General features: G+C 57.4%; 51 protein-coding genes, 3 tRNA genes and 1 pseudogene. 38 read left to right on the top strand and 17 right to left on the bottom strand.

The features are described 5' to 3' along the window. From AD930_RS01975 to AD930_RS01965, 3 genes are all read left to right on the top strand, one after another. Positions 1–831: GNAT family N-acetyltransferase (locus AD930_RS01975; RefSeq protein WP_061504907.1), on the top strand; the 831-nt coding region annotated here is incomplete at its 5' end. Between the two features lie 184 nt (positions 832–1,015). Next, positions 1,016–1,924, top strand: coding sequence for a bifunctional methylenetetrahydrofolate dehydrogenase/methenyltetrahydrofolate cyclohydrolase (locus AD930_RS01970; RefSeq protein ID WP_156102551.1), 909 nt, complete (start codon positions 1,016–1,018; stop codon positions 1,922–1,924). Further along, complete coding sequence (locus tag AD930_RS01965) at positions 1,921–2,673, top strand: methylenetetrahydrofolate reductase (RefSeq protein WP_061504906.1); 753 nt, start codon at positions 1,921–1,923, stop codon at positions 2,671–2,673. The genes AD930_RS01970 and AD930_RS01965 overlap by 4 nt, the downstream gene beginning before the upstream one ends. A gap of 144 nt (positions 2,674–2,817) precedes the next feature. Here the strand turns inward: AD930_RS01965 and AD930_RS01960 are convergent, their stop codons facing one another. Both AD930_RS01960 and AD930_RS01955 read right to left on the bottom strand, forming a co-directional pair. Then, complete coding sequence (locus tag AD930_RS01960; RefSeq protein ID WP_061504905.1) at positions 2,818–3,312, bottom strand: kinase inhibitor; 495 nt, start codon at positions 3,310–3,312, stop codon at positions 2,818–2,820. Positions 3,313–3,325: 13 nt separating this feature from the next. Next, positions 3,326–3,544, bottom strand: a complete 219-nt coding sequence (locus tag AD930_RS01955) for a hypothetical protein (protein ID WP_043551339.1) — start codon at positions 3,542–3,544, stop codon at positions 3,326–3,328. 241 nt (positions 3,545–3,785) lie between these two features. Between AD930_RS01955 and queA the strand changes: the two genes are divergently transcribed. The 7 genes from queA (at position 3,786) to AD930_RS01920 (ending at position 10,198) form a co-directional block, all read left to right on the top strand. Then, positions 3,786–4,865: a tRNA preQ1(34) S-adenosylmethionine ribosyltransferase-isomerase QueA gene (gene queA / locus AD930_RS01950; protein ID WP_061504904.1), complete on the top strand. Its 1,080-nt coding sequence runs from the start codon at positions 3,786–3,788 to the stop codon at positions 4,863–4,865. Beyond that, on the top strand, positions 4,862–6,022 hold the full coding sequence (tgt, locus tag AD930_RS01945; RefSeq protein WP_061504903.1) for a tRNA guanosine(34) transglycosylase Tgt: 1,161 nt from the start codon (positions 4,862–4,864) through the stop codon (positions 6,020–6,022). Before queA ends, tgt begins: the two co-directional genes overlap by 4 nt. Positions 6,023–6,033: 11 nt before the next feature. Continuing rightward, positions 6,034–7,209 (top strand): tRNA epoxyqueuosine(34) reductase QueG, encoded by a 1,176-nt coding sequence (queG, locus tag AD930_RS01940; RefSeq protein ID WP_061504902.1) that lies wholly within the window; start codon positions 6,034–6,036, stop codon positions 7,207–7,209. Beyond that, positions 7,206–7,454 carry a ribbon-helix-helix domain-containing protein gene (locus AD930_RS01935; protein WP_061504901.1) on the top strand — a complete coding sequence of 83 codons (249 nt, stop codon included), beginning with the start codon at positions 7,206–7,208 and terminating at the stop codon, positions 7,452–7,454. The genes queG and AD930_RS01935 overlap by 4 nt, the downstream gene beginning before the upstream one ends. 201 nt (positions 7,455–7,655) lie before the next feature. Continuing rightward, on the top strand, positions 7,656–8,483 hold the full coding sequence (locus tag AD930_RS01930; protein ID WP_061504900.1) for a TerB family tellurite resistance protein: 828 nt from the start codon (positions 7,656–7,658) through the stop codon (positions 8,481–8,483). A gap of 217 nt (positions 8,484–8,700) precedes the next feature. Further along, positions 8,701–9,549 carry an MlaA family lipoprotein gene (locus AD930_RS01925; RefSeq protein ID WP_043551345.1) on the top strand — a complete coding sequence of 283 codons (849 nt, stop codon included), beginning with the start codon at positions 8,701–8,703 and terminating at the stop codon, positions 9,547–9,549. Between the two features lie 22 nt (positions 9,550–9,571). Further along, positions 9,572–10,198 carry an MlaC/ttg2D family ABC transporter substrate-binding protein gene (locus AD930_RS01920; protein ID WP_061491899.1) on the top strand — a complete coding sequence of 209 codons (627 nt, stop codon included), beginning with the start codon at positions 9,572–9,574 and terminating at the stop codon, positions 10,196–10,198. A gap of 69 nt (positions 10,199–10,267) precedes the next feature. On the opposite strand, the gene AD930_RS01915 is transcribed toward AD930_RS01920, so the two are convergent. The 3 genes from AD930_RS01915 to AD930_RS01905 form a co-directional block, all read right to left on the bottom strand. Further along, a complete protein-coding gene (locus AD930_RS01915) occupies positions 10,268–10,765 on the bottom strand; it encodes a GNAT family N-acetyltransferase (protein ID WP_043551421.1) in 498 nt (165 codons plus the stop codon). A gap of 124 nt (positions 10,766–10,889) precedes the next feature. Continuing rightward, positions 10,890–12,569: an energy-dependent translational throttle protein EttA gene (gene ettA / locus AD930_RS01910; RefSeq protein ID WP_061491898.1), complete on the bottom strand. Its 1,680-nt coding sequence runs from the start codon at positions 12,567–12,569 to the stop codon at positions 10,890–10,892. Positions 12,570–12,636: 67 nt separating this feature from the next. Beyond that, positions 12,637–12,710, bottom strand: a tRNA-Ile gene (locus AD930_RS01905). Positions 12,711–12,865: 155 nt separating this feature from the next. On the opposite strand from AD930_RS01905, the gene ppa reads away from it, so the two are divergent. The 4 genes and pseudogenes from ppa to AD930_RS01885 all read left to right on the top strand — a co-directional run bounded on the left by ppa (position 12,866) and on the right by AD930_RS01885 (position 15,474). Then, positions 12,866–13,390, top strand: a complete 525-nt coding sequence (ppa, locus tag AD930_RS01900; RefSeq protein WP_061504899.1) for an inorganic diphosphatase — start codon at positions 12,866–12,868, stop codon at positions 13,388–13,390. A 225-nt stretch (positions 13,391–13,615) separates the two neighbouring features. After that, positions 13,616–14,445: pseudogene (locus AD930_RS01895) on the top strand (DODA-type extradiol aromatic ring-opening family dioxygenase). An 87-nt stretch (positions 14,446–14,532) separates the two neighbouring features. Then, positions 14,533–15,141 (top strand): YceI family protein, encoded by a 609-nt coding sequence (locus AD930_RS01890; protein WP_043551350.1) that lies wholly within the window; start codon positions 14,533–14,535, stop codon positions 15,139–15,141. 256 nt (positions 15,142–15,397) lie between these two features. After that, positions 15,398–15,474, top strand: a tRNA-Asp gene (locus tag AD930_RS01885). A 159-nt stretch (positions 15,475–15,633) separates the two neighbouring features. Here AD930_RS01885 and AD930_RS01880 read toward each other — a convergent pair. Together AD930_RS01880 and AD930_RS01875 are read right to left on the bottom strand one after the other, a co-directional pair. Continuing rightward, the gene (locus AD930_RS01880) at positions 15,634–16,161 is read right to left on the bottom strand and encodes a carboxymuconolactone decarboxylase family protein (protein ID WP_061504898.1); all 528 of its coding nucleotides are present in this window, start codon (positions 16,159–16,161) and stop codon (positions 15,634–15,636) included. Positions 16,162–16,275: 114 nt separating this feature from the next. Continuing rightward, complete coding sequence (locus AD930_RS01875) at positions 16,276–16,818, bottom strand: peroxiredoxin (RefSeq protein WP_061491896.1); 543 nt, start codon at positions 16,816–16,818, stop codon at positions 16,276–16,278. Between the two features lie 209 nt (positions 16,819–17,027). Here AD930_RS01875 and AD930_RS01870 point away from each other — a divergent pair, with 209 nt between their 5' ends. The 3 genes from AD930_RS01870 to AD930_RS01860 all read left to right on the top strand — a co-directional run bounded on the left by AD930_RS01870 (position 17,028) and on the right by AD930_RS01860 (position 19,148). After that, positions 17,028–17,981 carry a hydrogen peroxide-inducible genes activator gene (locus tag AD930_RS01870; RefSeq protein ID WP_061504897.1) on the top strand — a complete coding sequence of 318 codons (954 nt, stop codon included), beginning with the start codon at positions 17,028–17,030 and terminating at the stop codon, positions 17,979–17,981. A gap of 147 nt (positions 17,982–18,128) precedes the next feature. Further along, the gene (gene ykgO / locus AD930_RS01865) at positions 18,129–18,254 is read left to right on the top strand and encodes a type B 50S ribosomal protein L36 (RefSeq protein ID WP_003625637.1); all 126 of its coding nucleotides are present in this window, start codon (positions 18,129–18,131) and stop codon (positions 18,252–18,254) included. A 45-nt stretch (positions 18,255–18,299) separates the two neighbouring features. Further along, the gene (locus tag AD930_RS01860) at positions 18,300–19,148 is read left to right on the top strand and encodes a tetratricopeptide repeat protein (RefSeq protein WP_244150459.1); all 849 of its coding nucleotides are present in this window, start codon (positions 18,300–18,302) and stop codon (positions 19,146–19,148) included. A gap of 10 nt (positions 19,149–19,158) precedes the next feature. Here AD930_RS01860 and AD930_RS01855 read toward each other — a convergent pair whose 3' ends face one another. Both AD930_RS01855 and AD930_RS01850 read right to left on the bottom strand, forming a co-directional pair. Beyond that, complete coding sequence (locus AD930_RS01855) at positions 19,159–20,067, bottom strand: prephenate/arogenate dehydrogenase family protein (RefSeq protein ID WP_061504910.1); 909 nt, start codon at positions 20,065–20,067, stop codon at positions 19,159–19,161. Between the two features lie 41 nt (positions 20,068–20,108). After that, positions 20,109–21,164, bottom strand: coding sequence for a lysylphosphatidylglycerol synthase domain-containing protein (locus AD930_RS01850; protein ID WP_061504895.1), 1,056 nt, complete (start codon positions 21,162–21,164; stop codon positions 20,109–20,111). A 213-nt stretch (positions 21,165–21,377) separates the two neighbouring features. Between AD930_RS01850 and hpnA the strand changes: the two genes are divergently transcribed. The 13 genes from hpnA to AD930_RS01790 all read left to right on the top strand — a co-directional run bounded on the left by hpnA (position 21,378) and on the right by AD930_RS01790 (position 37,017). Further along, on the top strand, positions 21,378–22,373 hold the full coding sequence (hpnA, locus tag AD930_RS01845; RefSeq protein ID WP_061501495.1) for a hopanoid-associated sugar epimerase: 996 nt from the start codon (positions 21,378–21,380) through the stop codon (positions 22,371–22,373). An 11-nt stretch (positions 22,374–22,384) separates the two neighbouring features. Beyond that, positions 22,385–23,623 (top strand): glycosyltransferase, encoded by a 1,239-nt coding sequence (locus AD930_RS01840; protein WP_061504909.1) that lies wholly within the window; start codon positions 22,385–22,387, stop codon positions 23,621–23,623. Positions 23,624–23,746: 123 nt separating this feature from the next. Further along, positions 23,747–24,607 (top strand): squalene synthase HpnC, encoded by an 861-nt coding sequence (hpnC, locus tag AD930_RS01835; RefSeq protein ID WP_061504894.1) that lies wholly within the window; start codon positions 23,747–23,749, stop codon positions 24,605–24,607. Between the two features lie 73 nt (positions 24,608–24,680). After that, positions 24,681–25,574: a presqualene diphosphate synthase HpnD gene (gene hpnD / locus AD930_RS01830; protein ID WP_061504893.1), complete on the top strand. Its 894-nt coding sequence runs from the start codon at positions 24,681–24,683 to the stop codon at positions 25,572–25,574. 20 nt (positions 25,575–25,594) lie between these two features. Next, entirely contained in the window at positions 25,595–26,893 is a 1,299-nt protein-coding gene (gene hpnE / locus AD930_RS01825) for a hydroxysqualene dehydroxylase HpnE (protein WP_061504892.1), read from the top strand. A 30-nt stretch (positions 26,894–26,923) separates the two neighbouring features. Then, positions 26,924–28,894, top strand: coding sequence for a squalene--hopene cyclase (shc, locus tag AD930_RS01820; protein ID WP_061504891.1), 1,971 nt, complete (start codon positions 26,924–26,926; stop codon positions 28,892–28,894). Positions 28,895–28,897: 3 nt separating this feature from the next. Continuing rightward, positions 28,898–29,602 carry a phosphorylase family protein gene (locus tag AD930_RS01815; RefSeq protein ID WP_061504890.1) on the top strand — a complete coding sequence of 235 codons (705 nt, stop codon included), beginning with the start codon at positions 28,898–28,900 and terminating at the stop codon, positions 29,600–29,602. A 126-nt stretch (positions 29,603–29,728) separates the two neighbouring features. Continuing rightward, entirely contained in the window at positions 29,729–30,640 is a 912-nt protein-coding gene (locus AD930_RS17600; RefSeq protein ID WP_156476801.1) for an STM4504/CBY_0614 family protein, read from the top strand. A gap of 280 nt (positions 30,641–30,920) precedes the next feature. Beyond that, positions 30,921–33,299 (top strand): phosphoketolase family protein, encoded by a 2,379-nt coding sequence (locus tag AD930_RS01810; protein WP_061504889.1) that lies wholly within the window; start codon positions 30,921–30,923, stop codon positions 33,297–33,299. 174 nt (positions 33,300–33,473) lie between these two features. Continuing rightward, on the top strand, positions 33,474–35,075 hold the full coding sequence (locus AD930_RS01805) for a flavin monoamine oxidase family protein (RefSeq protein ID WP_061504888.1): 1,602 nt from the start codon (positions 33,474–33,476) through the stop codon (positions 35,073–35,075). Beyond that, positions 35,075–35,509, top strand: coding sequence for a c-type cytochrome (locus AD930_RS01800; protein ID WP_061504887.1), 435 nt, complete (start codon positions 35,075–35,077; stop codon positions 35,507–35,509). The genes AD930_RS01805 and AD930_RS01800 overlap by 1 nt, the downstream gene beginning before the upstream one ends. A gap of 1 nt (position 35,510) precedes the next feature. Continuing rightward, positions 35,511–36,020 (top strand): RidA family protein, encoded by a 510-nt coding sequence (locus AD930_RS01795; RefSeq protein ID WP_082781608.1) that lies wholly within the window; start codon positions 35,511–35,513, stop codon positions 36,018–36,020. A gap of 187 nt (positions 36,021–36,207) precedes the next feature. Beyond that, positions 36,208–37,017 carry an alpha/beta fold hydrolase gene (locus AD930_RS01790; RefSeq protein WP_061504886.1) on the top strand — a complete coding sequence of 270 codons (810 nt, stop codon included), beginning with the start codon at positions 36,208–36,210 and terminating at the stop codon, positions 37,015–37,017. A gap of 60 nt (positions 37,018–37,077) precedes the next feature. On the opposite strand, the gene AD930_RS01785 is transcribed toward AD930_RS01790, so the two are convergent. From AD930_RS01785 to AD930_RS01755, 7 genes are all read right to left on the bottom strand, one after another. Then, complete coding sequence (locus AD930_RS01785; RefSeq protein ID WP_061504885.1) at positions 37,078–37,362, bottom strand: hypothetical protein; 285 nt, start codon at positions 37,360–37,362, stop codon at positions 37,078–37,080. A gap of 16 nt (positions 37,363–37,378) precedes the next feature. Beyond that, positions 37,379–38,893 (bottom strand): efflux transporter outer membrane subunit, encoded by a 1,515-nt coding sequence (locus tag AD930_RS01780; RefSeq protein ID WP_043551427.1) that lies wholly within the window; start codon positions 38,891–38,893, stop codon positions 37,379–37,381. Positions 38,894–38,912: 19 nt separating this feature from the next. Then, entirely contained in the window at positions 38,913–39,824 is a 912-nt protein-coding gene (locus AD930_RS01775; protein WP_025826370.1) for an HlyD family efflux transporter periplasmic adaptor subunit, read from the bottom strand. 29 nt (positions 39,825–39,853) lie between these two features. Continuing rightward, positions 39,854–40,048: a DUF1656 domain-containing protein gene (locus tag AD930_RS01770; protein WP_025826372.1), complete on the bottom strand. Its 195-nt coding sequence runs from the start codon at positions 40,046–40,048 to the stop codon at positions 39,854–39,856. A 22-nt stretch (positions 40,049–40,070) separates the two neighbouring features. Then, positions 40,071–40,565, bottom strand: coding sequence for a MarR family winged helix-turn-helix transcriptional regulator (locus AD930_RS01765; protein ID WP_061490940.1), 495 nt, complete (start codon positions 40,563–40,565; stop codon positions 40,071–40,073). A gap of 135 nt (positions 40,566–40,700) precedes the next feature. Next, positions 40,701–41,126 (bottom strand): hypothetical protein, encoded by a 426-nt coding sequence (locus AD930_RS01760; RefSeq protein ID WP_043551375.1) that lies wholly within the window; start codon positions 41,124–41,126, stop codon positions 40,701–40,703. Positions 41,127–41,164: 38 nt separating this feature from the next. Next, positions 41,165–41,467, bottom strand: coding sequence for a hypothetical protein (locus tag AD930_RS01755; protein ID WP_043551376.1), 303 nt, complete (start codon positions 41,465–41,467; stop codon positions 41,165–41,167). 67 nt (positions 41,468–41,534) lie between these two features. Here AD930_RS01755 and AD930_RS01750 point away from each other — a divergent pair, with 67 nt between their 5' ends. From AD930_RS01750 to AD930_RS17595, 8 genes are all read left to right on the top strand, one after another. Continuing rightward, complete coding sequence (locus AD930_RS01750; RefSeq protein ID WP_061504884.1) at positions 41,535–42,656, top strand: ABC transporter ATP-binding protein; 1,122 nt, start codon at positions 41,535–41,537, stop codon at positions 42,654–42,656. Positions 42,657–42,816: 160 nt separating this feature from the next. Next, complete coding sequence (locus tag AD930_RS01745; RefSeq protein WP_061504883.1) at positions 42,817–43,797, top strand: extracellular solute-binding protein; 981 nt, start codon at positions 42,817–42,819, stop codon at positions 43,795–43,797. Further along, a complete protein-coding gene (locus AD930_RS01740; protein ID WP_061504882.1) occupies positions 43,794–44,252 on the top strand; it encodes a hypothetical protein in 459 nt (152 codons plus the stop codon). Before AD930_RS01745 ends, AD930_RS01740 begins: the two co-directional genes overlap by 4 nt. A 28-nt stretch (positions 44,253–44,280) precedes the next feature. Next, positions 44,281–44,805, top strand: coding sequence for a YcgN family cysteine cluster protein (locus tag AD930_RS01735; RefSeq protein WP_061504881.1), 525 nt, complete (start codon positions 44,281–44,283; stop codon positions 44,803–44,805). A gap of 55 nt (positions 44,806–44,860) precedes the next feature. Beyond that, on the top strand, positions 44,861–45,568 hold the full coding sequence (locus tag AD930_RS01730; protein ID WP_061504880.1) for a M48 family metallopeptidase: 708 nt from the start codon (positions 44,861–44,863) through the stop codon (positions 45,566–45,568). A 107-nt stretch (positions 45,569–45,675) separates the two neighbouring features. After that, positions 45,676–45,761 (top strand) — tRNA-Leu (locus AD930_RS01725). A gap of 93 nt (positions 45,762–45,854) precedes the next feature. After that, positions 45,855–47,456 carry a DUF6538 domain-containing protein gene (locus AD930_RS01720; protein ID WP_082781606.1) on the top strand — a complete coding sequence of 534 codons (1,602 nt, stop codon included), beginning with the start codon at positions 45,855–45,857 and terminating at the stop codon, positions 47,454–47,456. A gap of 160 nt (positions 47,457–47,616) precedes the next feature. Further along, on the top strand, positions 47,617–49,065 hold the full coding sequence (locus tag AD930_RS17595; RefSeq protein ID WP_156476800.1) for a rolling circle replication-associated protein: 1,449 nt from the start codon (positions 47,617–47,619) through the stop codon (positions 49,063–49,065). Between the two features lie 73 nt (positions 49,066–49,138). Here the strand turns inward: AD930_RS17595 and AD930_RS01715 are convergent, their stop codons facing one another. After that, positions 49,139–49,786 carry a hypothetical protein gene (locus AD930_RS01715; RefSeq protein WP_061504878.1) on the bottom strand — a complete coding sequence of 216 codons (648 nt, stop codon included), beginning with the start codon at positions 49,784–49,786 and terminating at the stop codon, positions 49,139–49,141. Positions 49,787–49,827 lie beyond the last annotated feature (41 nt).

Genomic DNA, 49,827 nt, shown 5'->3' with positions numbered 1-49,827 from the left:
CCCGCCCCCGGCCCGCGCCTGCTGTGCGCCCCCTCCGCCCCGCCAGAAACAGCCGCCGTTTTAGCGGATGCCCTGCGCCAGATTTGCGGAGAAACCAGTCTTTCCTCCGCCCACGTTACCTTTTGTCAGGAACAGGAAAGCGACCTGCTCAGCCAGCGCGGCTGGTTGCCCCGCCTTGGGTTGCAGTATCACTGGCATAATCACGGCTACAGCAGCTTTGACGATTTTCTGGCCACTCTCGCCTCCCGCAAACGCAAGGTGCTCAAGCGCGAACGGCGGGACGCCAACGCCGCCGGGCTGACTTTCCATACCCTCCGTGGCGATGAGATTACCCCGGCAGACTGGCAGGCCTTCTATACGTTCTATCGCAACACGGTGGACCGCAAATGGGGCAGCGCCTACCTCACGCCAGCCTTCTTCCCCCTGCTCTCCGAACATCTGGGCGACAAGGTTGTGCTGATGATGGCCCGGCATGGCGACGTACCCGTCGCAGCCGCCCTCAACCTGCTGGGGGGCGATACGCTTTATGGACGCAACTGGGGCTGCACCGGAGACTGGCCGTTCCTGCATTTTGAGTTGTGCTATTACCGCGCGATTGATTTTGCCATTGCTCACGGGCTGAAGCGCGTAGAGGCCGGAGCGCAGGGTGAGCATAAAATTCAGCGGGGCTATGTGCCCAGCCTGACGCATTCCGCCCACTGGCTGGAAAACAGTTCACTCCGTTCAGCCGTTTCCGCTTTTCTGGCCGAGGAACGTCCGGCTATACGGGCCGAAGCAGAAGCCCTGAGCGCTTTCTCGCCTTACAAGAAGGATGAGCCGGGTCAGCCCTGACGCACAGCCTTATACGCCCATTCTCTCCCGGCCTTTCCGTAATCCAGATTCACCATATTCGGCAGCTTTCCGCCTCTTCCGCACGCCCTCCATGCAGGCTCTGCCATTGTCGGCGCTCGTTTTTTTGCGTATGGCAGGCAGGTCTTCCAACCGCCTTTTTTCCGGATTGACCGCAGCAGTGACGATGAGCACATCCCCCTCCCTTCCGTCTGACCATCAGGCTTCCCTCATCGACGGCAAAGGCTTTGCCGCCACCCTCCGGCAGCAGATCCGTGAAGATGTGCGCACGTTCCATGACGAGCATGGCGTCACCCCCGGTCTGGCCGTCATTCTGGTGGGCAATGACCCGGCGAGTGAAGTCTATGTGCGCAACAAAGCCATTCAGACACACCACGCCGGCATGCGCTCCTTCATGCACATGCTGCCGGAAACAACCTCGGAAGAGGAACTGCTCGCGCTGATCGAGCGCCTCAACCATGACCCGGAAATTCACGGTATTCTGGTGCAGCTCCCGCTGCCAAACGGCCTGGACGCGCGCCGGGTGACCAATGCCATTCAGCCGGAAAAGGATGTGGATGGTCTGGGGGAAATCAATGCCGGACGTCTGGCCATTGGCCTGCCGAGCCTGATCCCCTGCACACCGCTGGGCTGCCTGCTGCTGCTGCGGGACCAGCTTGGCGATATGCGCGGCAAGCACGCGGTGGTAATTGGCTGTTCCAATCTGGTGGGTAAGCCGCTGGCTCTGCTGCTGCTGGCAGAAGGCTGCACGGTCTCTATCGCGCATATCCACACGCGGGATACGGCGGCTCTGGCGCGGCAGGGTGATATTCTGGTGGTCGCTACCGGCTGCCGGGAACTGGTGCATGGGGACTGGATCAAACCCGGTGCTACCGTGATTGATGTTGGTATTACCCGTGTCACCACCGAAACCGGCAAGACCCGTCTGGTCGGCGATGTGGTGTTTGATGAAGCCGTGAAAGTCGCTGGTCGCATCACCCCCGTGCCCGGCGGTGTTGGCCCCATGACCATTGCCTGCCTGCTGAAAAACACCCTGATGGCCGCCCGCCTGCTGGTAACGGGGAAATCCGAATGAGTCTGTCCCGCCTTTCGGTTGAGCTGATCCCCCGTAGCGAGGACGCGCTTGCGCAGGACGTCACCAGTGTCAAAACACTGTTCCCGGCAGCAGACACGCTGAATATCCCGGATCTGATGCGTTTCCCGCTGCGGAGCTGGGACGCTGCGGCTCTGACCATGCCGCAGTTTGGCACCGTTGTTCCGCACGTCCGCGCCATTGATATCGCCCCCGGTGCCCCCCTGCCCGGCAGCACCCTGCCGGGGCTGAAGGAAGTGCTGGTGGTGCATGGTGACCCTCCGGCTGACCTTGCCCACCGCACCTATCCCAACAGCACGGAAAGCATTATCCGCCGCTATCGGAAGGAAGCGCCGCATCTGCGCATTTACGCGGCCTTCGACCCGTATCGCCGCGCACCCTGGCGGGAACTGGAAGATATTGCCCGCAAGAAAGATGCAGGAGCCGAAGGGTTTTTCACCCAGCCTGTGTTTGACCTGAAGCTGTTCGACCTGTGCCGCGAATGGTTGCAGGATGAGCAGGTTTTCTGGGGGCTTTCCCCGGTTATCGGCCCGCGCTCCCGCTCATACTGGGAGACCACTAACCATGTGGTTTTCCCCAAGGATTTTGAGCCAACGCTGGACGCCAACATCCAGTTTGCTCAGTCCGTGCTGCGTCAGCTCTCGCAGGATCAGGGCTGTGCCTACCTGATGCCGTTACGGGTCAAACTGGACCAGTATCTGCCGCCCCTCATGAGCGCTTTAACCGCCTGACAGCCTTTTAAGACTCCGGCGTTTTATCTGGCTGCCGGCCAGCAGTTTCCATCACACAAAAAAACCGGCTGTGCCTCTGCAAGAAGCAGGCACAGCCGGTTTTTTATGCCGTAACAGAACGCTAACCCTTATCGCTCGCAGGCGTCAGGGTTTCTGGCCGCTGTAAAGAGCGGTCAGACTGGCAGAGGCCAGTTTGTGATGGTGCACCATAAAGCCCACCATTGCCGGGCTGGCATCTGGGGCAATATCCAGTTTGGGCACATCCAGCGCATAAACGCTGAAAATATAGCGATGCGCCGGACCCGGAGGAGGGGCAGCCCCGCCATAACCGGGAGCACCAAAATCGGTGCGCACCTGCACAGCACCCTCCGGCAAGCCGCCTTTCCCTGAGCCAGCACCTTCGGGCAGCGCCGTTACACTAGCGGGAATATTGGCCACAACCCAGTGCCACCAGCCGGAACCGGTGGGGGCATCGGGGTCATACGTCGTCACCACAAAGCTTTTTGTGCCCTCAGGAGCATTTGTCCACTCCAGAGCCGGAGACAAATTCTGCCCCGTCTGCCCCATGCCGTTATAAACCTGAGCCTGCGGCAGAGTGGCCCCGTCCGTAAAAGCGGGGCTTGTCAGAACAAAAGCCATGGGTGCGCCTTTCTTACCAGTTGCGGCTGATCAGCCAGAATTCTTCAGATGTCAGCGTGACAGCCTTGCCTGCGTCAGAATCCGCAGCAGCAGCGGCCAGCGCTTCAATCCGTTCAATCATGATCACTTTACGCTGGTGGGCTTCCGTGGTTTCCGGATTTGTCTTCAGAACATCCAGAGAAACTTTGGCCGCTTTGGCAACACGGGCAGCATCCAGCAGGGCATAAGACATAATGGGTCTCCATATGGGTTTGTTTGCAAAGCGAAATCTGGCCCCGCAGAGCGCCTTCTTCAACCCCGTGAGAGAACGCAGCACCCATGTCTGGCAGTTTCGGCGGAGAGTAAGTGTTACGCCAGACACCGCCCCAACGCCCCCTTACCCTGAAAAAACGTGTGTTATCCGGCCTTCTGCCCCGCCGAGACGCCACTCCCCTCTGGCGTCGCCGCACCCTATTGCGTAAACCCGTTTCAACATGAGCGACCGCACCGAAGATTTTGATTTCCACCTGCCCGAAACCCTGATTGCGCAGGAACCAGCCCGACCGCGTGAAGCCGCGCGTCTGCTGGATGTCCCCCCACACGGCCCCTTTATGGACCGCCATGTGAGCGATCTGCCCAGCCTGCTGAAAGCAGGGGATCTGCTGGTGGCGAACGATACCGCCGTCATCCGCGCCCAGCTGCACGGCCTGCGCGGTGAAGCGCATATCGGGATTACGCTGGACCGGATTCTACCCGATACCTCATGGCATGTGCTGGTGCGTAATGCCCGCCGCCTGAAGGTGGGGGATACCCTGACCTTTACCGGCAGCACCCACACCGCCACGGTTCTGGCGCGGGAAGAAGGCGGCGGCGCAGTGCTGCGTTTTTCTGCCGAAGGCTCAGCGTTTGATACGTTCCTGCAGGATGTCGGCGCGCTGGCGCTCCCCCCGTATATCCATCGCCCACACGGTCCCACCGCGCAGGACGCGCAGGATTACGCGACCATTTTTGCGGAACATAAAGGCGCTGTCGCGGCCCCCACGGCTGGCCTGCACTTCACCCCGGCCCTGCTGGAGGCCGTAGACGCCACCGGCGCGGAACGCTGCACGCTGACGCTGCATGTCGGAGCCGGCACCTTCCTGCCCGTGCGTGAAAACGATATTTCCAAACACCACATGCACGCCGAACGCGGCATCATCACGCCGGAAACAGCGGCCCGCATCAATGCCGTGCGCAAGGCCGGGGGCCGCATTATTGCCGTCGGCACCACCAGCCTGCGCCTGCTGGAAAGTGCTGCAGATGAAAATGGCATTGTGCATCCGTTTGATGATGTCACTTCCATTTTCATCCGGCCCGGCTACCGCTTCCGCGCCGTCGATATGCTGATGACCAACTTCCATCTGCCGCGCTCGACCCTGTTCATGCTGGTCTGCGCCTTTGCGGGGGAAGAGCGGATGCGTGCGGCGTATGCCCATACCGTCCAGACAGGTTACCGTTTTTATTCCTACGGGGACGCCTGCCTGCTGCGCTGCGCCAACCCTATTGAGGCCCACCGCACCGGAGAGTCCGCATGAGCCGTTTCCACTGGATCTGTGAAAGCACGGACGGCGCAGCCCGCGCAGGGATGCTGCACACCGCCCACGGTCCCGTTGCCACCCCTACCTTCATGCCGGTGGGCACCGTCGGCACCGTCAAAGCCATGACAATGGATGCCGTGCGCTCCACGGGTGCTGGCATTGTGCTGGGTAACACCTATCACCTCATGCTGCGGCCCGGTGCTGAACGGATCCGCGCACAGGGGGGCCTGCATCGCTTCATGGACTGGTCCGGCCCGATCCTGACCGATTCCGGCGGGTTTCAGGTCATGTCCCTCGGCGCGCTGCGCAAGCTGGATCAGGATGGCGTCACCTTCCGCTCCCACATTGATGGCTCCTACCATCGGCTAACGCCGGAAAGCTCGACCGACATTCAGCACGCGCTGGATGCCACCATCACCATGTGTTTTGACGAATGCCCGGCCCTGCCCGCACCGCCGGAAACCATTGCCGCCTCCATGCGGATGTCCATGCGCTGGGCTGCCCGCTCCCGCGAGGCCTTTGTGCAGCGCACCGGCTACGGCCAGTTTGGCATTGTGCAGGGTGGCACGGAGCAGGACCTGCGGACGGAAAGCGTTAAAGCCCTGACGGATATCGGGTTTGAAGGCTACGCCATTGGTGGTCTGGCGGTGGGCGAAGGGCAGGAACTGATGTTCGCCACGCTGGACACCACGGTGCCCATCATGCCGCAAAACGCCCCGCGTTACCTGATGGGCGTTGGCACGCCAGATGATCTGCTGGGCAGCGTGCAGCGCGGCGTGGATATGTTTGACTGCGTGATGCCCACGCGCGCCGGCCGCACCGCCCGCGCCTATACAGAACGCGGCACACTCAACCTGCGCAATGCCCGCCATGCGACGGATGCCCGCCCCATTTCCCCCGACTGTGACTGTCTGGCCTGCTCCCGCCACAGCCGCGCCTATCTGCACCATCTGTTCCGGGCCAATGAAATTCTCGGCCCGATGCTGCTGACATGGCATAACATTGCCTACTACCAGCGCCTGATGCGCCAGATTCGGGAAGCCATTATAGAAGGCCGTCTGGACGAACTCGCCACCACTCTGCGCGCCAACTGGGCGGCGGAAGACTGGACGGAAGATGAAATGCCACAGCCCGCCATTCCTCCCGTCCCCTGAAAGCAGCCCCCATGCCCTCCCAGCCCGGAGCAGAAAAACTGGCGGCCCGGATCAGGGAAAAAGCTCTGGCACTGGGGTTTGACGCCATCGGCTTCTGCCCGGCCCATCTTGGGCCGGAGGTTCGGGACCGTCTGACGGACTTTCTGGCCAACGGCTATCACGGCGAAATGGGCTGGCTGGCCGACAGAGCCGACCAGCGCGTACAACCCACGACTCTTTGGCCGGAAGCCCGCACCGTAATTGCACTCGGCGTATCCTACGCGCCGGAGGGCGACCCCCTCGCCACCCTCAGCCAGCCTGACCGGGGCAATATTTCGGTTTACGCCCGCCACCGCGACTATCATGACCTCATCAAAGGCATGCTGAAGCATCTGGCGCAGTTTGTGGTCCGGGAGGGCACTCGGGAGGCCGAGCGGGCGTTTACCGCTGCACAACGGCAGACGGGCCAGACCAGCCAAACGGGCAAACCCGGCCTGCATGCTGGCGAACCGGGCCGTTCTGTTGCTGAAGCCCCGCCTCCCGGTGTTAAAGTCTTTGTGGATACTGCCCCGGTGGCCGAAAAACCGCTGGCCGCACAGGCCGGGCTCGGCTGGCAGGGCAAGCACACCAATCTGGTCTCCCGCAGTCATGGAAGCTGGCTGTTTTTAGGGGAAATCTACACCACGCTGGCTCTGCCCACCTCGCCCCCTTCGGGCGGAGGGTGCGGCAGTTGCACGCGTTGCCTGACGGCCTGCCCTACGCAGGCTTTCCCGGCCCCTTACAGCATGGATGCCCGGCGCTGCATTTCCTATCTGACCATTGAATATGCCGGCCCCATTCCTCTGGAGCTGCGCCCGGCCATCGGCACCCATATTTATGGATGTGATGATTGTCTGGCAGTCTGCCCGTGGAATCGCTTTGCGCAGGCGTCCCGCCAGATCAAGCTGCAACCCCGGCCTGACCTGATCGCCCCGGATCTGGCCAGCCTAAGCCAGCTGGATGATACCGCCTTCCGTCAGAAATTTTCCGGTTCTCCCATTAAACGCATTGGGCGCAATCGCTTTGTGCGGAATGTGCTGATCGCTATAGGCAACTCTGGACTCGCAGAATTACGCCCGCATGCGCATCGTCTCACACAGGACCCGGACAACGTGGTGGCCGAGGCCGCCCGATGGGCCGTTGCCCGTTTGGATGGCCTCCGCGTATGAGCGCCCATTTGCGCAAACGCAGCCTGATCCTCTCCGGGCATGATACCAGTGTAGCGCTGGAGCCTGAGTTCTGGCAGGTGCTGGAAGACATGGCCCGCGCCCACAACCAGCCTTTACCCGTTCTTGTTGCCCAACTGGATACGGAACGCCGCCCCATTCAGTCTCTGGCCTCTTTCCTGCGGGTGCAGGCCCTTCTCTGGTTGCAAAAACAGAGCACGCCACAAACACCAGCCTCATCTGTCTGAGATTTTTACAGGTCGATCTGGTGCCCGAATGTGCGCCAGCCTGCCTCGCTGTTCCCCGCTCCAGCCCCCCCTTCAAAGGCTTCACAGCTGGATTGCCCAGCCTTCATCTTCTCGCATCCCTTCCCGCCCTGCTATGCTGAACACATGGCGCAAACGCGGGTCGGATTTGGGCTGCCGGCCAGACAATGCTAAGCAGGCAACATGGCGATATGGGGTAAGATTTTTGGTGGTGTCGCAGGTTTTGCCATGGGCGGACCTGTTGGCGCAGCTTTGGGCACAGCACTGGGGCATGCCGCAGATAAAGGCACCCTGCTTCAGCCCCCCTCAGGGGGATGGAGTGACCGCTGGGCAGCCCGTGCAAATCCCGATCCAAACGGCGCGGCGACCTTCATGGCCGCCAAACTTGCGGCGGCTCTTGGCAAGAAAGAACAGCTCTACGGCCTGACGAGCATCATTCTCTGCGCCAAACTGGCCAAGTGCGATGCGCCGGTAAACCGTCGGGAAATCGACGCCTTCAAAATGCGCTTCCGGGTGCCTGATGAAAACGTGCGGGAAGTTGGCCGCCTGTTTGACCTCGCCCGCCAGAGAACGGACGATTACGAGTCTTTCGCCCGAGAACTCGGCACCGCCTACGCGCAGGACAAGCAGCCGCTGGAAGACCTGATGGGCGTGCTCTTCGGCATTGCCCGCGCGGATCTGGCTGCTGATGAACCGCTAACCAAAGAAGAAACCAAGTTCCTGCAGCGCGTGCATGCACTGTTCGGCCTGAGCCGGGGTGCGTGGGAACGGGCAGAGCAAGGTCGGTCCCGCCCTGCCATGGCGGAAGAAGACGCTTATGTGGTGATGGGCGTGGATGCCTCCCTCTCCAACGAGGAACTGCGCGCCCGCTGGAAGGTGCTGGTGCGGCAATATCACCCGGATGTGATGGCCTCCCGCAAGGCATCCCCTGCTGAAATTGCCGAAGCATCGGCCAAAATTTCCCGCATCAACGCCGCGTGGGATATGATCAAACGCGATCGAGGCCTGTAAGGGCCATCGGTGCGGCATTCAGGCAACAATATTGGAAAAATTGACACATCCGTTAAACCAAAAGGCCTAAGCAGCGCTTCTTTTCTGCTCCCCTGCCTCTCATGCAGGGATGACCTGCATTGCGCAGAACATTTCTCGTGGTAGAGAAGGCAGCAGAAGACTCCTGCCTTTAGGTCAGGTTTTACTGGTGCGTCACAGGGTGAAGGTAAACGCGGCAATGAATTCAGGACGGAACGGTGCACGGCTCCGCCCTCGCGGTCAGACACATGCGGGTCAGACTCGGGAAGGCTCTTCGGCCCAGCGCCGTTTTTCCTCACGCAGCTCTTTACTGGTCGCCACCCTTGTCGCCCTGACGGGGTGCAGCGCCATCAAGGCGCCTGTCCCCAAAGATCCGGACGCCCTTGAGGAATACAAGCAGGCGAATGACCCGTACGAGCCGCTGAACCGCAAGGTCTACAACCTGACCATGACGGTCGACCACTGGGCGCTGCGTCCGGTCGCCAAGGCCTATGTTTGGGCCGTGCCGCGCCCTGTCCGGAATTCTCTGGGCAACATGATCACCACAATGAACGAACCGTCCGTATTCTTTAACGACGTGGGCGCAGGCAAGCCCCGCCGTGCGGGCGATTCCTTCGTGCGCTGGTGCATCAACATGTCCGTGGGTATTGGCGGGCTGATCGATGTCGCCAAAATGGCCGGGTATCCGCATCATGATAATGATGCTGGCATGACACTGGCCAACTGGGGCATTCCCTCCGGCCCGTATCTGTTCCTGCCTATGGGCCCCTCCTCCATCCGTGATGGGATCGGCTACGGGATTGATCAGGGTCTTTCCCCCTGGAACTATGTCCCGCGTGGCTATGGGCTTATCAGCTTCAACTGGGCCTATAATATGATGGGGGTTGTGCACGGTCGCTCAACGCATCTGGATGAGCTGGATGCCCTGCAGCGTGATGCACTGGACCCCTACGCAACAATCCGCAGTGCCTATCAGCAGCAGCGGAAGGCACAGGCGGAGGCTATCAAAAATGATAACCGCGCCACCGTGCCGGCCTGGTATCACTAAAAACAACAAGGATAGCGCCGACATGAAATTTCTTTCCAGCCGTCGCCTTGTGACAGGCGCCCTTGCGCTCATTTGTGCTGGCAGTCTTTCCGTCCTGCCTGCCCATGCTGCTGAAGGCACCCGTCAGTTCATCGAATCCTTCGGCTCCAAACTGGTTGCCATCGTGAACAGCCAGGTCTCTCTGTCGGAAAAAAAGGCCCGTGTTCTGCCGCTGATCCAGCAGGATGTGGATATTGATGCCATTGGCCGCTACTGCCTGGGCCGTTACTGGAAGCTGGCCACGCCGGAACAGCAGAAGCAGTATCTCGGTCTGTTCCACGAGGTTCTGGTCAACGCCATTACCGACAAGCTGGGAGATTATCGCGGCGTGAGCTTCACCATTGGTGCCATCACCAAATCTGGTGAAGATGATGCTGTCGAAGCCACGCTCATCCGCCCGCAGCAGCCCCCGGCGTCCATGCAGTGGATTGTTGGCCATACCGGCGGCAGCCCGAAAGTTGTGGATGTGGTTGGGGAAGGCGCCAGCCTGCGTCTGACGCAGCGGCAGGATTACTCCTCCTACATCGCCCGCAACGGCGGCAATATTGATGCCCTGCTGACCGCCCTGAAGCGCCAGATCGAGCATCATTCCGCCCCCGCCGCCAACTAAGCGGTCTGAAAAGAATAACTAAAAAGGGCACCTCTCGGGGTGCCCTTTTTTATGGCTTATCGGCCGCCTTCAGCCGCGCACGCTCTCATAAACCAGCATGGTCTGGCCATCCCGTGGGAAGGTCTCATACACATGCATGCCAATCCCGCCCAGAATGGTGCGAGAGGCCAGATTGCTTTCCTTGGCGACAGCAATTACCCGCTTCACGCCAGCATCATGCGTAAAATTCAGGGCCGCACTGGCCGCTTCCCGCGCAATACCGCGCCCGCTGGCCCACGGGTAGAGGGCAAAGCGCAGCCCGAAGCCACGCCCGTCTGGCCGATCATGAATGCCGGTCATGCCGACAAACCGGTCATTTTCCCTAATGGTGAAAATCCCAACCCGGTGGCAGGCCCAGAAGGCAATATCATCCGCCATTTCCCGTTCAGCCTGCTGGCGGGTACACACGCCCCCCAACATCTGGCCAAACGCCCCGCCATCAGCTTTCAGAGACGCCATATCATCCATATCGCGCCATGTGACAGGTTGCAGCATAAGCCGCCCTGTTCTGACTGAGCGCGCCGTCAGCATGACGCACCCTCCGCCAGAACGCAGAAACGCCACCGAAATACTCTCCGGCAGCGTGTCCTGTTTTTCTGCCTTGAAAGTGGTTCAGATGATGGATGCCGCATCAGACATCCACCCAACCTGATTAGCGGGAGATTGGCCGGTAACGAATGCGGCCAGGTTCCGTGGCATCCGGGCCAAGGCGACGGCGCTTGTCTTCCTCATAAGCCTGGAAGTTCCCTTCAAACCATTCGACGTGAGAATCCCCTTCAAACGCCAGAATATGGGTTGCCAGACGGTCAAGGAACCAGCGGTCATGGGTAATGACCACGGCGCAGCCCGGAAATTCGCCCAGAGCCTCTTCCAGCGCACGCAGGGTATCGACGTCCAGATCGTTGGTCGGTTCATCCAGCAGCAGCACGTTGCTTTCCTGCCGCAGCATTTTAGCCAGATGCACGCGGTTACGCTCACCGCCGGAGAGAATGCCGACCTTTTTCTGCTGGTCAGACCCTTTGAAGTTGAACGCCCCCACATAAGCGCGGGACGGCACAGCGCGCTTGCCCAGATAGATGACATCCGTGCCGCCGGAAATTTCTTCCCACACGGTCTTGTTGGGATCCAGATCATCACGGGACTGGTCAACGTACCCGAGCTTTACGGTCTCACCGATTTTTAGCTCACCGGCATCCGGCTTCTCCTGCCCGACAATCATCTTGAACAGGGTGGATTTACCGGCACCGTTGGGGCCGATAACACCCACAATGCCACCCGGCGGCAGCTTGAAGTTGAGGTCATCAATCAACAGACGATCACCAAATCCCTTGGTAACGTGGTCAGCCTCAATAACCGTGCCACCCAGACGCGGGCCGGGCGCAATAACAATGTCTGCAACGCCATTCTGCTTTTCAGCACTCTGGGCCAGCATTTCTTCGTAACGAGAAATACGGGATTTGCTTTTGGCCTGACGCGCCTTCGGGCTGGAGCCAATCCACTCCTGCTCAGCAGCCAGAGCACGCTGACGAGCACTCTCTTCTTTTTCTTCCTGTGCCAGGCGCTTGCGCTTCTGGTCCAGCCAGGAGGAATAGTTGCCTTCAAACGGAATACCGCGGCCGCGCTCGATTTCAAGAATCCAGTTGGTCACGTTGTCCAGGAAGTAACGGTCATGGGTAATGACCATCACGGTGCCCTGATAATCGTGCAGCGTTTTTTCCAGCCATGCGACACTTTCTGCGTCCAGATGGTTGGTCGGTTCATCCAGCAGCAGGATTTCAGGCTTTTCAATCAGCAGGCGGCACAGAGCCACACGGCGGCGTTCACCACCGGAAAGCTTGTCCACGGGGCTGTCAGCAGGCGGGCAGCGCAGGGCATCCAGCGCGATTTCCAGCTTGCGGTCCAGCTCCCAGCCATCGCCTGCGTCAATTTTTTCCTGCAGGTCAGCCTGTTCGGCCAGCAGGGTGTTCATTTCCTCATCGCTCATCGGCTCGGCAAAGCGCATGGAAATTTCGTTGAAACGATCCACAGCTTTTTTGAGGTCACCAAAGCCCAGAGCCACGTTCTCGCCAACCGTCAGCTTAGGGTCCAGCTGGGGTTCCTGCTCCAGATAGCCAACGCGCACACCCTCGGCAGCCCAGGCTTCCCCGCCATATTCCTTGTCGATCCCGGCAATGATCTTGAGCAGCGTGGATTTACCCGCGCCGTTCACACCAAGCACGCCGATTTTCACACCCGGCAGGAAAGACAGCGTAATGCCTTTGAAGACTTCACGCCCACCCGGATAGGACTTGGTAAGGTCCTTCATCACATAGACGTATTGATAAGATGCCATGAGATGACCTCCGTGAAGTGGAATGGATAGGAACCGTCGGATGGACGCGACTGAGGCGAAAAGCGCCTGCGCCCGGCAGGACTTGAACCCGCAACCAAGCCGTTATGAGCGGCCCGCTCTAACCAATTGAGCTACGGGCGCGCAGGCGGCTTCCTGATTACGCAATCAGACACATTTGGCAAGGGTACAGAGCCCGAAAAACCACCCGAACAGTCCTTATCCTGTTACGACTTGGCAAGTTGCAGTGTGACAGATAGGGTCTGCCCATCCGTATTTTTAGTGCTGGAGCAACCCTTATGGACGTCTCAAAACTTTCCCCCGGCAAAGACGTGCCGTTCGACATCAACGTTGTGATTGAAATTCCGCAGGGATCTTCCGTTAAATACGAGATCGACAAAGAAAGCGGTGCCCTGTTTGTGGACCGTTTCCTGTTCACGCCCATGGCGTACCCCACGGCATACGGCTTCATTCCCGGCACGCTGGCTGCGGATGGTGACCCGACCGACGCTTTGGTGCTGACGCCGAGCAATGTGGTCCCCGGCTCCGTGATCCGCGCCCGTCCCATCGGTGTGCTGAAAATGGAAGATGAATCCGGTCAGGACGAAAAGATTATCTGCGTCCCGCATGACAAGATTCACCCGCAGTACAGCAAGCTGCAGACGGTGGAAGACCTGCCGGAAATCACCGTGAAGGCTATTGAGCACTTCTTCACCCGCTATAAGGATCTGGAACCCGGCAAATGGGTGAAGGTGACAGGCTGGGGCACGAAGGAAGAAGCTGGCGATTTCATTCGCAGCGCTCTGACAGCTGGCAGCAAATAATCCGGCTTCTCTCTGAACGGGCCACACAGCCCGAAGCAGAAGAACACAGGATGTTTCAGACCGGAGGCAGCAGACATGCGGCCTCCGGTTTTTTTTATGCGTAGCGCGTAAGCCTGATTTCATACTGAAGGTGTGAAATCTCTTCCCAAAATACGGGCTTATCAAACCGCGATTATGAGGCGACTCTTCAGGCAACCCGCCCCTTGAAGAGATACGGTTCACACCATGATTTCCCTCCCGCCTCAGACATCACACACGCCCCTGCCCCGGCAGCCTGTGCTGTTTCTGCCGCATGGAGGTGGCCCGTGCTTTTTCATGGACTGGCCAGACACGTGGGACCGTATGGCGGCCTTCCTGCGCGGTGTCAGTCAGACTTTACCGCAAAAGCCTGATGCCATTCTGGTTGTTTCCGGCCATTGGGAAACTGCCGTCCCAACCGTGACAGCCGCAGCACAGCCGCCGCTGATTTATGATTATTACGGCTTCCCGCCCCACACCTATCACCTGCGCTACCCGGCTCCGGGGTCTCCGGCACTAGCCGGACAGGTGCAGGCCTTGCTGAGCAAAGCCGGCATTCCCAACGCCGCAGACCCGGAGCGCGGTCTGGACCACGGCGTTTTCATCCCCTTCATGCTGGCGTTTGAAGAGGCTGAGATTCCGGTAGTGGAACTTTCACTCCAGCAGGACCTGAATCCGGGGGCGCATCTGCGCATCGGGCAGGCGCTGGCCCCGCTGCGAGACCAGAATGTGCTGATTGTGGGCACAGGCCTGACGTACCACAATCTCCAGCACTTCATGGGCGAAAACCCGGCCTCCAATGCCATCTCCCATGACTTTGACGCCTGGCTTACGGCCGCCACGTGTGCGCCGGAAGCCGAGCGGAATGCGGTTCTGCAACACTGGGACACAGCCCCCGGTGCGCGTGTCTGCCACCCCAGAGAAGAACATCTGCTGCCCCTTAGGTCGCCGCCGGGGCAGCAGGGCCAGATCAGGGTGTGCAGATCTACCAGGATACCGTGATGGGTAAGGCGCTCTCCGGCTTTCGGTTTGGCTAGCCGGAGAGCCTTCAGGGCACCGTCAGCCCCTCACCCGCGTTTGCTTTCAGAGTTTTTTCTTCCCTTTCAAAAACAGGACGATCCCTCATGACCTCTCTGTCTTTCGCTCCCGCTCTTGCTGCACTCGGCCTTGTGGCCACACTCTCCACCGCGCAGGCTGCAACAGCACCGCAGGATGTGCAGGCTGGCACCTATCAGGTGGAAACCACCCACACGCAGGTTACTTTTTCTCTGCTCCACTTCGGCTTTACCGAGTATTCCGGCCTCTTTTCCGGCGCGACGGGCTCTTTGACCTATGACGCAGCCCACCCGGCGGCCTCAAAACTGAGCGTCTCCATTCCGGTTGCCAGCGTGCAGACCACCAGCGCGAAACTGACAGATGAACTGCACGGCGCGGACTGGTTTGATGCGGCCCGTTACCCGACGGCCACCTTTGTCTCCACCAAAGTCGTCCCGACCGGCACAGGCACGGCCAATGTCACCGGGAATTTCACACTGCATGGCGTCACAAAGCCCCTCACGTTGCAGGTGCGCTACGTGGGCGCTGGCATCAACCCGATGGATAAAGCCTACACGCTTGGATTTCAGGCCACCGGCACCCTCAAACGGAGCGATTTTGGCGTAAAAACCTACGTGCCGATGGTGGGGGATGACGTGACCCTGTCTATTGCCGGGGCTTTCGAAAAGCAGAACTAAGCGCCACTCTCCGGCACGTCTGCTGCCGCATCATAAGGAGGCCCCCGGAAGGGTGCCTCCGTCCTGCGTGGCTCTATAAAGTGCAGAGCCTCCAAGGCGTTAAGGGGTGGCGGCCCCTTTCTCATCAGGCCCAACCGGGCACTGCGAAAAAAATTTCATAATGCGTTATTTTTTTCGCCAACCCCGGTTGTCAAAGCTGAAAACATCGCTATAAGACGCGACATACCGACGCACACTACTGGTGAGTGTCTGGACTGCGGGTGTAGCTCAGTTGGTTAGAGCGCCGGCCTGTCACGCCGGAGGTCGCGGGTTCGAGCCCCGTCACTCGCGCCACTTTTCTTCAAAAAATATCAATTGCAAGAAAGTGGCGCGTGTTGCCCTCGCGGCCACTAGCGATTTTTCCCCATAAAAAAAGCCCGGACCCTGCTGATATGCAGACCCCGGACCTGAAGCGCCGCATTCAAGGCATGCGGCCAGCCTGATCTGGTAGCGTCAGTCGCCCAGAGCCGCAGCGGCTTCCAGCGTGACGGCGACAGCATGCACTGTGGAGGCAATCCGCACAGCGGTCTGCACAGCTTCTGCTCCAAGCTCTTCCCGCACAATCTTCTCATGGCTGGTCACACACAGGCCACAGCCGTTGATTGCGGAAACAGCCAGAGACCAAAGCTCGAAATCCGTTTTTTCCACACCGGGCCGGCCAATAACGCTCATGCGCAGTTGCGCAGGCATCTTGCCGTAATCCCCACCCGCCATATGCACAAAGCGGTAGTAGATATTGTTCATCCCCATGATGGCCGCAGCAGATTTGGCGGCATTCAGGGCTTCAGGCGTCAGCTTATCAGCAAATTCGGCCACAACAGCCTTCGTCACCGCATCATTGCGGGAGGCAATGGCAGACGCCACAAATGTTCCGGCCAGTTGCTGCTGTGTGAGGGTCACATCATTGGCGAGAGACCCGAGATTCAGCCTCAGATCCTTCGCATAGTCGGGAATACGATCCTTCAGAGCGTCGATCGACATCAGATAATCCGTATGAAAAGGGGAGGAATGGCGCAGTTGAGCGCCGCAGACGGGCTGAACCCGGTCTGGTAGAAAACCGTCTGACCCCGCAGGGCCAGACGGGAAGCGTCAGGCTCAGACTTTGATAAAGTCGTCGCCCTTTTTCCAGTTACAGGGGCACAGCTCATCGCTCTGCAGCCCGTCCAGAATACGCACGATTTCCTGCGGGTTACGGCCAACGGACAGATCGTTGACAGACACGTGACGAATCACGCCCTGCGGGTCGACAACAAAAGTGGCGCGCAGAGCAACACCAGCTTCTTTGTGCATAACGCCCGTGCCTTCGGTCAGCTCGCGCTTGATGTCAGCCAGCATTGCAATCGGCAGATCTTTCAGATCGGCATTATGCAGACGCCAGTTGAGATGCACGAATTCGCTGTCGACGGACACGCCGTAAACCACGGCATCACGGTCAGCAAAGTCTTTGGACAGCTTGCCGAAAGCCACGATTTCGGTCGGGCAGACAAACGTGAAGTCTTTCGGCCAGAAGAAGACAACCTTCCACTTACCAGCGTCGGATTTGTCGGAAATCTGGACGAAATCGCCCTTCAGGCCTTCCGGACCACCGGGAACGGCGGTCAGATCAAAGCTCGGAAACTTATCGCCAACAGTCAGCATAAGCTTGCTCCTTCTTGGGTTACTTAAAAGCTCCGACGGCACACAATACCGTCGTCGGGCATTATCTATGGCGCGGTGTGTCCATTCATGCCAATGAATATTTTATATCAAAACCATCGGAATGATCGATTAACCATACAACGGCGTTTCAAAAAATAAGAACGCCCCAGATATGCGTTTTCAGCCCTTGAAAAGACCGAGGTCCGACCGTGCTTCCCCTGCCTTCTGCCCAGCAGTTACGTTACCTGATTGCCCTCTCTGAACTGCGCCATTTCGGGCGGGCGGCAGCGGCCTGTTCGGTCACGCAATCCACCCTTTCCGCAGGGATCATGGCACTGGAACGCCAGCTCGATTCTCAACTGCTGGACCGCACGGTGGGCAAAAAGGTGGTGTTCACCCCCCTGGGGCATGAAATTGCGCTGAAAGGCCGACAGGCGCTGGAAGCGCTGGAAGCCGTGCCCCAGCTTGCCGTCGCCGCCCGCACACCGCTGACAGGCCCGTTGCGGCTGGGCGTTATTCCCACCATCGGCCCGTTCCTGATTGAGCCGCTCGTCAAAACCATCCGCACCCGCTTTCCGCAACTCACCCTGTCCATTGCGGAAGACACAACGGAACATCTGCTGGAAAAACTCGGCATCGGGCGGCTGGATATGCTGGTTCTGGCCATGCCCTGCCTGTGTGACACGGCGGAAACCCTGCCCCTCTGGCGGGACCCGTTCCACGTCATCATGCCCGAAGACCATCCTCTGGCCCGGCTGAGCCATGTGCCGGTGGAACAGCTGGCCGACCAGCGCATGATTATGATGGAAGATGGCCACTGCCTGCGGGAGCAAACGCTGGCGGTTTGCCGGCAGGGCCGGGAATGGCACGGCACAGAGGGCGAGAGCGACTCCACTTTCTCCGCCACATCCCTCCACACCATGGCGGAAATGGTCGGGCTGGGGCTGGGCATTGGCGTCGTGCCGCTTCTGGCGCTGGAAGGCGGCATTCTGCGCGGGCATCCGGTTATCAGCCGTCCCCTTTCCGGCGGCCCTGTGTGGCGCACCATCGGGCTGGGCTGGCGCCCCCGCTCCCCCCGCTCGGAAGATTTCAGAACACTGGCCACCGCCTTTTCCAGCCTCGCCCCCCACCCGGCACAAACCCAAAATCAGAACTTTGTTTGAAGAGGCACACAAATGCGCGGTAAAAATACACGCGAATAAACAATTTATGGCCCTTTTCCGTGGAAAACATTGACTCGTACTGGCGGGGCCGGTATGTGCCGACACACCTTATTTCAATTCTTGAGCATCGGCGGAGAAAAGCGGGCCATGAAAATCAGAAACAGCCTGAAATCGGCCAAGGTGCGCGATAAAGATTGCCGTGTCGTACGGCGTCGCGGCCGGGTTTATGTCATCAACAAGAAGAACCCCCGCATGAAAGCTCGTCAGGGCTGATTTATGCAGGGTCCGGCCTTTCCCGGCTGGCTTCTGGCGCATGACATGCGTGCAACCCGCTTTTCCGGTTTCCGGAGAAGCGGGTTTTTGCGTTCTGGCGCTCTGATTGCTCCGTGCCTTCTGGCCAGCCTGAGTGTTGCCGGACTCGCTGCTGCGCAAACAGCGCAGCCCCCTGCCGGGCAAACTCAGTCCCCGACCTCCGGCCATACAGCGCACACAACCCCAACTCCGACGCACAGCGGCACGGCGCCCCATACGGCATCACCCTCCGCTTCTGGCAAGGCTTCTCCCGCTCCCGGCTCGTCCGCCACACAGCCCGCCGGCCCTGCGGAGTCTCCTGTATCCGGTGCGTCGCCTTCAGGCACCTCCGCAGGAAAAGCACCTGCGGTCGCCCCGCATAAAAAGCTGACGCGCCCGCAGCAGATTGCCGCCCTTGCGGACCAGCTTGCACAGGCCAAAACGCCTGAAGATGCACAGATGCTGGAAGCACGTCTGGAGGCTTTACGTGCCGCAGGTCTTTCCCCCACCACGCAGCTTCTGCTGCGCCGGGCGCAAAAGGATAGTCAGGCAGACAAGCCGGATGATGCCGTGGAAGACCTGAGTGACGCTCTGGCTCTTCAGCCAGACAGCGCCATCCTGTGGCGCAGCCGCGCCCAGATGCGCCTTGCCGCAGGGGATTTTAAAGCTGCCATTACCGATCTGGGAGAGGCCCTGCAACGGGAGGGCCGGGACGCCAAAAGCTGGGGTTTGCTGTCTACGGTGGAAGATCAGCGTAAAGACGGCCCCGCTGCCCTCAAAGCCTGGCAGAAAGTGCTGGAGCTAAACCCCATGGCAGACAAAAATCACAAGCATCTGGATGCCCTGCACATCAAAGCATTCGGGCAGCCGACTTAAACCGGGCCTCTCAGGCCTGCCGGTTTTCAATCAGGCTTTTGCGAATAGCGCGGCCGCGCTGGATACGGTCCACAATATAGTCCTCATCGCCCCAGCGGATGGCACGGGCCATGGCCTGCGCGTCTTCCATAAAGCGGGCCAGCATTTCCAGCAGGGCCTCGCGGTTGGACAGGAACACATCCCGCCACATCACGGGGTCTGACGCTGCAATACGGGTAAAATCCCGGAACCCGGACGCCGCGAAATCCAGTACTTCAGACCGGGTTTCATCCGCCAGATCATCCGCTGTACCACAAATAGTAAAGGCCAGAAGATGCGGCAGATGGCTCACAATGGCGCACACGCGGTCATGGTGTGCAGGCGTCATCTCCCGCAGGCGCGCGCCACAACGCTCCCACAATGTGCGGACGGCGTTCAGGGCTTCTGGCGGCGTCCCATCAAGCGGGGTCAACAGGCACCAGCGGTCTTCAAACAAGGTCGCAAACCCGGCATCCGGGCCGGAATACTCCGTGCCCGCCATAGGGTGCGCGGGCACATACGCCACGTCCGGTCGTAAAAACGGGCTGATGGCTTCAATAACAGACACCTTGGTCGAACCAACTTCCGTCAGAATGGAGCCGGGCCGCATAACGGGCAGCACCTTCTCCGCCACAGGCCCCATGGCGCCCACCGGCACGCATAGCATGACGCAATCGGCCAACGCAGCGGCTTCGGCAGCGTCAGCCATCACCCGGTCCGCAATCCCCAGCTCTTCCACACGCGCCCGCGCTTCCGGCGAGACATCAACAGCAATCAACTGGCGAGCTAACGTGCCCTTCTGTTGCGCACGACGCAGGACGGAGGAGCCGATCAGGCCGGGGCCAATAACGACAAGTGTGTCAAATACGGGCGTTGCTGCCTCATGAGCCGATGCCGTCACGGCATCCGGACCAGAGGCGTCAGAAACAGTTGAAGACACTCTCAGGAATCCTTCACCACAGTCGGAGCGGGGCCGTAGCTGACATCAGCCGTTTTCTTGATCACAGGCTGACGCAGCCCGCGCATTTCCATGACCTGCCACAACAGCAGGACCGGAATGCCAATGGCCAGTTCACGCCCGCGGCGCAGCAGGGAAAGGCCCAGTGACACAGAAGAATCAATCCCGAACGCATGACCCAGCGCCATATACGCCCCTTCCTGCACACCCAGACTGCCGGGCACTAGAAAGCCGAGTGACATGACAGCACAGGTCACACCTTCAATGGCCACGGCGTTCGGCAGGTTCAGGGGCGCACCCAGCATATTGGCGGTCATCCACAACATGCCCGCGCTCCCCAGCCAGCCGAGCAGATGGTACGCAGCGGAGAGGCAGATCCGGCCGGGGCGGCTCCAGATCGCTTCCATCCGCTCCTGCAACGTGTCCGCACCGCTCAGCATGCTGTCATGCCACTGGGACGCCAGACTGCGGGTGAACATGCCACCAAATTTACGGAAAATGCTGCCGCCGTGCCGCTGCGTCCAGATAAAGCCGGCGGTGCCGAGCATCAGGAAAACCGCACCAATAATAACGGGCACCACAAACGGGCTGGAACGCTGGTGAGCAACCAGAAAGGCCACACCCAGCAGCACAAACGCCACCTGGCCCATTACTTCCGTAGTGATATCCACCAGATTGGCGCTGGCGGCTTCAGGCCAGTCAATCTGGCGCGCCCCCCGCCCATGCAGCCCGTGGCCCGAGCAGGTGGCGCGAATACCAATCACAATACCGCCGAGCTGCGAGAACGGCAGGCAGGTTGCCGCAGCATCCCGCACCATGCGCGCGCCCAGCAGGCGCAGATACCCGATTTCCGGCAAGGCCGCGTGCCAGGCCAGCCCCAGCACGCCATTTACGACAAGCTGGCAGCATACCATGAGAAGGAAGCCGCCCAGACCAATACGCATGACAGCGTGCACCACGGAGCCAACGCCACTCCACGCAACCGCCGCCGTAATGGCAACCAGACCCAGTAAAGTCAGAAAAATCGTAAGCTTCTTCAAGGCCTAAGCTCTACCTGCCCGAGACGCCCCCCTGGGCCTCCCTGCTCCCTGGCGTAGAACACCTGACCAGAGGGGCTGAATTCATGAGTGATCCGACCACTTACACCAGCCCGGGGTCTGGCGCCACCTTGGGGGGCAGGATAAAGAAACAAACCAGCCGTTCGGGTTTCACACCCTTCCATTTCTCATACCCCTTATGGGAGCGCACTTTATATGACCGCCCATACGCTCGTCACCGGCGCGACAGGTTTTGTCGGGTCTGCCGTTGCCCGCACGCTGCTTGAACGCGGACACACGCTGAGACTCATGGTGCGCGAGGGCAGTGACCGGCGCAATATTGCGGATATTCCTGCAGAACTGGTGGAAGGGGACCTCTCCCGCCCGGATACCTTCGCCCGCGCTGTGGAAGGTTGCCGCTACGTCTTTCATGTTGCTGCGGACTATCGGCTGTGGGTGCCAGACCCCGCCCCCATGATGACCGCAAACGTGGAAGGCACCCGCCTGCTGATGCTGGCCGCCCAGAAGGCCGGCGTGGAACGTATTGTTTATTGCTCTTCCGTCGCAGCACTCGGCCTGATTGGGGATGGCACGGAGTCTGATGAAGCGACTCCGGTGCACGAACACGGCGTAATCGGCATCTACAAACGCTCCAAATACCGGGCCGAGCAGGAAGTGCTTGATCTGGTCAAGACGCAGGGCCTCCCCGCCGTGATCGTCAACCCGTCCACCCCGGTCGGCCCGCGGGACATTAAACCCACCCCCACCGGGCAGATGATTCTGGACTGCGCCGCTGGCCGCATGCCCGCCTATGTGGATACGGGCGTGAACATTGTGCATGTGGATGATGTGGCGGAAGGTCACGCGCTGGCACTGGAACGCGGCACCATTGGCGAGAAATACATCCTGGGCGGTGAGAACTATCTGCTGCGCGACCTGTTCGCCATGGTGTCGGAAATTGCCCATGTGCCCCCGCCGCGCATCAGCCTGCCGCAGGAGATTATCTGGCCGGTGGCCGTCGCCTCGGAGTGGCTCTCCCGCTCCTTTGGCTTCTCCCCCCGTGTCACGCGGGAGATGCTGGCCATGTCCCGCAAGAAGATGTTCTTCTCATCGGACAAAGCCATTCGGGAACTGGGCTACAGCCCCCGCCCCGCCCGGCAGGCCGTTGAGGACGCCATTACATGGTTCCGTAACAACGGCATGCTGAAGTAAGGGGCGGGATGATGCTGTTTGGTCTGGCTGTTCTCTCAGCACTCATCTGGTTCGGTCTTATTTTTTTCCACGGGTGGTTCTGGCAAGCCGGACCCATCCTCCGCCCGGCCTGCGCCAGCAAGGCTCCGGCGGACATCATGCCAAACGTCACGGTCGTCATCCCCGCGCGGGATGAGGCCGAGTCCATCGAAGTCGCTCTCTCCTCCCTGCTGACGCAGGATTATGCCGGTCGCCTCTCCCTTATTCTGGTGAATGACCGGAGTGAGGATGGCACCGGCGCTCTGGCCCGCGCCCTGCCAGACCCCAAAGGCCGCCTGACTGTGCTGGACGGCGCAGACCCGGAACCGGGCTGGAGCGGCAAACTCTGGGCCGTGGCACAAGGCGTGGCCGAAGCCCGCCGCCAGCAGGACGCCAACAGCGGCTATATCCTGTTCACCGATGCGGACATTGTGCACGCCCCCCAACACATTTCCACGCTGGTCGCCAAAGCGCAGACAGACACCCTGCACATGGTGTCCGAAATGGTGGAACTGCAGTGTGAAAGTCTGGCGGAACGCGCTCTGGTGCCGGCCTTTGTGTTCTTCTTTGCGCTGCTCTACCCCTTCGCACAGGTCAACAATCCCAAAAGCCGCACCGCCGGAGCCGCTGGCGGCACAATCCTGATCCGACGGGATATGCTGGCCGAAATCGGCTGGATTGAAGCCCTGAAGGGCGCGCTGATTGATGACTGCACGCTGGCCACCTGCGTCAAGCAGGCTGGGGGGCGTCTCTATCTGGGCCATTCCTGTCTGGCCCGCTCTATCCGCCCCTACCCCTATGCCATTGATATCTGGCGGATGATTGCCCGCACAGCGTTTGTGCAACTGCGCTATTCCCCGCTCTTTCTGGTGCTGACAGTGCTGGCCATGGGTGTGGTCTGGATCGCACCGGGGCTGATCGCTCTGTTCGGCCACGGCCTGACGCAGTGGATCGGACTGGTAACCTGGCTGGTCTCCATCGGCTCCTTTGTGCCCACGCTGCGCCGGTTCCGCATCTCGCCACTCTGGGCGTTAACGCTGCCATTTGTGGCCATTTTCTACACGGCGGCGACCATCGGTTCTGCCGTCAACCACTATCGCGGGCGCGGCGTTGTCTGGAAAAACCGGGCCTATACGGACGCCATTCCCAATGATGGCCGCACCGCACCGGCTGCCCCTTCTCCCGCGCCGGAACAGGCCAAAACAGCGCAGATGCCCGGAGGGCGCGCGTGAAAACCCGGCCTTGCGCCTATCCGGTGTGCTGGCCCCTGTCTGCCCATGAGGGGAGTAGGCACACCGGGAGAGAGCGTGTAAAGCTCCGGCTATGCTTCCTTCTTTCTCATCGCAGAGCCTGACATGACTGATACCGCCTCCGTCTGGGGGAGAGACGATGTCTCTTCCGGCAAAGGTGCGTCTGACGAGAATTTTCCCGTCGGCTCCCTTCTGCTTAGCAAGGCCCTGCGCCCGCATGTGCATGCGTATTATGATTACGCGCGCATGATTGACGATATCGCAGACTGCGAGACGCTGAGCGCGGATGAGAAGATTGCCCGTCTGGACGCGATGGAAGGCGTGCTTCTGGGCAAGCGCGACCCCATTCCCCGCGCGGACGCCATGAGTGCCGCCAAACTGCGCGCCTCGTTCCTGAAAACAGGTGTGCCGTTTGAAACCGCAACAGACCTGCTGATCGCCTTCCGGGACGATTCCCGTGGCACGCCCTGCACCTCGTGGGATGATCTGCTGCACTATTGCCGCTATTCCGCGAACCCGGTCGGGCGGTTTCTGCTGCATCTGCACGGGGAAGTGCCGCACACCTTTGCGGCCTCGGACGCCCTCTGCACGTCGCTGCAGATTCTGAACCATTTGCAAGACTGTCAGGGTGACCTCCAGCGCCTGCACCGATGCTATATGCCGGCAGACCTGATGGCACAGGCTGGTGCCACGCAGGATGACCTGCTGGCTGGCCGCGCCACGCCCAACCTCCGCCGGGTGTTCAACACTCTGCTGGACGGTGTGGATGCTCTGAACCGGGAGGCCTCCGCCCTGCCCGGCCTGGTGCGGGACCGGCGCTTCCGGATGGAATGCGCCGCCATTGTCAGTCTGGCCCACCGGCTGACGCAGCGCCTGCGGCGGGAAGACCCACTGGCCGGACGCGTTGCCCTGAAACGCACAGATATCATGTATGCAGCCGGTGCGGCCCTGCGGGCATGGTCCTGAGCTTTCAGAATGTCCGCAGGTCTGTAAAAAGAGCCGGATATGACGATTTAATGAACAAACAGGTGAAAAGCGCGTGACAGCTCAAAACATCCAGACGCATGACGAGCCGACCCCCCTCGGGTGTGACCCCGCGGATCTGGCATGGGTGGAAAGCACGGTAAAACAGGCCGCTACGTCCTTTGCCGCTGGCATGCGCATCCTCCCCCCCATGCGCCGCTACGGCATGTACGCCATTTATGCCTTCTGCCGCGTGGTGGATGATATTGCCGACGGGTATGAACCCATGGAGCAGCGCAAAGCCGCTCTGGATGCCTGGCATCAGCGCATTGTGGCCCTGTATGACCACGGAACCACGCAGGACCCGCTGGACCGTGTGCTGCTGGCCTGCATCCATTTCTTCGCGCTGCGGCAGGATGATTTCCACGCCATTATCGACGGCATGATGATGGATGCGGAAAACACCATTGTCGCCCCCGATGAAAAAACGCTGGACCTGTACTGTGACCGCGTCGCCTCCGCCGTAGGCCGCCTGTCCGTGCGGATTTTTGGGGACAGCACAGAAGACGCCGACAAAGTCGCCTACCATCTGGGCCGCGCCCTGCAGCTGACCAACATCCTGCGCGACATTGCAGAAGATGCCGCCCGTGGCCGGCTCTACCTGCCGGGTGACCTGCTGGACCGCTTCCATGTCCCGCATGACCCCATCAAGGCGCTTTCCGCCCCCGGTCTGCAGGGTGTGGCCAACATCCTCTCCGTACGGGCACTGGACCATTTCCGGAAAGCCTTCCTCACCATGCAGTCCTGCCGCCCCAAAGCCATGCTCCCTGCACGGATCATGGGAGCGAGCTACGAGGCCGTTCTGGTCGCCCTGCGCAAGCGCGGCTGGTCTGCCGATGCCCTGCATGAGCGCCCGGAAACCTCAGCTCTGAACAAGGTGTTCTGGCTGACCCGCTCCTACCGCCCCTGATCCAGAAAGAGAGCAACAGCATGGCATCCTGTGTGCACATTATTGGCGGCGGCGTGGCTGGTCTGGCTGCCGCAGTGGAAGTGGCTGGCTCAGGCCGCCGCGTTATTGTGCATGAAGCAGGCCGTGCCTGTGGGGGCCGTGCCCGGTCCTATGAAGACAAACAGCTGGGCTGCCGGATTGATAACGGCAACCACCTGCTGCTGTCCGCCAACAAGACGGTCTTCCGCTATCTGGCCATGACGGGCGGCACCGATACGCTAACCGGCCCCGGCATCCCCATCTTCCCGTTTGTTGATCTGGCGGAAGGTGCACGCTGGACGCTGGACCTCTCCCGCGGGCGGATGCCCTGGTGGGTGTTCCAGCCGCATCGGCGTGTGCCGGACATGCGGGTGGTGGAACTGCGCAGCCTGCAAAAGCTGATGCAGGCGGGAGAAAATGAGCACGTTTCCGACTGCCTGCTGCCCGGTGCCCTCAGCCGCCGCCTGCTGGAACCCTTCGCTATTTCTGCTCTCAACACCTCCTGTGAGACAGGAAGTGCTGCCCTGCTTGGCGCGGTGGTGAAGGAATCGCTCTCCCTTGGTGGGAAGGCCTGCGTGCCGTGGTTCCCCAAAGACGGGCTTTCTGAAACGCTGGTGGACCCCGCGCTGGCGCATCTGGCCATCCTGCAGGCAGAAGTCCGCACCCAGAGCCGCATCAGCGCGCTGGATGTCAGCCGGGGCCGCGTGACCGCCCTGCATGGCCCGGACGGCGCTATCCCGCTGACGGAAGAAGACACCGTTGTTCTGGCGGTCCCTGCCCCGGTGGCGGAAACCCTGCTCACGCCGCATGTGCCCGGCTTTCAGACCCCCAACGCGTTTGAAAGCATTCTGAACCTGCACTTCCGTCTGGACGCCGCTCCGCAGGCGCTGGGCTCCTTCGCCCGTGCGCGGTTTATGGGGCTGGTCGGCAGTATTGCAGAATGGGTGTTCCTGCGCGGCGATATCCTCTCCGTCACCGTTAGCGCCGCCAACCGTTTTGCGGAGCAGGACCCGGATGATCTGGCCCGCGCCATCTGGCATGACGTGCGCCGCGCGTGTGACCCGGTTCTCAAAGAGCCGCTGCCCGCCACGCCGCCGCATCAGCGCGTGGTGTGGGAGAAACGCGCGACCTTTGCCGCAACACCGGAGCAGAACCGCCTGCGCCCCGGTGCGGCAACGCAACTGGTCAACCTCGCTCTGGCCGGGGACTGGACGGCAACCGGACTCCCCGCCACACTTGAAGGCGCAATGAGATCAGGCGTGAAAGCCGTACACACGCTCGGCCTGCGTCGCCCTTCATAAAAACAAGACGCCAGAAACAAGGAACACCCCATGGCCGCTGATGGCAGCGCACATCCTAAGACCCCGCTTTCCGGTGAGGATCTGGATCGTGTGGTTCAAAATGCTCATGCCGCTCTGGGGCAACGCCAGCAGGCGGACGGACACTGGGTGTATGAGCTGGAAGCCGACGCCAGCATTCCGGCGGAATACATCCTGCTGGAACATTATCTGAACCGGATTGATGAGGCGCTTGAGCAGAAGATTGCGGTCTATCTGCGCCGGACGCAAAGCGCTGAGCATGGCGGCTGGGCGCTGTATCATAACGGCGGGTTTAACCTGTCCTCCTCCGTCAAAGCCTATTTTGCTCTGAAAGCCACCGGGGAGGATATCAACGCCCCCCACATGCGCCGTGCGCGGGAAGCTATTCTGGATCACGGCGGGGCCGAGCGCACCAATGTGTTCACCCGTATCCAGCTGGCCCTGTTTGGGGATGTACCTTGGCGCGCCACGCCGGTCATGCCGGTGGAGCTGATGCTCCTGCCGCGCAAGGCCTTCTTCTCCATCTGGAACATGTCCTACTGGTCCCGCGCGGTGATCGCCCCCATGCTGGTGCTGGCGGCCCTGCGGCCCATTGCCATCAATCCGCGCCAGATCCATGTGCGTGAACTGTTCGTCACCCCGCCAGAGCGCGTGACGGACTGGATTCGTGGCCCGTACCGCTCCGTGTGGGGCCGCGTGTTCAAAGGGCTGGATAGCGTTCTGCGCCCTACCCTTGGCCTCATTCCCTCCAAAACGCATGAGAAAGCCATCAAGGCGGCCATTGATTTCATTGAACCGCGCCTGAACGGCAAGGATGGTCTGGGTGCCATTTATCCGGCCATGGCCAATGTGGTCATGATGTACCGCGCCCTTGGCGTGCCGGACAGTGACCCACGCGCTGTCACCGCATGGGAAGCCGTGCAGGGCCTGCTGGTCCATAAGGATGATGAAGTCTATTGCCAGCCCTGCGTCTCACCCATCTGGGACACCGGGCTATCCGGCCATGCCATGCTTGAGGCCGCCTCCGGCCCCAAAGGAATTGCCCCGGAAAAAACGCTGACGGAGCTGCGCAAGGCCAGCAAATGGCTGCGGGACAAGCAGATTCTGGACGTTAAAGGCGACTGGGCTGTTAACAACCCGAACGTTGCCCCCGGTGGCTGGGCCTTCCAGTATGGGAACGACTATTATCCGGACGTGGATGATACCGCAGTGGTCGGTATGCTGCTCCACCGTGAGGGTGACCCGGCCAACGCCGAGTCCATCGAACGCGCCCGCCAATGGATCATTGGCATGCAAAGCCGCGATGGCGGTTGGGGTGCCTTTGATATTGATAACAGCAAAGAACTGCTGAACCACATTCCCTTCTCGGACCACGGCGCTCTGCTGGACCCGCCGACTGCGGATGTAACGGCCCGCTGCATCTCCTTCCTTGCCCAGCTGGGCCATGGGGAAGATCGCCCGGTCATGGAACGCGCCCTGACCTACCTGCGCAAAGAGCAGGAAGAAGACGGATCATGGTTTGGCCGCTGGGGCACAAACTACATTTACGGTACATGGTCCGCTCTGTGCGCATTCAACGCCGCTGGTGTCTCGCATGATGACCCGGCTGTGGTGAAAGCTGTGGAATGGCTGCGCTCCGTCCAGCGCCCTGACGGCGGCTGGGGCGAGGGCTGCGAATCTTATGAAGGCGGCAGCCATGGCACCTACGGGGAAAGCCTGCCCTCTCAAACCGCATGGGCTGTTCTGGGCCTGATGGCCGCTGGCCGACGGGATGACCCGGCTGTTACACGCGGTATCAGCTGGCTGGCGGCTCAGCAGGATGAAAACGGGGAATGGCACGAGGACCCGTATAACGCTGTCGGTTTCCCCAAAGTGTTTTACCTCCGCTACCACGGTTACAAGCAGTTCTTCCCGCTGATGGCGGTGGCGCGCTACCGCAATCTGGAAAGCAGCAACACGCGCCGCGTCGCTTTTGGGTTCTGAAACATGACGAACACCACACAGCCTTCCCCCAGCCGCCCAGGCATTCTTGTTGGCCTGAAAGCCGAAGCGAAGCTGATCCGGCACGTCTTCCCGCATGCCGCCATTGCCGCCAGCGGGGCCACCCGCACCGGTGCACAGCGTGAAGCCGCCCGACTGGCCGCCTGTGGGGCAGACTGCCTCCTCTCCTTCGGTCTGGCCGCCGGGCTGGACCCGGCATTGCCCCCCGGCACGCTCATCCTGCCAGAACGCGTCATGGCATGGGGCGCATCCTATGCGTGTGACCCGACGCTGCGCCACATTCTGGGGGCAGGCCAGCCGGGTGTGCTGGGCAACGCCCTGCTGCATAGCGATACCGTTGTGCTGGATGCTGTCGAAAAAGCGCATCTGTTTGCAACAAGCCAGTGTGCATCACTAGATATGGAAAGCGGCTTTCTGGCCCGCGCTGCGGAAGAGGCCGGTTTACCGTTTGCCGTCCTGCGCGTGGTGTGTGACCCGGCGAGCCGCTCCCTGCCTCCGGTTGCAGGCACCGTCCTCTCCCCGGATGGCGGCCTGAATATCAAGGCGCTACTCGGCTCTCTCCTGCGTCACCCCGGCCAGATTTCCGGTCTGATCGGCCTTGGCAAAGACGCCGGCCGCGCCCGCACCGCCATGCTGACCTTTCTGGAACAGCAGCGCACCCGCCCGGCTTTTGCCCGGTTTGCGGGGTGACCATATGTATCATGCATTCACACCACTTGTTGTCTCCTACTTTTGAAAGGTAATTTTCTAGAGAGACTTACCACCTAAAAAATACTCAAAATTCTGATTATACAATCTATAAAGATTGGAAAAATTGTGTCAGTTCCAGATATTTATTCCAGAAGAAACAAAGTCAATGATCCAAAAGATCTATATTGTTACGATAAGATTCCAGAAAAATTAAAAATACAAGTAATGTATATTTCAGAAGATATGTTTGGAAATGGCATAAGCCTTCAACTTGATAATTTTTCAGGTAAATCATCTAAAGCTGCTTGGAAAGATTTCGAAAACTTTATTCTAAGAGAATGGGCAATACCAACGAGTAAAAAACTCAATCCAAAAGAACATATTGAAAAAATTATTTCTTCCCCCGATTTTACTGTTTCTAATTTTTTAGATTATTGTGAGATGATTTTTATAAAAGCAAATGGAAAAAGAAAAGAAATATACCAAAAGAAAACAAAAGAAGAATCAATTAGCGAACTCAATCAAAGATTTATAGAATGTGGATTTGGATACCAATATGAAAGCAATAAAATTATTAGAATAGATAACCATTTAATACATAGGGAAGTGATCATCCCTACCTTGTCTTTTTTATCTAATCCTCTATTTCATAAATCGGATGCCGACTATCGACTTGCTCATGAGCATTACAAAAATCATAATGTAAAAGATTGTATAATAGCGTGTGGCCGCTCGTTTGAATCTATGATGAAAGCCATCTGTGATGATAAGGGATGGTCTTATCCAGCGGGTGTCCGAGCGTCTGATTTAGTAACAACTCTAAGAAATGAGGGCTTGTTTCAGGACGGTGCAGACAAAGGATTTAACGCTTTTGTAGCAATGTTGAAAACAGGTGTACCAGACCTGAGAAATGCAATTGGCGGCCATGGTGAAGCGCCAAATACTCCTGAACCTATTTTATACATGGCTTCTTACGCTCTACATTTAACTGCCACTAATCTTTTGTTTCTTGCCAACTCATGGAAAATATCAGTATAGATATATAATATATAAAAAATATTTATAGTTAAATTTTGTTTTTTTATTTTATTTCAAAATGTTATTTTTAAGTTTAATTTTTTAGAACTTATTTCATTATACCTTTGCCACGATGTATTCCCAAGCAGTGTTATGATCAGACTTACCCTCAGTCATACTCGAACTGTCCCCCTTTCCGGACGTTTGTGGTCTATGCTTTTGCACGCCGATACGCTCCTCAGCCACGCATCGTAGCCAGAGACCGTGCCCCATATGCTGCCCTTTACCCGGAAGGACCACCATGACCAGCACCGCCCCAAACCCCGGCCCGCTTTCAGCCGAAGAGCTGGATCTGTTCAACAAATGGTGGCACGCCGCCAATTACCTTTCCATTGGTCAGATCTATCTGCTGCGTAACGCCCTGCTGCGGGAACCGCTCAAGCTGGAGCACATCAAAAAGCGTCTTCTGGGCCACTGGGGCACCACGCCGGGGCTGAATTTCATCTGGCTGCACCTCAACCGTATTATTCGGGCACAGGGGCAGGATATCCTGTTTGTTGCCGGTCCCGGCCACGGGGCACCGGGACTGATTGCCTCCACATGGATGGAAGGCACCTACACGGAATACTTCCCGGACGTGACGCAGGATGAGGAGGGCATGACGCGCCTCTTCCGTCAGTTCTCCTTCCCCGGTGGCATCCCCAGCCATGCCGCCGCCACCACGCCCGGCTCCATTCATGAAGGCGGTGAACTGGGCTATTCCCTCTCCCACGCCTATGGCGCGGTGTTTGACCACCCGGACCTTGTGGTCGCCTGCGTAGTGGGGGATGGCGAGGCGGAAACCGGGCCACTCGCCACCTCATGGCATTCCAACAAGTTTCTCGATCCCAAAACAGACGGGGCCGTGCTCCCCATCCTGCATCTGAATGGCTACAAGATCGCCAACCCCACCGTTCTGGCGCGCATCCCCAAGCATGAGCTGCGTGATTTCCTGAAAGGCTGCGGCTACGAGCCCATTTTTGTGGAAGGGCATGACCCGGCCCCCATGCATCAGGCTATGGCAAAAGCCATGGACGAGGCCTTTGCCCGCATTACCGCCATTCAGACTGCCGCTCGTAACGGCAAGGACGACACCCAGCGCCCCACATGGCCGATGATTGTCCTCCGCAGCCCCAAGGGTTGGACCTGCCCCAAAACTGTGGATGGCCTGCGCACGGAAGGGTTCTGGCGGGCGCATCAGGTGCCGGTCGATCATATGGAAAAACCCGGCCACCTCGCCATTCTTGAAGAGTGGATGAAGTCCTATAAGCCGGAAGAGCTGTTTGATGAAAATGGCAGTCTGAAAGAAGAGATTGCCGCTCTCACCCCTCCCGCTGAAAAGCGGATGAGTGCTAGTCCTTACGCCAATGGTGGCGCGCTGCTCCGCCCCCTTCGCCTGCCGGATTTCCGCGCCCATGCCGTCGCTATAACCGCACCCGGTAAGACCGAGGCGGAATCAACCCGCGTGCTGGGTGACTGGCTAAAAGACGTCATGGCGGCCAATCTGGACAAACGGAACTTCCGTGTGCTGGCCCCGGATGAAAACAATTCCAACCGCCTGAACGCCGTTCTGGATGTCACCAACCGCGCATGGAATGCGGAAACCGAGCCGTATGACGATCATCTGGCTAAAGACGGCCATGTGATGGAAATTCTCAGCGAACACACCTGTCAGGGCTGGCTGGAAGGCTATCTGCTCACAGGCCGCCACGGCTTTCTGTCCTGCTATGAGGCCTTCATCCACATTATTGATTCCATGGTGAACCAGCACGCCAAATGGCTGAAAACCTCGCGGGAAACCGACTGGCGGCGGCCCATCGCCTCACTGAACTATCTGCTCACATCCCATGTCTGGCGGCAGGACCATAATGGGTTCAGCCATCAGGACCCCGGTTTTCTGAACCATATGGTGAACAAGAAAGCCGAGACCGTACGCATCTATCTGCCGCCGGATGCCAACACGCTGCTGTGCGTGGCCGACCACTGCCTGCGCAGCCGGGACCGCATCAACGTGATTGTTGCGGGCAAGCAGCCGGAATTGCAGTGGCTTAGCATGGATGATGCCCTCACCCACTGCCAGCAGGGCATAGGCATGTGGGAATGGGCCAGTAATGACAAAGGGAGCGAGCCAGACGTCGTTATCGCCAGCGCGGGGGATGTGCCGACACTGGAGGCCCTCGCCGCTGTCAGCCTGCTTAATCAATACCTGCCGGATGTGAAAATTCGTTTTGTAAACGTGGTGGATCTGATGACGCTGCAAACACCGGAGCAGCATCCGCACGGCCTGCCGGATGAGACGTTTGATGCGCTCTTCACGCCAGACAAGCCGGTAATTTTTGCGTTCCATGGGTATCCGGCACTGGTGCATCAGCTCATCTACAAACGGAAAAACGCCGCCAATTTCCACGTGCATGGCTTCCGGGAGGAAGGAACAACCACAACCCCGTTTGACATGACCGTGCGTAACCATCTGGACCGTTTCCACCTTGTGGCCAACGTCATCCGGCGGGTGCCCCGGCTGGCCAGTAAAGCGGCCTATACGCATCAGGCCGTGCGCGACAAACTGGCGGAACACGAACGCTATGTGTGTGAGTATGGGGAGGACATGCCCGAAATCCGCAACTGGACCTGGCCTCAGTAAAGGTCCCTGCGCACTATTTTGCACGATTTGGCGCATCTGAGATGTTGTCATGCCGCAATAGATGTCTTAGCATTACGATATACAAACGATCTGATTCCGTCATGATCGGTTGTGAGGAAATGCCGGTCATTTCATGCGGCCTGACTATTCTTGACATCATCTCGGGATTACCTGATGCCACACGCTCATCCGCCCACCGCACCGACGCGCCGGCAGCTTCTGACCCGCATCGGCACTCTGGCTGGCAGCGCCGCGCTGTATCAGGCCATGACCACTCTGGGCCACGCCATGGGCACAGATTTCCGTGGACCACCCCAGCTTGCAGGTGCCAGGCCCGGCACCCGCGTGCTGGTGCTGGGTGCGGGTCTTTCCGGGATGCTTTCGGCCTATGAACTGCGGAAAGCGGGTTATAAGGTCCAGATTCTGGAATTCCAGAGCCGCAGCGGTGGCCGCAATATCAGCCTGCGCGGGGGTGACACTGTAAAGGAACTGGGCGGCGCCACTCAGAAAGTTGGTTTTGCAGCCGGCAACTATATCAACCCCGGCCCATGGCGCATCCCGTACCATCATCAGGGCCTGCTGCATTATTGCCGTGAGTTTGGCGTACAGCTCGAACCCTTTATCGAGCTGAACCACAATAGCTGGCTGCACTCCACCGGAGCCTTTGGCGGCAAGGCCGTGCGTTACCGGGAACTGGCCTCTGACTTCAACGGCTTTACGGCAGAACTGCTGGCCAAAGCCATTGACCAACACAAGCTGGATGAGCTCGTCCCGGAAGAGGAACGCGCCCATATCCATGAGGCCATGAAATCCTGGGGTGCCCTGAACAAGGACATGGCCTACGCCAAAGGCAACACCAGTTCCCTGCGCCGGGGTTTTGAAAAATCGCAGGGCGGCGGGGTTGATGGCGCACCCGTCCCCTCAGATCTGTTTGCCCGTAAGGATGTCATGCAGTCCGGCCTGTGGAACTGGATGGCGTTTCACGAACGGCTGGACATGCAGACCACCATGTTCCAGCCCGTCGGCGGGATGGACCAGATCGGCAAAGGCTTCACCCGGCAGGTGAAAGACCTCATCACGCTGAACTGCAAGGTCTCCTCCATCCATCAGGATGAGCGTGGCGTGACCGTCACCTACACAGACACCGCTCATGGTGATGCAGTACGGCAGGCGCAGGCGGATTATTGCGTCTGCACCATTCCGCTCTCTGTGCTGTCCCAGCTTGATGTGCAGGTTAATGCAGGGATGAAGGCCGCCATTGCCGCCGTGCCGTATGCATCCTCCGTCAAAATGGGGATGGAGTTTAAGCGCCGCTTCTGGGAGGAAGATGACCAGATTTACGGCGGCATCAGCTTTACCGACCAGCAGATCAGCCAGATTTCCTACCCCAGCAACGGCATTTTCTCAAAAGGTCCGGCAGTGCTCCTGGGGGGCTATATGTTCGGCCCCGCCGCCTATGACTTTGCAGGCATGACGCCGGAGGAACGTATTCAGCGCGCGCTGGATCAGGGGACAGCCATTCATCCGCAGTATCGCAAAGAGTTTTCAAACGGCGTCAGTCTTGCATGGAGCCGCGTGCCCTGGACTCTGGGCTGCTGCTCCATGTGGACGGAAGAAGCCCGGAAAACCCATTACAAAACGCTGTGCGCCGTGGATAACCGCCTCGTTCTGGCAGGGGAGCACGCCTCTTACGTCGGGTGCTGGCAGGAGGGAGCCATTCTCTCCGCACTGGATGCCGTGACCCGTCTGCACAAACGCGCGCTGGGAGCCGCCTGATGCGTAAATTTCTGCTTGTAACGTCTCTCTGTCTCACCGCAGGCCTTGCCTCGGCAGCCCTCGCCCCGGTTGCCGCCCATGCGGATAGTGCGAGTGCCGTGGCCGGTAAAATGCAGGTCCTGCCGGATGGGGAGGCCATTTATCATCACGTCTGCCAGAGCTGCCATATGCCAGACGGCAAAGGTGCTGTGGGAGCAGGGGCGCAGTTCCCGGCTCTGGCTGGCAACCCCAAACTGAAAAGTGCCGAGTATCCTGCTTATGTGGTGCTGAACGGCTTTGGCGGCATGCCCTGGTTTGCCGGGCTGCTGAATGACCAGCAGGTGGCCAATGTCGTCAATTACGTTCGCACACATTTCGGGAACCATTATACTGATGCGCTCAAACCAGAAGACGTGTCTGAAATGCGTCCCCATCTGTCAGTAGAGGAAGAATAACGTGCGCCTTTTTAAAAGCCTGATCCCCGCCGCAGCCCTGACGGCTCTGGCTGCCTTCCCTGCTCTGGCGCATGCTGAGGGCGGCGTGATCCGTCATGGTGAGGGTAAATTCCCCATCTCCACCGCTGTGGAAGTCCCCGCCGGGGCCACCACCATTTATCTGAGCGGCATGGGGGCTCCGGTGCAGGACAAAACCGCACCGCCCAAAAGCCTTGAGGCCTATGGCGATACCCGCGCCCAGACACTCGCCTCCCTCCAGCGTATTGAAGGCGAGCTGAAAAAGCTGAACCTGACCATGGGGGATGTGGTGCAGATGCACATCTATATGGTGGCGGACCCGCGCACCAAGCAGCTGGATTTTGATGGCATGATGAAGGCCTACACCCAGTATTTCGGCACGGAAAAACAACCCAACCTCCCGGTGCGCTCTGCCTTTGCCGTGGCCCAGCTCGCCAACCCCGGCTGGCTGATTGAAATTGAAGTGACGGCCGTTCGGGCACCTAAAAAATAAAGCCTGTTGCCTGGCAACGAATTCCCCAGTCCATCGCTTTTCAAACCAAAAGACAAGCGGGGGATCTGGGGAAACAGCATCCCGCCCCACACATTTGCAAGTCTCGTCATACACGGCCATCTAAAGGCTCAAGGTATCTTGTTATAACAAGACGCCCGCAACACGCTCTTTTACGAGGCCTGACGATATGACTGAGCATTTAACAAAACGCTGGCAGACCCTGCCTGCCACCCCGGCCCCTCTGGCCTCCTTTAAAGGGCAGCACGCCCCCATTAACGGATGCTCGCTCTATTATACGGAAGGCGGCACAGGGGGTGATGTCATCATCATGCTGCATGGGGGCATGGCGAACTCTGACTACTGGGGAATGCAGGCGGCTGATCTAGCCAAAACGCACCGTGTCATCCTCGTGGATAGTCGTGGGCATGGCCGCAGCACGTTAGGGGATAAGCCCCTCAGCTACGCCCAGATGGCGGACGATATCATTCGCCTGATGAACCATCTGGAAATCCCGCATGCCAGTCTCGTCGGGTGGAGTGATGGCGGTGTGCAGAGCATTATTCTGGCCTCTGAACACCCGGACCGCATCAAACGCATCTTTGCGTACGGGCCGCATATGTCCGCATCCGGTCTCAATCTGGCGTGTAGCGGAGATAAGGTGGTCAACGCTTTTGTAAAGCGCGCCACAGAAGACTACCGCAAACTTTCCCCGACCCCGGATAAATTTGATGTCTTTTCAAAAACCGTCTGGGGCCTGTGGAAATGGGAGCATGATGCCGAATTTACGGAAGACCGCCTGAACGCCATCCGCTGCCCCGCATGGATTGTGGATGGGGACCGGGACGAGATGATTCATCGCGCCCATCTGGAATATCTGGTGGCGCATATTCCGGGCAGTTCTTACATGATCCTGCCCGAGACCAGCCACTTTGCCTTCCTGCAGGCCCCGCTTCTGTTTAACGCAGCTCTGGCTGACTTCCTGTCCGTCAAAGCCTGACGATCACACTGACGGTGAGGGCGAGAAGGGTTCAGCTCTGATAACGGGCTGAACCTTTTCTTATTTCCCGTCTGTTCTCTCAAGTTCCCCGTCAGCGTCATCGGGCAGAAAGAAATCTTCCGGGTCTTCTGGAACGGGTAGAGACAGCAGAAAAAATCCCGCCGCTACCGTGATCGCACCCGTCGCCACCGGCAGCCAGCGGAGGGCTGTTACCATCGCGGAGTCCTGCGTGCTGCCATCGACGACAAGCGCCCAGCCACTCACGCACAAAAGCGCAAAACCACCCACAAAACAGGCCACAATCCAGAGCAGCCGACGCACATAAGGAGACGAAGACTTGCTCATGATGTGACCTTTCAGATCATTGCTTGAAGGCCCGCGCTAGCACGTTTTGTGTTTCGAGGGAAACTGGCAGGGTGGAATTGGTCAGCGCCACACCTTTCCAGCCCGCGCCCAAGGCCGTGTAAAGGTTCACGGCATCACGCAGGCGCTCCAGACGCGCCAGAGCTTCCATATTCTGCGCATTCAGGGTGGTGCGCTCGGTTGTCAGCACTTCCAGGAAGCCGACCAGACCGGCACCATAAAGCCGCCGCGCCCGCTCACTGGCGGTGGCACTATCTTCTGCCGCTTTATGCAGCTGCTCGGCATATTCAATGTCATCGTGCCAGGCCGCCATGGCATCTTCAACTTCCTTGAAGCCGTTCAGCACGGACTGCCGATAGGTCAGACGTGCTGCTTCCGCGGAGGCCTGAGCCGCCCGGACTTCGGACGTCATCTTGCCACCATGCATCAGCGGCAGGCTGGCCATCATCAGGAACTGCCAGCTCATGGCATTCACCTGAAACAGCTGGTACATGGCCGACGCGTTGGGGTTGAAGGTCAACGGAATAACAAAGTGCGGATACAGGTTGGCCACAGCAACGCCAATCTGCGCCGTCGCCAGTGCATACTGCCGTTCCGCCATACGGATATCCGGGCGGTTGGCAATCACGACAGACGGCATGGTCGCGGGGAATTCCGGCACGGTCGGCAGGGGCCGCGGCACCTTCAGTTCATCTTCCAGAGAGCCCGGCATCTGCCCCAGTAGCACGGCAATAGCGTGCGTTATCTGAGAAACACGGGTTTTCAGCGGCTCACGCGCTGCAATCTGCGTATCCAGCTCAGCCTGAGCCTGCGCAATCTGCAGGGTGTTCCCAACGCCTTCCAGATACAGCTTGTTGGTCAGATCCACCGCGTGTTTTGCAACGCCGATATTGTCCGTGGCGATTTTGATCTGCAACTGCGTAACCCGCAGCAGCATATAGTCAGATGCCAGCTCGGACAGCATGGTCATCAGCAGAGCGCGACGGCCTTCAATGGAGGCCTCCACAGCGCGCTCATGCGCTTCCACATCACGGCGGATACGCCCGAACACGTCCACTTCCCACGTCGCCATTGCGCCATAGGTCAGCATGGAGGCTTCCGGGCGGTTCTGCGGGTTGCCGGGGCGGATCGGCCAGTTATCAATATTCAGGGAATACCGCACATCCCCGCCACCGATATTGGCGTCCATCTGCGGATACCACTGCGAGGCAGACCGGTCACGGATGGCGCGTTCGGCCAGAATCCGCTGCCCGGCAATCTGGAGATCATAGTTCCCCTTGATCGCCTGCTCGACCAGACCGGTCAGCACCGGGTCCTTAAACGCCGCCCACCACTCGGTCATTTCCTTGTTGGTGCGGTCAATTTCTTCCTGGGTTGCAGGGTGCTCTTCCGCTGCTTCCTTGAACTGGGCCGGCACCTTCATGCGCTCTGCCTGATAGTTCGGCCCGACAGTACAGGCCGAAAGCATCAGAGAGGACGCCATGAAAAGGCCGAGGCGACGATGAACCTTCATCTTATGTTCCATGCCGCTCTCAGAGGTGATCTTGCAGCCAGGTGGTCATCTTGCCCCGTCGGCCACGCGGCTCCGGCCCAACGCTGACAGTCGCTGTCATGCCGGCGGCCAGTGTCACGCTGTCCGGCACGTGGTCAAGATGGATACGCACCGGGATACGCTGGGCCAGACGCACCCAGGTAAAGATGGGGTTTACATCCTGCAGGCCCAGCTTGTCCGGGGTGCCATTGGTATCGTTAATACCACGGGCAATGCTCACCACATGGCCGGTCAGGATAGGCTTGTAGCCCATCAGCTTGACGCGGGCTTCATCACCCACATGCACGCCCCACATCTTGGTTTCTTCAAAGTAGCCGTAAACCCAGTAGGAGTCGGCATCAATCACGGCCAGACGCGCCTGCCCGGAGGATGCGTAATCACCTACCCGCAGGTTGAGGTTGGTCACGTACCCATTAACCGGGGAATACAACACGGAACGCTGAAGGTTCAGTTTAGCTACGTCCAGTGCGGCGCGAGCTGCATCCACCGCGGCAATCTGCGTCGCCACATTGGAGTTGAAGACTTCCTGTTCTTCCGCCGAGACAATGCCACCCAGCCCCATACGGCGGCGGGCATCATTGCGCTTGAGCTTCAAATCTTCCAGCGCGCCATCCAGCCGGGCCTGTGCCTCACGGATCGCCAGACGGAAGCGCACGGGGTCCAGCACAAACAGCGGGTCGCCCTTATGTACAAACTGGTTATCCACCACCGGGATCTGCACCACAGTGCCCGAGACTTCAGGAGCTACGTCCACAACATACACACGCACACGACCATCACGGGTCCATGGAGCGATCATGTAGACGTTCCAGAGGGTCACCCCCAGCACAATGGCCAGAGAGACAACCGCCAGGGTCAGAATAACTCGTATCAGGGTGCGCAGAAGGGGCATTGCGGAGACTCAAAAGCCTTTTCAGGGGATCAGACGTACAAAATGAGCAGGCAGAGGATACAAACGTAGAGCGAAACTTCGAACAGAGCGATGTGCCAGAACCAGCCCAGTAGGCCGCTCCACCACAGCACGAAACGAACACACATGGTAAGGGGCAGCGCCGCCAGTGCGTAGACGACGATCGGCGCCATAAAGACACCAAAGAGATTGAATTCCGTCAGCATGACGCCATTCTCGTAGCAACTCTCATCGTGCGTTTGCCCGCTCTGATCCGGCCAGATCTTTCTGCCCGGCTGCGGCCTGTTCAACCCTGTCAAGAATCCCGCAGCACTGCTCCAGTTCCTGCGGGGTTACATGTTCGGTCAGGCGCGTTGCCACATCGTCTGCCGCATGGCTGACAAGTGCAGCAATTTTCCGGCCTTCTTCCGTAATGCTGACAAGTTTGGAACGGCGGTCTTCCTCATCAATTTCCCGGACAATAAAGCCGCGCTTTTCCAGCACATCCAGCAACCGCACGAGAGACGGCGCCTCCAGTGAAAGAGAGCGGGCCAAGTCTGTCTGTCTGACAGGCTGTTCAGAAAAATTGAGATAATAGATGGGCCGCCAGGTTGCGTCCGTCAGGCTGAACCGGCGCAGATCCGCATCAATCTCGCGCCGCCAGATGGCCGCAAGGCGAGCCAGCCGGTGCCCGAAGGACCGGCGGGTTTCGATGCTATTATCAGGATAACGCGGAGGTTCCATTATGTGCCCATACTAGCAAGCATACAAACTGTTCGCACGCTCACAAAATCGTAGGGCAATCATTCCCAGAAAAAATCCGCCCCTGCCAATGCAAAATTGGAATGGAACCTATGGGCAAAGGCGGATGGAAAGAAATCAGTTCTTCTTGCGGCGCACCACGTCCCACACCTTGCGGGTGCCGCTGCGGCCAAGAGAGCCTGCCACCGTGGCCGTGACTGCGGCCAGCGTGACGGATTCCCTCATCTGTGTCGCACAGCGGTTACGGGCAATGCGGGCTTCCACTTCTGCGGTCGTCAGGTAGGAACGACGGCCAAACAGGACGCAGATCAGGGCAAAAATCACATCCAGCGCAAACACGCCGAATGCGGCCGTCACCGGACCCCAGTGGAAGGTAAACAGGAACAGGGCCCACAGGAGTCCATGCCCGGATATCAGGGCGAAAAACCCGAATACCGCGGCGGCAACAAGAAATGCTGCCTGTTTTCCTAACCGGACCGCCATCTGCTGCATGAGATGGGACTGTGCATGCAGGGCGGACCTGCCAAGTTCAAAAATACGCATGGACTCAGGGACTACCTTCGTTCAGATCACGTGAGGCTTCAGCGTGACATCCGACCGAGGATAAAGCCCACAACGCCGGAAATGGCGATGGACACCCATGACGACTGCGCACGCGTCTGCTTGGAAATATCGCTGCGCGCATGATTGGCCAGTTCACGCGCATTGGCAACTGCTTCTTCAGTCAAATCACTGGCTTTGCCGCCAGCATTCGTCAGCGCGGGCACGACGTGCTTGGTGATCAGCCGTTCCAGATGGGCCTTTACGGCTTCAATTTCATCACGGGCTGTCTCAGCAGCAGACTCACCAGCAGCCTTTACATCCTTGAGTTTATCAGAAGACATGGAACACCCTATTCGCGTTAGATTTATTGACAACACCCTTTTAACCGATCGCTAAGGATAAGGTTGCATGCATACGGCGCATAGCTCGCCCCCGCCGCTAGCCCTTCACAATCTCGCTTTCCTCCCTCCGCTCCCCGGCCTCAGCCTGCGTGTGGAAAAAGGCCAGTGCGTGGCTCTGCTGGGAATCGGCTCCGAGCATGAGGACCTCTCCCGCCTGACAGACGTTCTGGCCGGGCATGCCCCCAGCTATGGCGGGCAGATCCTGGTTGGCGGGGAAGATGTCACCCACCGCCCGACCGGCCTGCGTGGTCTGGCCACCATCGGGGCCCATGCGCCGCTGTTCCCGCACCTGACGCTAGCGGACAATATTCTGTTCCCCCTCCGGGCCACAGGACAGGTCTCCGCGGCGGAAAGTGAGCGCCGCACAACGGAAACACTGTCTCTCGTGGGTCTGGATGGCCGCCGCGCGCTTAAACCCGCCGGCCTGACAGCAGAGCAAAATTTGCGGGGCCAGCTGGCGCGCGCACTCGTCATGCGGCCTGAAGTGCTTGTCCTGAACCGCCCATTCAGCGCTCTGGATCATAACGCTACAACGCGCGTGATGGCCTTGCTGGAAAAGCTCCAACGCGCCATTGGCCTCAGCACCCTTCTCCTCACCCGAGACCGCACGGAAGCCCTGATGGCGGGAGACACCATCGGCATTCTGGAAAACGGCATCCTCCTCCAGCTTGCCACACCGCCAGAGCTGCTCACGCGCCCCGCGCATGAACAGGTCGCCATTACATTTGGTGAAGCCAATGTCCTGACCGGCAAGGTGCTGTATGCAGAAGACGACATGGCTGAACTCCGCCTGCCCACGGGCGAGACTGTAGAGGCCATGGCCGCACCGGGGCTGGAGGAACAGGACCTCGCCAATATCTGCATCGCGCCGGATCGGCTGTCCGTCATGTTCCCCCGCCAGATGAGCGGACCGCCGGAAGAAAATGACATGTTACTCTGCACGCTGGTCTCCGCCCGACATGTGGGCACGGCCATTCACATGCGCTTTCGTATGCAGGATGGGGGGGAAATTATTGCCCATCGCCCCCCTGTCCACACCATGCGGGAACTGGAGCCGGGGCGCGTCGCACTGCTTGCCTGGCAAACAGCAAATGCCACTGCCTTTCCGATGGACCACAAATCAGGCTAGAATTACCTTTGACTTAAGCAGCAACCGCGTGAGGCTACCCCTGTCCCTTCTTTCGTTTCGCGACGCATCCTCCCAAAGGCCCCTTCGCCCCCGGGCGCAGCGACCCTCTGCCCTGCCAGCTTTCTTACGGCATGGGCTGACGGCGCTCGTTCTGGGAAGCATGGTGCTGCCTGCATTTTCGCAGGCTGATGCGCGCTCGATACGCCGGATTCATCGGACCGTAGTGCAACCGGTGCGCATTCTGACATTCGGGGGGGCCATTACGTCCACCCAACAGAAAGTGCTGTTCACGCCGTACGCGCAGCTTATCAAACATTCGCTCGCACCGTCCTCATGGGATGGCGGAATCGAGTCTCTGCGCAAGCAGGAAACCGTGGCTCCGCACCGCTGGGCCGCCGTGATGATGGAAACCAGCTCCCTGCAGATTAGTTGCTCGCTGGGCCTGCTGGTGCGTGACCCGGCTGACCCCTCCCCCAACGGGTGTGGCCAGTCTTCCGCCTCTATCGACTTTGCCATGGCGTGGGATCGCTCCCGCTTTGACACTCCGCCAGACTGGTCGGACTTTTGGGACGTCGCGCGTCACCCGGGCCGCCGCAGCCTGCGTCGAGACCCCCGCACCACGCTGGAAATCGCTCTGCTGGCCGATGGCGTCTCACCTGACTCTCTCTACCGTGTCCTGAACACGCAGGACGGCGTGGAACGGGCCTTCCGCAAGCTCGACCAGCTACGCCCCTATATTGTCTGGTGGTCCACACCGGAGGAAGCCGCGCGCATTCTTAAAAGTGGTGGTGCGCTGATGGGCAGCGTACCCACCGGAGAAATTCTCGGCGCCGCACAGGCGGACCGTGATCGTTTTGGCCTCTACTGGCCGCAACGCCTGCAGGTCAATTACGCATGGGGCGTGCCAAAAACCTCCGCGGAAGAAAATACGGCGCTGGCTTTGACGGCATGGCTGGAACACCCCACCCAGAAGCAGGCCTTCGCCAATGCGTGGCCGTCTCTGCCGTCTCTGGCCGAAATCAACGCAGGCTCTCCGGACAGCCGTCATATACTGCCCCCCATCGCAGTGAATGACACGTTCTGGAGCTCGCATCTCTCCACGCTGTCGGCACGCTTTGAACGTTGGGCCGAAGACCGGTGAGCCTTCCTGCGTCCGGCCTTCTGCCTTTTCTCATCACCCACACGCTCTTCATGGCTCTGACTGGCATCTGTCTGGCAGCGCTCGTGCTCAGCTTGGCCCTTTCAACCCGGCAGGGCGGCCGGCTCTACACGCTGCTCCTGTTGGTTCTGCTGCCCGCCACCGCAGTCGCCCTCACGCTGCCGTTCCTGCTGCCGCACGACCGCACCTCTCTGCTTTTTCCCTTTCTTCAGGGTGCGCTGATCGGACCGGCCATTTCACTCGCGCCACTCCGTCGGCTACAGGATGCTCCGTCAGCATGGGGGCGCACGGCACAGGAGCTGGGGGCAACGTCCCTCACCCGTATCCGCCTGCTGTGGCTACCGCTGCTGGGCCGTCCGCTTGTCGGCAGCATAGGTCTGGCGCTGGCACTCAGCCTGCTCGGTGCTCTGGGAATCAGCAAAGCCCCTCTTTCCTGAGGCCTCCTGCCGGTTTATCCTGCACGGCATGACTTCCCCCTCATCCACCGCTCCGTTCTGGGAAACCACCCCGCTCCAAGAGATGACCACCGCTGAGTGGGAATCCCTGTGTGATGGCTGTGGCCGTTGCTGCCTGCATAAGCTGCGTGACGAAGATACGGACGAAATTCACTATACGTCCGTCGCCTGCCGCCTGCTGGATGTCTCCAACTGTCGCTGCACGGATTACCCGCAACGCCACAGAAAAGTGCAGGACTGCATCACCCTGACACCGGCAATGGTGTCCGAACTGGACTGGCTTCCGCCCGATTGCGCTTATCGCCGCCTGTCCGAAGGACGCTCCCTGCCCACATGGCATCCGCTTATTACCGGAAACCCGGAAAGCGTGATTGAAGCCGGGGCCTCTGCCGCAGGCCGCTGCATTAGTGAACGACAGGCCGGAGCACTGGAAGAGTATGTCGTCGCATGGCCCGGCCAGCCTGCCAAAAAACCTAAAAAGCCCAGCGCACACAAGCGGCCTTCGGTCCGCCACATCCGTGCCGATACGCCCTGAAAAGCCGGTTCCACGTTCTGAGCGGGGTGTTGCCATAGCCCCCCGCGCCAACCCTATGCCGCCTACGCAGACTCCCGATCTCATTCAACTGGCGCCGGACTGCCACGTGCCCGTCATCTGGAAACCCTCCAACCGGGCGCGACGACTTTCCCTCCGGATTGACCCGCGCAGACAGGCCGTGTCGGTCACCCTCCCCTCCGGGCTTTCGACTGCACAGGCCGTGCAGTTTCTCAAAATTCAGAAACACTGGATCACAAAACGTCTTACGGCTCTACAACAGGCGCCTGCCTTCCTGCCGGGCCGAACCATTCCCATTGAGGGAAAGCCGCATACCATTGTGCATCACCCCACCGCACGTAGCGGCGTCTGGATAGAGGAAAACCAGATTTGTGTAAGCGGTGCGGAAGAGTTTATCAGCAGGCGCATTACAGATTTTTTGAAAAAGCACGCTCGCCAGATTTTAGGTCAGGAACTCCGTGCGCAGGCCCAGATTTCCGGCCTGTGCCCCACACGGCTTGATATCCGCGACACCTCCAGCCGCTGGGGCAGCTGCTCCTCCTCTGGCCGCATCATGCTGTCCTGGCGTCTGGTCATGGCTCCTACCGCCGTCAGACATTATCTGATTGCGCATGAACTGGCCCACTTACGCCATATGAACCATGCTCCAGCGTTCTGGAGGCTGGTAGACCAGCTCACCCCCCACCGACACCACGCCGAAGCATGGCTGAAACACCACGGATCAGCACTGTTAGGCGCACACTAAACACACAGTCCTGCTACAGAAACGCTTGCCGCCACGGCCCAACATGCTAAAACCCGCCGTAACACAGTAAAACGCCCTGTATGGCTGACAAAAACAGCCAACCTTATGCGAACTTGGCGGAATGGTAGACGCAGGAGACTTAAAATCTCCAGCCCGTAAGGGCGTGCGGGTTCGAGTCCCGCAGTTCGCACCACATATAAGTCACTGAAATATATAGATTATTTTGAGGTTATCCACAACCTCGGGGACATTCTTCTACTGCCCCCTTCTACAGTGGCAACGCATTATGAAACTGGTCAGATTAGAATCAGGATACCATCTTAGGCGGTGGGTTCCTGTCGATATCCGTAAGACTTTACGCAAGAACGAAATCTGGCACTCATTGGAAACCAATGAACCAGAAGTGGCAAAAATTCGGGCTTGTGATATTTTTTCAGCGACTAGCAAATTCTTTATTGTCGTGAGAAATATGACAAAATCTTATATCTATCATTCAGCCAATGAATTGGTTGACGATCTAGAAACAGATCACGATAAACAAATACTAACGAAAATTATCGACTCTTATGAACTTCATGTCCGAGAACTCAAAGCACAGTATCGGCTGGCAGAAGGTGAACACTATCTTCAAAGACTTGAAGATTATCAGCGTCTCAAAAATCTGACTGACGCAGTTCAGAAAGCTGAACCGCAACTTGATGCCGTTCTTTCATATGTAAAAGATAATAAAGATTTTGACGCATATAAATCTATCAAGCAAATGCAACAGCAGTTTGAACAAGTGCAAGGATGGGTAAAACCACCCGAAAAGCGAAAAACTCCCCTTTTGTCTGTTGCTACTGATAAATATCTGGAAGCACATGCGGAGAAAATGACAGATTCAGATAAACGCGGTTTTCTGAATACAATTAAACGATTTGTTGAAGCTGTCGGAGATAAAGAAATATTAGATTATACGGGAGAAGATGCAGGACAATTTAAAGAATTAATGGAGAAAATGCCAGAAAACTATGGAAAGAGCCGTAATGATACACGGACAATTTTCGAATTAATCGAATACGGTAAACTCCATAAATCTGGCAGAATTTCAGAGAAAACCATAAAAAATCATTTTGCTCGGCTGTCAGCTATCTGGCGTTATTATCTGCTCCGTGACGTAGTGAATTCCAATATATTTATTGGCTGGCGGTTTGACGGAAAAGCAAAAATTAAGCGAATTCGATGGGACGATGAACAGCTTCAAACGCTAATGAATTCATCATGGAACAGTCCAACAATATCGAAAAAAACATTCGGCTATATAGTGGGATTAGGCTCATATTGCGGAATGCGACTGGAAGAAATCTGTCGTATCAGAATTCAAGACATTATCGAAATACGCGGAATTCCTTGTATTTTCATACAAGATCACGAAGCTAGAAAAGGAAAACCATGGGAAAAATGGAGTCCGAAAACGGAGGCTGGTGAACGTGTGGTGCCTATTGGTGAAGCGTTGATAAACAGCGGTTTTCTGCGGTTTATTGAACAACAGAAAAATAAGAAACAGTATTATCTTTTTTCAGAATTGAAATTCTCTGGGAAGGATAAAAAGCGATCAGACGGATTTCAGCAATCATTTTCAAGATTCAAGCTACGCAAAAAAATCCCGAAAGGTGTCGATTTTCATAGCTTTCGCCATAACGTCAGCACGAAATTACGGAATCTTCCAGATGGTATAAATGGTTTGCGTGAGTCTTGGATTGATGATTTTCTCGGACACGAAGGGCAAAATAAAAGCGTTGGTAATGTCGTTTATCTCGATATGATCGATGTTGAGAATTTAAAAAAAGTTGCTGATTCAGTGCAATATCCTGAATTCTGGGATATTAGAAAATTCACAGAAGTTTAAGACATTAAAAAAGGAAGTGAAATTTTCTTCACTTCCTTCAAATTCTTATGTTATAATATTATTGACCAAAAAACATCTGACATAAGAGGTGTTGCTGTTTATATAATAGCATCACTCTCTGAATGTCAAGATAATTTTAGAAATTTGGCAAAAGGAGAATATGAAATATGAACAAATCGAGATAATTTTAAGAAATGAATATCCGAAAATCTGGCATTCCCTTTTATCTCTACACCACACTTATAAAAATTTAATAACGCTAAAAACCTCGGAAAACTGCCATTCTTTCGATTGCAATGAAGTAGCTGAACACGTTGTCGATTTCGTTAATGCAATACCGAAAGAGATGATTAATGACTTTAATCTAATGTCATTATCGTATGACGAAATCAAAGAAAAACAACGAATCACAGGCAAGAGATTAACCCAAAAATCGAACTTATTACGTAGGAATTTCAGGAGATATATGAATATCCGACCTGACGATGATGAATTCCAATTATCATTCGATAATGATAAATTAGATTCTGAAAAGTCATATATCATATTTCAGGATTCGAAAGATTCCGAAACTGGTTTATCTGCTCATGACATTAAAAACTATCAACAGAGAAAAAAATATTCCATTAATCATTCGATAGCTGAACATGTTGATGATTTTGCTATAAACTTTTTACAATATGTAGGATTGTTTTTATCTCTAACATTAGAGAGTGAATTCCATAACTGTGATTATGAAACAGCAAAAAAAGAAATTAACAGACGATTAAAAAAGATAAAAAGAATATTGAAAAATAAAGGTATTCTCTTACTCGGTATGAGTGTTTTGGAATTGCAAAAAGATGAAACTCCACATTATCACATTCAACTTTATGTTGCTCCTGAACATAGGGAATATGTTGAATCAGTCATTCTTCAGCAGTTTCCGAATGAACAAGACAGACGAAACGAAGCAATTAAAGACATCTGGCAAGCCTTTAATCTGATATCTTATTGTCTAAAAGATAGTGGAAAATCAGACACATACGTGTCATTTATCGGATTACAAAGAGATATCAAATCTCGATATAATGCTGTTTATCATAATGAAAAATATAAAGATTTATCCGATTGGAGAATATCAAAATCATATAAAAGGATAATGGAAAAACAACCCAATGGGATGATTCTTTTATTGATAAGAGGTTTTCAAGATGAAAGGTTGAATCTGTTATCTTCACGTCATCCAGATTTCTACTATCTAAAAACTGATATTCAGAAACTTCAAGTTATGTATTTACACTGTATTCATTTTGGAGAATTCAAAAATCTGATTGATAATGAGTTCTCTGTATCTATGAAATTGAGAACATATAAAATTATCAATGAATTCGGTAATATTTATAACTATGTTACAAGTTGGGTATATAATAACCAAGAATGTATGCTGGATAATTTTTATTATTGGGAATGTGAAAAATCTAGGGGTCAGCCTCCTCCTTCTGGAGAAGGAAAAGGCTTATCAGACCAACGCAAGGCAATAGTATCAGACATTTCAGCAGATTGGCACAAAAATCATACAAGCAGATCAACAGGTGCGGAATCTCAAAAAAATCTGATATTAATTTGAAGCTACAAAATTATTGTGAATCAGAAAATCTTGGGAGACCTGCCAGAACTGAAAATCTGGCGGGATAATTGCTTCAGGACGGACGAACTATCGGGGGTTCTTGCTCTTTTTCTTTATGCCGTTTAACAAAAAATTCCATTACTTTTCGAGCAGATAACAATGCCTCATTAAGGTCATTCGAATTCTTTTTGGGAGCTTCCGCCTCAAATGCTTCCGCAATAGCTCGTGCCAATGCGTCAGGTTGATCGTATGATTTAGATTTTGTTACAGAATTCGCCAGTCTTTGTATGCTTTTATTCATTCTTCTCATAACTTTTTCATAATCTGTTGAATTTGTTTGTATGAAATAGACCATGTTATCTTTAATTTTCCAACTGCAATGACTTATAACATCGCGCATAGATTTAACTATTTTAATTTCAGAGATAATTTCCGAAATCTCCTTTATCTCATCAGTCTCACTTCCATCAACTTGGGAAGCCTTAATCCTTTCCTCTATCATTTCTATTCGCTTGTTTGAAGGAACATGATTCAGCACTGATCTGATAACATTATCATCTGGCGGAATGCCCAAAGATTCACACAAAAGTATATTAATTAACGGATCAATATTTCCGTATAAATATATAAGTTCTCCAACATTTCGGAACGTGCCTTCATATGGTTCCCCATAATTTCTTTCTGTTGTCTGGTCTTTGTCGTCTTTTTTTTCTTCGCTCATTTCCTAATTCCTTCTGTAGGCTTCTGAGACGGTTCAACAGG

Source organism: Acetobacter malorum (genome assembly GCF_001580615.1).
Classification (GTDB): domain Bacteria; phylum Pseudomonadota; class Alphaproteobacteria; order Acetobacterales; family Acetobacteraceae; genus Acetobacter; species Acetobacter malorum.
The sequence above is the reverse complement of the archived record's forward strand: the minus strand, read 5'-3'. Positions and strand labels throughout refer to the sequence as shown.

Excerpts from the sequence above, each read along its gene's own strand:
- AD930_RS01970 (WP_156102551.1), top strand. The coding sequence starts at position 1,016 with ATGAGCACATCCCCCTCCCTTCCGTCTGACCATCAGGCTTCCCTCATC.
- AD930_RS01965 (WP_061504906.1), top strand. The coding sequence starts at position 1,921 with ATGAGTCTGTCCCGCCTTTCGGTTGAGCTGATCCCCCGTAGCGAGGAC.
- AD930_RS01960 (WP_061504905.1), bottom strand. The coding sequence starts at position 3,312 with ATGGCTTTTGTTCTGACAAGCCCCGCTTTTACGGACGGGGCCACTCTG.
- AD930_RS01955 (WP_043551339.1), bottom strand. The coding sequence starts at position 3,544 with ATGTCTTATGCCCTGCTGGATGCTGCCCGTGTTGCCAAAGCGGCCAAA.
- queA (WP_061504904.1), top strand. The coding sequence starts at position 3,786 with ATGAGCGACCGCACCGAAGATTTTGATTTCCACCTGCCCGAAACCCTG.
- tgt (WP_061504903.1), top strand. The coding sequence starts at position 4,862 with ATGAGCCGTTTCCACTGGATCTGTGAAAGCACGGACGGCGCAGCCCGC.
- queG (WP_061504902.1), top strand. The coding sequence starts at position 6,034 with ATGCCCTCCCAGCCCGGAGCAGAAAAACTGGCGGCCCGGATCAGGGAA.
- AD930_RS01935 (WP_061504901.1), top strand. The coding sequence starts at position 7,206 with ATGAGCGCCCATTTGCGCAAACGCAGCCTGATCCTCTCCGGGCATGAT.
- AD930_RS01930 (WP_061504900.1), top strand. The coding sequence starts at position 7,656 with ATGGCGATATGGGGTAAGATTTTTGGTGGTGTCGCAGGTTTTGCCATG.
- AD930_RS01925 (WP_043551345.1), top strand. The coding sequence starts at position 8,701 with ATGAATTCAGGACGGAACGGTGCACGGCTCCGCCCTCGCGGTCAGACA.
- AD930_RS01920 (WP_061491899.1), top strand. The coding sequence starts at position 9,572 with ATGAAATTTCTTTCCAGCCGTCGCCTTGTGACAGGCGCCCTTGCGCTC.
- ettA (WP_061491898.1), bottom strand. The coding sequence starts at position 12,569 with ATGGCATCTTATCAATACGTCTATGTGATGAAGGACCTTACCAAGTCC.
- ppa (WP_061504899.1), top strand. The coding sequence starts at position 12,866 with ATGGACGTCTCAAAACTTTCCCCCGGCAAAGACGTGCCGTTCGACATC.
- AD930_RS01890 (WP_043551350.1), top strand. The coding sequence starts at position 14,533 with ATGACCTCTCTGTCTTTCGCTCCCGCTCTTGCTGCACTCGGCCTTGTG.
- AD930_RS01880 (WP_061504898.1), bottom strand. The coding sequence starts at position 16,161 with ATGTCGATCGACGCTCTGAAGGATCGTATTCCCGACTATGCGAAGGAT.
- AD930_RS01875 (WP_061491896.1), bottom strand. The coding sequence starts at position 16,818 with ATGCTGACTGTTGGCGATAAGTTTCCGAGCTTTGATCTGACCGCCGTT.
- ykgO (WP_003625637.1), top strand. The coding sequence starts at position 18,129 with ATGAAAATCAGAAACAGCCTGAAATCGGCCAAGGTGCGCGATAAAGAT.
- AD930_RS01860 (WP_244150459.1), top strand. The coding sequence starts at position 18,300 with ATGCGTGCAACCCGCTTTTCCGGTTTCCGGAGAAGCGGGTTTTTGCGT.
- hpnA (WP_061501495.1), top strand. The coding sequence starts at position 21,378 with ATGACCGCCCATACGCTCGTCACCGGCGCGACAGGTTTTGTCGGGTCT.
- AD930_RS01840 (WP_061504909.1), top strand. The coding sequence starts at position 22,385 with ATGCTGTTTGGTCTGGCTGTTCTCTCAGCACTCATCTGGTTCGGTCTT.
- hpnC (WP_061504894.1), top strand. The coding sequence starts at position 23,747 with ATGACTGATACCGCCTCCGTCTGGGGGAGAGACGATGTCTCTTCCGGC.
- hpnE (WP_061504892.1), top strand. The coding sequence starts at position 25,595 with ATGGCATCCTGTGTGCACATTATTGGCGGCGGCGTGGCTGGTCTGGCT.
- shc (WP_061504891.1), top strand. The coding sequence starts at position 26,924 with ATGGCCGCTGATGGCAGCGCACATCCTAAGACCCCGCTTTCCGGTGAG.
- AD930_RS01815 (WP_061504890.1), top strand. The coding sequence starts at position 28,898 with ATGACGAACACCACACAGCCTTCCCCCAGCCGCCCAGGCATTCTTGTT.
- AD930_RS01810 (WP_061504889.1), top strand. The coding sequence starts at position 30,921 with ATGACCAGCACCGCCCCAAACCCCGGCCCGCTTTCAGCCGAAGAGCTG.
- AD930_RS01805 (WP_061504888.1), top strand. The coding sequence starts at position 33,474 with ATGCCACACGCTCATCCGCCCACCGCACCGACGCGCCGGCAGCTTCTG.
- AD930_RS01800 (WP_061504887.1), top strand. The coding sequence starts at position 35,075 with ATGCGTAAATTTCTGCTTGTAACGTCTCTCTGTCTCACCGCAGGCCTT.
- AD930_RS01790 (WP_061504886.1), top strand. The coding sequence starts at position 36,208 with ATGACTGAGCATTTAACAAAACGCTGGCAGACCCTGCCTGCCACCCCG.
- AD930_RS01785 (WP_061504885.1), bottom strand. The coding sequence starts at position 37,362 with ATGAGCAAGTCTTCGTCTCCTTATGTGCGTCGGCTGCTCTGGATTGTG.
- AD930_RS01780 (WP_043551427.1), bottom strand. The coding sequence starts at position 38,893 with ATGAAGGTTCATCGTCGCCTCGGCCTTTTCATGGCGTCCTCTCTGATG.
- AD930_RS01775 (WP_025826370.1), bottom strand. The coding sequence starts at position 39,824 with ATGCCCCTTCTGCGCACCCTGATACGAGTTATTCTGACCCTGGCGGTT.
- AD930_RS01770 (WP_025826372.1), bottom strand. The coding sequence starts at position 40,048 with ATGCTGACGGAATTCAATCTCTTTGGTGTCTTTATGGCGCCGATCGTC.
- AD930_RS01765 (WP_061490940.1), bottom strand. The coding sequence starts at position 40,565 with ATGGAACCTCCGCGTTATCCTGATAATAGCATCGAAACCCGCCGGTCC.
- AD930_RS01760 (WP_043551375.1), bottom strand. The coding sequence starts at position 41,126 with ATGCGTATTTTTGAACTTGGCAGGTCCGCCCTGCATGCACAGTCCCAT.
- AD930_RS01755 (WP_043551376.1), bottom strand. The coding sequence starts at position 41,467 with ATGTCTTCTGATAAACTCAAGGATGTAAAGGCTGCTGGTGAGTCTGCT.
- AD930_RS01750 (WP_061504884.1), top strand. The coding sequence starts at position 41,535 with ATGCATACGGCGCATAGCTCGCCCCCGCCGCTAGCCCTTCACAATCTC.
- AD930_RS01745 (WP_061504883.1), top strand. The coding sequence starts at position 42,817 with ATGGTGCTGCCTGCATTTTCGCAGGCTGATGCGCGCTCGATACGCCGG.
- AD930_RS01735 (WP_061504881.1), top strand. The coding sequence starts at position 44,281 with ATGACTTCCCCCTCATCCACCGCTCCGTTCTGGGAAACCACCCCGCTC.
- AD930_RS01730 (WP_061504880.1), top strand. The coding sequence starts at position 44,861 with ATGCCGCCTACGCAGACTCCCGATCTCATTCAACTGGCGCCGGACTGC.
- AD930_RS01720 (WP_082781606.1), top strand. The coding sequence starts at position 45,855 with ATGAAACTGGTCAGATTAGAATCAGGATACCATCTTAGGCGGTGGGTT.
- AD930_RS17595 (WP_156476800.1), top strand. The coding sequence starts at position 47,617 with ATGAAATATGAACAAATCGAGATAATTTTAAGAAATGAATATCCGAAA.
- AD930_RS01715 (WP_061504878.1), bottom strand. The coding sequence starts at position 49,786 with ATGAGCGAAGAAAAAAAAGACGACAAAGACCAGACAACAGAAAGAAAT.